Source organism: Micromonospora hortensis (assembly GCF_022230935.1).
Lineage (GTDB): Bacteria > Actinomycetota > Actinomycetes > Mycobacteriales > Micromonosporaceae > Micromonospora > Micromonospora hortensis.
Window position 1 is genome coordinate 57,672 of sequence record NZ_JAKKFE010000002.1, and the last position, 45,640, is coordinate 103,311.

48 protein-coding genes (1 of these 48 running past the window's edge) are annotated in these 45,640 nt (G+C 71.2%); 14 read left to right on the top strand and 34 right to left on the bottom strand.

Going from position 1 to position 45,640, the window contains the following annotated elements; all coding sequences use genetic code 11:
• The 3 genes in view from NIE111_RS01365 to NIE111_RS01375 are tightly spaced (at most 3 nt apart) and all read right to left on the bottom strand, a layout consistent with a single transcriptional unit that may run on beyond the window.
• A protein-coding gene (locus NIE111_RS01365; protein ID WP_238682646.1) for a hypothetical protein crosses the window boundary here: on the bottom strand, positions 1 to 870 show its 5' portion. Its footprint begins 75 nt before the window's first position; the window shows 870 of its 945 coding nt (coding positions 1–870); its start codon is at positions 868 to 870; the stop codon falls past the left edge of the window.
• Positions 867 to 1,352, bottom strand: coding sequence for a hypothetical protein (locus NIE111_RS01370; protein WP_238682647.1), 486 nt, complete (start codon positions 1,350 to 1,352; stop codon positions 867 to 869). The genes NIE111_RS01365 and NIE111_RS01370 overlap by 4 nt, the downstream gene beginning before the upstream one ends.
• 3 nt (positions 1,353 to 1,355) lie before the next feature.
• On the bottom strand, positions 1,356 to 2,576 hold the full coding sequence (locus NIE111_RS01375) for a macrolide family glycosyltransferase (protein ID WP_238682648.1): 1,221 nt from the start codon (positions 2,574 to 2,576) through the stop codon (positions 1,356 to 1,358).
• Between the two features lie 832 nt (positions 2,577 to 3,408).
• Between NIE111_RS01375 and NIE111_RS01380 the strand changes: the two genes are divergently transcribed.
• A complete protein-coding gene (locus NIE111_RS01380; RefSeq protein ID WP_238682649.1) occupies positions 3,409 to 4,071 on the top strand; it encodes a C39 family peptidase in 663 nt (220 codons plus the stop codon).
• Positions 4,072 to 4,145: 74 nt separating this feature from the next.
• Here NIE111_RS01380 and NIE111_RS01385 read toward each other — a convergent pair whose 3' ends face one another.
• The gene (locus NIE111_RS01385; RefSeq protein WP_238682650.1) at positions 4,146 to 4,880 is read right to left on the bottom strand and encodes a DedA family protein; all 735 of its coding nucleotides are present in this window, start codon (positions 4,878 to 4,880) and stop codon (positions 4,146 to 4,148) included.
• 213 nt (positions 4,881 to 5,093) lie between these two features.
• Between NIE111_RS01385 and NIE111_RS01390 the strand changes: the two genes are divergently transcribed.
• Positions 5,094 to 7,946: an aconitate hydratase gene (locus tag NIE111_RS01390; RefSeq protein WP_238682651.1), complete on the top strand. Its 2,853-nt coding sequence runs from the start codon at positions 5,094 to 5,096 to the stop codon at positions 7,944 to 7,946.
• Between the two features lie 77 nt (positions 7,947 to 8,023).
• Here the strand turns inward: NIE111_RS01390 and NIE111_RS01395 are convergent, their stop codons facing one another.
• Positions 8,024 to 8,239 (bottom strand): hypothetical protein, encoded by a 216-nt coding sequence (locus NIE111_RS01395; protein WP_238682652.1) that lies wholly within the window; start codon positions 8,237 to 8,239, stop codon positions 8,024 to 8,026.
• A 166-nt stretch (positions 8,240 to 8,405) separates the two neighbouring features.
• On the opposite strand from NIE111_RS01395, the gene NIE111_RS01400 reads away from it, so the two are divergent.
• Together NIE111_RS01400 and NIE111_RS01405 are read left to right on the top strand one after the other, a co-directional pair.
• Positions 8,406 to 8,660, top strand: coding sequence for a type II toxin-antitoxin system Phd/YefM family antitoxin (locus NIE111_RS01400; protein ID WP_238682653.1), 255 nt, complete (start codon positions 8,406 to 8,408; stop codon positions 8,658 to 8,660).
• Positions 8,657 to 9,031 (top strand): type II toxin-antitoxin system VapC family toxin, encoded by a 375-nt coding sequence (locus tag NIE111_RS01405; protein WP_238682654.1) that lies wholly within the window; start codon positions 8,657 to 8,659, stop codon positions 9,029 to 9,031. Before NIE111_RS01400 ends, NIE111_RS01405 begins: the two co-directional genes overlap by 4 nt.
• Before the next feature lie 539 nt (positions 9,032 to 9,570).
• On the opposite strand, the gene NIE111_RS01410 is transcribed toward NIE111_RS01405, so the two are convergent.
• From NIE111_RS01410 to NIE111_RS01450, 9 genes are all read right to left on the bottom strand, one after another.
• Positions 9,571 to 10,827, bottom strand: a complete 1,257-nt coding sequence (locus NIE111_RS01410; protein ID WP_238682655.1) for an RNA polymerase sigma factor — start codon at positions 10,825 to 10,827, stop codon at positions 9,571 to 9,573.
• Between the two features lie 5 nt (positions 10,828 to 10,832).
• Positions 10,833 to 11,168, bottom strand: a complete 336-nt coding sequence (locus tag NIE111_RS01415; RefSeq protein ID WP_238681700.1) for a YciI family protein — start codon at positions 11,166 to 11,168, stop codon at positions 10,833 to 10,835.
• Between the two features lie 85 nt (positions 11,169 to 11,253).
• Positions 11,254 to 11,865, bottom strand: coding sequence for a GTP-binding protein (locus tag NIE111_RS01420; RefSeq protein ID WP_238682656.1), 612 nt, complete (start codon positions 11,863 to 11,865; stop codon positions 11,254 to 11,256).
• The gene (locus NIE111_RS01425; RefSeq protein WP_030337267.1) at positions 11,846 to 12,232 is read right to left on the bottom strand and encodes a DUF742 domain-containing protein; all 387 of its coding nucleotides are present in this window, start codon (positions 12,230 to 12,232) and stop codon (positions 11,846 to 11,848) included. The genes NIE111_RS01420 and NIE111_RS01425 overlap by 20 nt, the downstream gene beginning before the upstream one ends.
• Before the next feature lie 5 nt (positions 12,233 to 12,237).
• On the bottom strand, positions 12,238 to 12,660 hold the full coding sequence (locus NIE111_RS01430) for a roadblock/LC7 domain-containing protein (protein WP_091403761.1): 423 nt from the start codon (positions 12,658 to 12,660) through the stop codon (positions 12,238 to 12,240).
• 90 nt (positions 12,661 to 12,750) lie between these two features.
• Positions 12,751 to 15,309, bottom strand: coding sequence for a sensor histidine kinase (locus NIE111_RS01435; protein WP_238682657.1), 2,559 nt, complete (start codon positions 15,307 to 15,309; stop codon positions 12,751 to 12,753).
• A 124-nt stretch (positions 15,310 to 15,433) separates the two neighbouring features.
• Positions 15,434 to 17,071 carry a prenyltransferase/squalene oxidase repeat-containing protein gene (locus tag NIE111_RS01440; RefSeq protein WP_238682658.1) on the bottom strand — a complete coding sequence of 546 codons (1,638 nt, stop codon included), beginning with the start codon at positions 17,069 to 17,071 and terminating at the stop codon, positions 15,434 to 15,436.
• Positions 17,064 to 17,978, bottom strand: coding sequence for a terpene synthase family protein (locus NIE111_RS01445; RefSeq protein ID WP_238682659.1), 915 nt, complete (start codon positions 17,976 to 17,978; stop codon positions 17,064 to 17,066). The genes NIE111_RS01440 and NIE111_RS01445 overlap by 8 nt, the downstream gene beginning before the upstream one ends.
• Positions 17,978 to 19,315, bottom strand: coding sequence for a cytochrome P450 (locus NIE111_RS01450; RefSeq protein WP_238682687.1), 1,338 nt, complete (start codon positions 19,313 to 19,315; stop codon positions 17,978 to 17,980). The genes NIE111_RS01445 and NIE111_RS01450 overlap by 1 nt, the downstream gene beginning before the upstream one ends.
• A 446-nt stretch (positions 19,316 to 19,761) precedes the next feature.
• On the opposite strand from NIE111_RS01450, the gene NIE111_RS01455 reads away from it, so the two are divergent.
• Complete coding sequence (locus tag NIE111_RS01455; protein ID WP_238682660.1) at positions 19,762 to 20,010, top strand: DUF2630 family protein; 249 nt, start codon at positions 19,762 to 19,764, stop codon at positions 20,008 to 20,010.
• 44 nt (positions 20,011 to 20,054) lie between these two features.
• On the opposite strand, the gene NIE111_RS01460 is transcribed toward NIE111_RS01455, so the two are convergent.
• From NIE111_RS01460 to NIE111_RS01470, 3 genes are all read right to left on the bottom strand, one after another.
• On the bottom strand, positions 20,055 to 20,984 hold the full coding sequence (locus tag NIE111_RS01460) for a serine protein kinase RIO (RefSeq protein ID WP_238682661.1): 930 nt from the start codon (positions 20,982 to 20,984) through the stop codon (positions 20,055 to 20,057).
• Positions 20,985 to 21,183: 199 nt separating this feature from the next.
• Positions 21,184 to 21,828, bottom strand: coding sequence for an HAD family hydrolase (locus NIE111_RS01465; protein ID WP_238682662.1), 645 nt, complete (start codon positions 21,826 to 21,828; stop codon positions 21,184 to 21,186).
• 65 nt (positions 21,829 to 21,893) lie between these two features.
• Complete coding sequence (locus tag NIE111_RS01470; protein ID WP_238682663.1) at positions 21,894 to 22,754, bottom strand: carbon-nitrogen hydrolase family protein; 861 nt, start codon at positions 22,752 to 22,754, stop codon at positions 21,894 to 21,896.
• 77 nt (positions 22,755 to 22,831) lie between these two features.
• Here NIE111_RS01470 and NIE111_RS01475 point away from each other — a divergent pair, with 77 nt between their 5' ends.
• From NIE111_RS01475 to mug, 6 genes are all read left to right on the top strand, one after another.
• Positions 22,832 to 23,404 carry a TetR/AcrR family transcriptional regulator gene (locus NIE111_RS01475; protein WP_091403732.1) on the top strand — a complete coding sequence of 191 codons (573 nt, stop codon included), beginning with the start codon at positions 22,832 to 22,834 and terminating at the stop codon, positions 23,402 to 23,404.
• 81 nt (positions 23,405 to 23,485) lie between these two features.
• Positions 23,486 to 24,406 carry a TIGR04222 domain-containing membrane protein gene (locus tag NIE111_RS01480; protein ID WP_238682664.1) on the top strand — a complete coding sequence of 307 codons (921 nt, stop codon included), beginning with the start codon at positions 23,486 to 23,488 and terminating at the stop codon, positions 24,404 to 24,406.
• Positions 24,403 to 25,221 carry an MbnB/TglH/ChrH family RiPP precursor modification enzyme gene (locus NIE111_RS01485; protein ID WP_238682665.1) on the top strand — a complete coding sequence of 273 codons (819 nt, stop codon included), beginning with the start codon at positions 24,403 to 24,405 and terminating at the stop codon, positions 25,219 to 25,221. Before NIE111_RS01480 ends, NIE111_RS01485 begins: the two co-directional genes overlap by 4 nt.
• Positions 25,218 to 25,754 (top strand): SCO6045 C-terminal-like domain-containing protein, encoded by a 537-nt coding sequence (locus NIE111_RS01490; protein ID WP_238682666.1) that lies wholly within the window; start codon positions 25,218 to 25,220, stop codon positions 25,752 to 25,754. Before NIE111_RS01485 ends, NIE111_RS01490 begins: the two co-directional genes overlap by 4 nt.
• Entirely contained in the window at positions 25,739 to 26,500 is a 762-nt protein-coding gene (locus NIE111_RS01495) for an SDR family oxidoreductase (protein WP_238682667.1), read from the top strand. Before NIE111_RS01490 ends, NIE111_RS01495 begins: the two co-directional genes overlap by 16 nt.
• Positions 26,497 to 27,111 carry a G/U mismatch-specific DNA glycosylase gene (gene mug / locus NIE111_RS01500; RefSeq protein ID WP_372488266.1) on the top strand — a complete coding sequence of 205 codons (615 nt, stop codon included), beginning with the start codon at positions 26,497 to 26,499 and terminating at the stop codon, positions 27,109 to 27,111. Before NIE111_RS01495 ends, mug begins: the two co-directional genes overlap by 4 nt.
• Before the next feature lie 88 nt (positions 27,112 to 27,199).
• Here mug and NIE111_RS01505 read toward each other — a convergent pair whose 3' ends face one another.
• The 3 genes from NIE111_RS01505 to NIE111_RS01515 all read right to left on the bottom strand — a co-directional run bounded on the left by NIE111_RS01505 (position 27,200) and on the right by NIE111_RS01515 (position 30,332).
• Positions 27,200 to 29,176 (bottom strand): ABC transporter ATP-binding protein, encoded by a 1,977-nt coding sequence (locus NIE111_RS01505; RefSeq protein WP_238682689.1) that lies wholly within the window; start codon positions 29,174 to 29,176, stop codon positions 27,200 to 27,202.
• A 114-nt stretch (positions 29,177 to 29,290) separates the two neighbouring features.
• Complete coding sequence (locus NIE111_RS01510; protein ID WP_238682668.1) at positions 29,291 to 30,058, bottom strand: enoyl-CoA hydratase/isomerase family protein; 768 nt, start codon at positions 30,056 to 30,058, stop codon at positions 29,291 to 29,293.
• Positions 30,059 to 30,104: 46 nt separating this feature from the next.
• Positions 30,105 to 30,332: a helix-turn-helix domain-containing protein gene (locus tag NIE111_RS01515; RefSeq protein WP_007462679.1), complete on the bottom strand. Its 228-nt coding sequence runs from the start codon at positions 30,330 to 30,332 to the stop codon at positions 30,105 to 30,107.
• Between the two features lie 216 nt (positions 30,333 to 30,548).
• Between NIE111_RS01515 and NIE111_RS01520 the strand changes: the two genes are divergently transcribed.
• Positions 30,549 to 31,148 carry a cadmium resistance transporter gene (locus tag NIE111_RS01520; protein WP_238682669.1) on the top strand — a complete coding sequence of 200 codons (600 nt, stop codon included), beginning with the start codon at positions 30,549 to 30,551 and terminating at the stop codon, positions 31,146 to 31,148.
• Between the two features lie 21 nt (positions 31,149 to 31,169).
• Here the strand turns inward: NIE111_RS01520 and NIE111_RS01525 are convergent, their stop codons facing one another.
• Positions 31,170 to 32,774 carry an ABC-F family ATP-binding cassette domain-containing protein gene (locus tag NIE111_RS01525; RefSeq protein WP_238682670.1) on the bottom strand — a complete coding sequence of 535 codons (1,605 nt, stop codon included), beginning with the start codon at positions 32,772 to 32,774 and terminating at the stop codon, positions 31,170 to 31,172.
• 263 nt (positions 32,775 to 33,037) lie between these two features.
• Here NIE111_RS01525 and ypfJ point away from each other — a divergent pair, with 263 nt between their 5' ends.
• Entirely contained in the window at positions 33,038 to 33,961 is a 924-nt protein-coding gene (gene ypfJ / locus NIE111_RS01530) for a KPN_02809 family neutral zinc metallopeptidase (protein WP_238682671.1), read from the top strand.
• Positions 33,962 to 34,033: 72 nt separating this feature from the next.
• Here the strand turns inward: ypfJ and NIE111_RS01535 are convergent, their stop codons facing one another.
• From NIE111_RS01535 to NIE111_RS01595, 13 genes are all read right to left on the bottom strand, one after another.
• Positions 34,034 to 34,393: a YybH family protein gene (locus tag NIE111_RS01535; RefSeq protein ID WP_238682672.1), complete on the bottom strand. Its 360-nt coding sequence runs from the start codon at positions 34,391 to 34,393 to the stop codon at positions 34,034 to 34,036.
• A 65-nt stretch (positions 34,394 to 34,458) separates the two neighbouring features.
• Positions 34,459 to 34,758, bottom strand: coding sequence for a muconolactone Delta-isomerase family protein (locus tag NIE111_RS01540; RefSeq protein WP_238682673.1), 300 nt, complete (start codon positions 34,756 to 34,758; stop codon positions 34,459 to 34,461).
• A 203-nt stretch (positions 34,759 to 34,961) separates the two neighbouring features.
• A complete protein-coding gene (locus NIE111_RS01545; RefSeq protein ID WP_238682674.1) occupies positions 34,962 to 35,609 on the bottom strand; it encodes an acVLRF1 family peptidyl-tRNA hydrolase in 648 nt (215 codons plus the stop codon).
• 134 nt (positions 35,610 to 35,743) lie between these two features.
• Positions 35,744 to 36,376 carry a LysE family transporter gene (locus NIE111_RS01550; protein ID WP_238682675.1) on the bottom strand — a complete coding sequence of 211 codons (633 nt, stop codon included), beginning with the start codon at positions 36,374 to 36,376 and terminating at the stop codon, positions 35,744 to 35,746.
• A gap of 314 nt (positions 36,377 to 36,690) precedes the next feature.
• On the bottom strand, positions 36,691 to 37,281 hold the full coding sequence (locus NIE111_RS01555) for a TIGR03086 family metal-binding protein (protein ID WP_238682676.1): 591 nt from the start codon (positions 37,279 to 37,281) through the stop codon (positions 36,691 to 36,693).
• Positions 37,282 to 37,466: 185 nt separating this feature from the next.
• Entirely contained in the window at positions 37,467 to 37,913 is a 447-nt protein-coding gene (locus NIE111_RS01560) for a metal-sulfur cluster assembly factor (protein WP_238682677.1), read from the bottom strand.
• A 147-nt stretch (positions 37,914 to 38,060) separates the two neighbouring features.
• Positions 38,061 to 38,534, bottom strand: coding sequence for a Fe-S cluster assembly sulfur transfer protein SufU (gene sufU / locus NIE111_RS01565; RefSeq protein WP_091403700.1), 474 nt, complete (start codon positions 38,532 to 38,534; stop codon positions 38,061 to 38,063).
• Entirely contained in the window at positions 38,534 to 39,838 is a 1,305-nt protein-coding gene (locus tag NIE111_RS01570; protein ID WP_238682678.1) for a cysteine desulfurase, read from the bottom strand. Before NIE111_RS01570 ends, sufU begins: the two co-directional genes overlap by 1 nt.
• Positions 39,839 to 39,858: 20 nt before the next feature.
• Positions 39,859 to 40,632 carry a Fe-S cluster assembly ATPase SufC gene (gene sufC / locus NIE111_RS01575; RefSeq protein ID WP_238682679.1) on the bottom strand — a complete coding sequence of 258 codons (774 nt, stop codon included), beginning with the start codon at positions 40,630 to 40,632 and terminating at the stop codon, positions 39,859 to 39,861.
• Positions 40,632 to 40,958 carry a non-heme iron oxygenase ferredoxin subunit gene (locus NIE111_RS01580; RefSeq protein WP_091403693.1) on the bottom strand — a complete coding sequence of 109 codons (327 nt, stop codon included), beginning with the start codon at positions 40,956 to 40,958 and terminating at the stop codon, positions 40,632 to 40,634. Before NIE111_RS01580 ends, sufC begins: the two co-directional genes overlap by 1 nt.
• Positions 40,958 to 42,103, bottom strand: coding sequence for a Fe-S cluster assembly protein SufD (gene sufD, locus NIE111_RS01585; protein WP_238682680.1), 1,146 nt, complete (start codon positions 42,101 to 42,103; stop codon positions 40,958 to 40,960). The genes NIE111_RS01580 and sufD overlap by 1 nt, the downstream gene beginning before the upstream one ends.
• An 88-nt stretch (positions 42,104 to 42,191) precedes the next feature.
• Complete coding sequence (gene sufB, locus NIE111_RS01590) at positions 42,192 to 43,622, bottom strand: Fe-S cluster assembly protein SufB (protein WP_091403689.1); 1,431 nt, start codon at positions 43,620 to 43,622, stop codon at positions 42,192 to 42,194.
• Complete coding sequence (locus NIE111_RS01595) at positions 43,619 to 44,419, bottom strand: helix-turn-helix transcriptional regulator (RefSeq protein ID WP_372488267.1); 801 nt, start codon at positions 44,417 to 44,419, stop codon at positions 43,619 to 43,621. Before NIE111_RS01595 ends, sufB begins: the two co-directional genes overlap by 4 nt.
• A gap of 98 nt (positions 44,420 to 44,517) precedes the next feature.
• On the opposite strand from NIE111_RS01595, the gene NIE111_RS01600 reads away from it, so the two are divergent.
• Positions 44,518 to 45,480: a COX15/CtaA family protein gene (locus tag NIE111_RS01600; RefSeq protein ID WP_238682681.1), complete on the top strand. Its 963-nt coding sequence runs from the start codon at positions 44,518 to 44,520 to the stop codon at positions 45,478 to 45,480.
• The last annotated feature ends 160 nt before the right edge of the window (positions 45,481 to 45,640 follow it).

Genomic DNA, 45,640 nt, shown 5'->3' on the forward strand with positions numbered 1-45,640 from the left:
CCGGTCGAGGTGGCTGCGCCCATCGGGCAGGCGGGCCTCCGGGGCGATGTAGCTGCGGGGACCGATGTGCGTGGCAGGGTCGAGCCGGTGCACGGTGATCTTGCCTTCGCGGTCGGCCCGGTTCCATCCGCTCCAGCGGAACAGCCGCCACCGCTGCGGGAAGATCCAGGTGCCGACTCGCTCGATCCAGTCGCCGGCACTGGTGAGCTGGTAGAGGTGCTGGGCATGGGTGATGTCGTTGGCGCCGTTGTGGAACCCGCCGAGAGTGATCAGCCAGAGCGGGGTACGCAGTTGGGACCACAGTTCGTTCACCGCACCGCTGGCGACCTGGGCGCCCCCGCTGTAGCTGAGCAACACCACTGGTATGCCGCTGTCCGGCCGGTAACCGGCGACCTGGAGTTCGGTGGCGATCTGCGCACCGACGGCACGGTTGTACAGGGGACGGTAGCGGCGGTCGGCGGCGACGAAGATCTGCATCACGTTGTGCAGGAACAGCAGCAGGCCGATGCGGCGGCGCACCCAGGTCCAGACCGGCCGGTCGGCGAGCGGCACGGCGAGCGGGGAGTAGGGCTGCACCTGGCCCAGCACCCGGAGCTCCGGCGCTCGGTTGATCAGGGCCTTGACCAGTCGGCCACCATCGCGGGTGTCGTGGAAACGGCGCTTCCCGATGCCGTCCAGATAGACCAGGTAGGCGTCCGGAGGGCGGTCCGGATCAGCCCCTCGGGCGTAGGACATGCCCTCGGGGCGGGAAATGGTGGGTGTGCGCCAGCCGGCGGCGTAGACCAGCACCTCGTAGCGGGCCAGCAGGGCCTCGGCGATCAGCACCAGTCCCAGCCCCCCGAGCAGCAGCAGGAGCGCCAGTCCGATCACGCGACCGACTCCGGTGCTCGTGTCGTGTTGAGCTTCACGACGAGGCGGCGGACGGCCTCGACGGTGACGCCGAGCCCGACTCCCGCGACCGCTACGCAGCCGGCGGCCTCCCACCATCCGACTCCGGCCACCGTGGCGAGTGCACCGGCGAGGCCGGCGCCCACTCCCACCATGAGCAACAGGTGCAACAGTGGCCCAAGAAGCGGGAACGCGAGGACCCCGGCAAGCACCAGCGGAGCGGCCAGCCCTGGTGTCCAGATCAGTGCGTCGGACGGCGCGGTGGGCAGCACCAGACCGGCAACGGCCCACGCGGACAGCGGCCAGAGCGCGAACACCGCGCCGTCAACGATCGCGCCGCCCAGCAACAGGCTGACCACCCTCACCTGCGACACGCCGGACAGGCGTGCCACCACCGGCAGAAGACGCCCGGCGGCCTCGGACAGCCCGCCGACCAGCAGCAGGATGACGACGAAGGGAGACATCGGTCAGCCCTGTGGTGGCAGATCGGCGATACCCGGCCGCGTCACCGAGCCGGTCTGCTGCACGAAGTGCTCAATGACGTCGGCGGCACGCGCGTAGCCGCCCGCCTGACGCTGGGCGACCTGCAGTGTGCTCGCGGCGGCCCGGAATCGAGGCTCGTCGAGCAGGCGCTGGGCGAGGGCCCGCACCGCCTCCACCGTGACGTCCTCGGTGCGGATCGACAGGCCGGCATCGAGCTCGACGATGCGGGAAGCCACCAGCAGTTGGTCAGCGCCCTGCGGGACCACCAACATCGGGGTGCCGGCGTACAGGGCCTCGTTGACGCTGTTCACCCCGCCGTGGGTGATGAACAGCGCCGCACGGGCCAGCACCTCCAACTGCGGGACGGAACGGTGGGCGAGCACGTTTCCCGGTAGCGGGCCAAGCGCGGCGGGTTCGGTGTGTCCGGTGGAAATGACCAGGGTGCCACCCAGCGGGGCCAGCGCGTCGGCGAAGGTGCGCAGCAACTGCGGGGCGTCGAACACGGTGCCCATCGAGGCGTACATCACCGGGTCCCGCAATCGATCGACCGGGAACGACGAGTCCACTCGGCGGGCACCGATGCTCGGGCCGACGAACTGATAGGACTGGTCGAAACTATCCGCCTCGGGGTGGAACGCCCGCGAGGTGTAGACCAGGTTGAGCGGCTGACGGATGTTGGCCAGGTCGATCAGGGGCAAGGCGCGTGTGTCGTACCGGCGGCGCAGCTCCCACCGCGATTTCAGGTATCCGGCGGTGGAGCGGGGAAGGGCCGCGGCCGCGCTGAGCAGCTTCCAGGAGCCACGGGTCGGGCTGGGCACGTGCCGGTTGAAGGCGAACGTGGTGAACGACGATGCCGGCGGCACGCCGAGTTCCCGGGCGACCACCGGCCCCCACGGGCAGAGGGAGTCGTGCACGATCAGATCGGGCCGGGCGCCCCGCAGGTCGGTGAGGACGGCGGGCAGCACGCGTACGGCGGTACGCGCGAGCTGCTCCATCACCGTGACGGGCGTCGGCGGCCCGGAGAGCGGTAGGTCGTCCCCGGGGTAGAGGAACACCCGTGCCCCGGTGGCCGCGATCTGCTCGGCGTAGGCCGGCGTCGTGTGATAGGTGACGGAGTGACCACGACGAACGAGCTCACCCACAACGGGCAATGTCGGGTTGATGTGCCCGTGCATGGCGATGTTCAGGAATGCCACTGCGCTCATTGGCCGGCCCTGGGCCGGGAAGGAGCCAGCGCCTGGCACGTTGCAGCGTCCATGATCCACCCCTCTCGGTCAGAGCCTAGATGTTGCCTGGTGGCAGTGCGTCGTGGACCAGGTAGTCGACTCCTCAGCGGCCGGTTCCGCCTGATCGTGCTCGCTCCTTGTCGTAGTGGCCTCCCAAGCCTGGGCAGGGGCCTCTTTCCCGGATTGAGCACGATCTTGTGGACCTGGCGCGTGCTGGGCCGGCGCCGCTCGGTTCGAGTTCCCCGTGGAGCGGCCTAAACCTGACACGTCGGATCGGGCCCGTGCGACGTTCAGCCCGCGCCTCGTGCCGGACTGGGCGCGCAGCCAGCGCAGACCGGCATGACCCACTCGGCTCTCCTGATGTCGGGGTATCCCGGCACCCGGACACCGCAGTTCCCGTGAATCCGAGTGGATCACGCCGTCGTGGCCGCCGTGTCCGTTTCGCCGGCCGAGCGGATGGGTCGTATGTCGGGGTTTGGCGTGGGGTGTCGGGTGGTTGGGGCCACCCCGACGGCGGAATCGGCGGCCGGCCCGGGTCGTTATACCTGGCATGCCACCGCGACTGTCGGGTCGTGGGGCGCGGCAGCCGCCGGGAACACCCGCCAGGCCGCCCCGGTTACACACCCCGTCCGGCCGAGCACCGCAACAGGCCGACCCCCTGCGGGAATGACCCGCCACCGCGAACGGTTACACCCTGTCCCGACGCCGACCCCTTGTTGCGGGTCGCCGGGCACAAGCTTTCCCGCACGGTCGCACCACCCCCCGTTGAGTGCCGTGCGGGCACACCCCCGATGCAGAGGAGCACGCCATCATGCGTACCGATCTGATCCGTAAGACCGCCCTGACCGCCGCCGGCCTCGCCTTCACCGGCGGCGCCATCGCCGGCCCCGTCACCACCGCGTTCGCCGCACCCACCAGCGGCAAGCCGGCCACGCAAACCCAGACCGACCGCAAGGGCCACGGCGAGCGGGAACTCGGTGTGCGCTACGAAGCGCAGCCGAACTTCTACTACTGCGGGCCCGCCGCGACCCGTAACGCCCTGAGTGTGCAGGGTAAGAACATCAACGTCGATGACATGGCCAAGGAAATGGGCACCACCGAGGCCGGCACCAACTCCATCAACGACATCACCCCCGTCCTGAACAAGGAAACCGGCAAGGCTGACGCCTACCGGTCGGTGGAGATCAGCACCCCCGACGCCGACGCCACGCAGACCGACAAGCTGCGCGCCGACATCGTCAAGACCGTTGACGACGGCCGGGCCGTGGTCGCGAACATCGCCGGCACCAGCACCGACACCGACGGTGTCACCCACTCCTACGAGGGCGGGCACTACATCAGCGTCGTCGGCTACCGCGACAACGGTGACACGGTGAAGATCGCCGACTCCGCCGACCCGAACACCGCCTCCTACTGGATCAGCGTCGAGCACCTCGCCGACTGGATCGCCACCCGCGGCTACGCCACCAGCTGACCCCCACACCACCACCAGCACATGACCGAAGGGCCGGACCCCACCACGGGGCCCGGCCCTTCGGCATGCCTAGGTCAGTGCTCGCCCCTGTGGGTCGACTCAACGCCGGGGGCGACCACAGCCGGCTGACCGCCCGAAGCCACCTCAACGGACTGACCGCCGGAAGCCATCTCGACCTCAGCCACGCCGGAGGCACCGTCGGCCGACTCGATGCGGTGGGCGCGGCGGCGCAGCCACCAGGTGCTGCCGAGCCCGGCGAGCACCGCGAGGACCAACCCGGCCCAGGAGATGTCCTTCAGCCAGTGTTCGGCCGCCCGACCCACCGAGTAGAGCAGGTACGTCGTGCCGAAGGCCCAGACCAACCCGCCGGCCGCGTTGGCCACCAGGAAGCGGCGGTACGGCACGTGCAGCGCCCCGGCGAGCGGGCCGGCCAGGATCCGCAGCAGTGCCACGAACCGACCGAAGAACACCGCCCAGACGCCGTGCCGCGCGAAGCTCTGTTCGGCACGGGCGAGCTGCGCCGGCCCGAGGTGCTTGGGGAAGCGTCTGCCGAGGCGGGCTAGCAGCGGACGACCGCCGCGTCGGCCGACGGCGTACCCGACGGAGTCGCCGACGATGGCGCCGAACGCCGCCGCGCTGGCCACCCACTCTGGCTCGACCACTCCGGTGGCGGCGAGCAGGGCGGAGCTGACCAGGACGATCTCGCCGGGCAGCGGGACGCCCATGCTCTCCACGCCGATCACGCCAGCGACGAGCAGGTAGACCACGCCCGGAGGCAGCGCCGAGAGCCAGTGCTGAACGTCGATCACTCGGCACCCCTTCCGAATCGGCCCCGACCCTACCCCGCCGACCCGACGGCGCGGCGCGGTCGTGGGTCACCCGAGCCGTGATGTCAGGTTGCGCAGATAGCAAGACGGACGTACGGTTTTGTTGGAAGCGGAATCGGGCGGTAAGTGTCACCTAACCTCGGCGGCACCCGGACCGGTGCGACAGACTGCTCAGGACTACTCACGGTCGCTGGTGTGAAGGAGTACGACGTGGCGAGCCTCGACACCTTCGGTGCGAAGACCCAGCTACGCGTCGGAGACGCGAGCTACGAGATTTTCAAGATCGACAAGGTGGACGGCCACGCGCGGTTGCCGTACAGCCTGAAGATCCTGCTGGAAAACCTGCTGCGGACAGAGGACGGCGCGAACATCACCGCCGACCACATCCGCCAGCTCGGCGGTTGGGACTCCACCGCCGCCCCGAGCGTGGAGATCCAGTTCACCCCGGCGCGGGTCCTGATGCAGGACTTCACCGGCGTGCCCTGCGTGGTCGACCTGGCCACCATGCGCGAGGCAGTGCGTGACCTAGGCGGCGACGCCAGCAAGGTCAACCCCCTCGCCCCGGCCGAGCTGGTCATCGACCACTCGGTCATCGCCGACCTGTTCGGCCGCGAGGACGCGTTCGCCCGCAACGTCGAGCTGGAGTACGAGCGCAACAAGGAGCGCTACCAGTTCCTGCGCTGGGGTCAGACCGCGTTCAACGAGTTCAAGGTCGTCCCGCCGGGCACCGGAATCGTGCACCAGGTCAACATCGAGTACCTGGCCCGCACCATCATGGAGCGGGGCGGCCAGGCGTACCCCGACACGGTGGTCGGCACCGACTCGCACACCACCATGGTCAACGGCCTGGGCGTGCTGGGCTGGGGCGTCGGCGGCATCGAGGCCGAGGCCGCGATGCTCGGCCAGCCCGTCAGCATGCTGATCCCCCGGGTGGTGGGCTTCAAGCTCTCCGGTGAGATGCCGGCCGGCACCACCGCCACCGACCTGGTGCTGACCATCACCGAGATGCTGCGCAAGCACGGTGTGGTCGGCAAGTTCGTCGAGTTCTACGGCCCCGGTGTGGGCGCCGTGCCGCTGGCCAACCGGGCCACCATCGGCAACATGTCCCCGGAGTACGGCTCCACCGTGGCGATCTTCCCGATCGACGCGGAGACGATCCGCTACCTGGAACTGACCGGCCGCGACGCCGCGCAGGTCGCGCTCGTCGAGGCGTACGCCAAGGAGCAGGGCCTCTGGCACGACCCGGACGCCGAGCCGGACTACTCCGAGCGCCTGGAGCTGGACCTCGGCACCATCGAGCCGTCGCTCGCCGGCCCGAAGCGCCCGCAGGACCGGGTGCCGCTGGGCGCTGCGAAGACGCTGTTCCGCTCCGCGTTGACCGACTACGTTGCCGACGACTCCGTCGGTGAGCGTGACCTCAAGCCGGGTGTCCCCCGCGAGGAGCTGCCGCGCGGCGCCAACGGCCCGGCCGACGAGGCCAGCGCCGAGTCCTTCCCGGCCAGCGACCCGCCGGCCAACGAGTTCAGCGACCCGGCCGACGAGCCGCGTGACCTGGAGACCGCTGCGGTGGGCGCGGGCGGCCGAGCCAGCAACCCGGTCCGGGTCACCGGCGCCGACGGCGTCGAGTACGAGCTGGACCACGGCGCCGTGGTGATCGCCGCGATCACCTCCTGCACCAACACGTCCAACCCGCAGGTGATGATCGGTGCCGCACTGCTGGCCCGCAACGCTGTGGAGAAGGGCCTGACCCGCAAGCCGTGGGTGAAGACCACCCTGGCCCCCGGGTCGAAGGTCGTCATGGACTACTACGAGCGGGCCGGCCTCACCCCGTACCTGGACAAGCTCGGCTTCAACCTGGTCGGCTACGGCTGCACCACCTGCATCGGCAACTCGGGCCCGCTGCCCGAGGAGGTGTCCGCCGCGGTCAACGAGCACGACCTGTCGGTGGTCTCGGTGCTCTCCGGCAACCGGAACTTCGAGGGCCGGATCAACCCGGACGTCAAGATGAACTACCTGGCGTCACCGCCGCTCGTGGTCGCCTACGCCCTGGCCGGCACCATGGACATCGACCTGGCCAACGAGCCGATCGGTGAGGACTCCGAGGGCAACCCGGTCTACCTGCGCGAGATCTGGCCGAACAGCGCCGAGATCCAGGACGTCATCGCCCAGGCGATCGGCGCCACCGGTTTCAGCGCCGCGTACGCCGATGTCTTCGCCGGCGACGAGCGGTGGCAGTCGCTGCCGACCCCGACCGGCGACACCTTCGCCTGGGAGAGCGACTCCACCTACGTGCGTAAGCCCCCGTACTTCGAGGGCATGCAGCAGGAGCCGAGCCCGGTCGTCGACATCTCCGCCGCCCGGGTGCTGGCCAAGCTTGGTGACTCGGTGACCACCGACCACATCTCGCCGGCCGGCGCGATCAAGGCGGACTCCCCGGCCGGCTCGTACCTGGCCGAGCACGGCGTGCCGCGCCACGAGTTCAACTCGTACGGTTCCCGCCGGGGCAACCACGAGGTGATGATCCGGGGCACCTTCGCCAACATCCGGCTGCGCAACCAGCTGGTGCCCGGGGTGGAGGGCGGCTTCACCGTCAACCACCTCACCGGCGAGCAGACCTCGATCTACGACGCCTCGGTGGCCTACCAGGAGGCCGGCATCCCGCTGGTCGTGCTGGCCGGCAAGGAGTACGGCTCAGGCTCGTCGCGGGACTGGGCGGCCAAGGGCACGATGCTGCTGGGCGTCCGGGCGGTCATCGCCGAGTCGTACGAGCGCATCCACCGCTCGAACCTGATCGGGATGGGCGTGCTGCCGCTGCAGTTCCCGGTGGACGTCACCGCCGAGTCGCTTGGCCTGACCGGCACCGAGACGTTCACCATCACCGGGGTGACCGCCCTGAACGACGGTGAGACCCCCCGCACCGTGCTGGTCAGCACCGACACCGGCGTGGAGTTCGACGCCGTGGTGCGGATCGACACCCCCGGTGAGGCGGACTACTACCGGCACGGCGGCATCCTGCAGTACGTGCTGCGCCGCATGATCGCCAACTGATCGCGTACGGCTGATCGAGGGCCGCTCCCGCTTCGGCGGGGGCGGCCTTCGCCGTCCACGCCGAGGAAGGCTTGCGGTCAGAGCGCCCGGAGTCGCTCGTCTATCGCCGCATCCACCTGCCGAACGTCGTAGCCACGTAACCGCCGTCGCAGGGTCGCCGCCCGCAGCGCGTCTCGCGCGGCAGCCCGTGCCACAGCGCTGTCGGTAGCCAGAGCCCCATCGACCTCGGCCAAGAGACTCTCGACCTGACGCATGTCATAACCGCGCAGCGCAACCACGAACGGCAATTCCATGCGGCCACCATATCGGTCACCGGTCGCGCCGACGGGATTGGCGACGGGGGTGCGACGTCACCAGGCTCCTTCCCGCCGAGGGCGGGAAGGAGCCTGTGTCGTTCCCGGGTCGTTCCTCGTTCCGGGCCCCGCCACGGGCTAACCTCTTAGCTAGAGAGGTGGCTCGGTGGCCGGTGAAGCTGCGGCGCAGTTCAACATTCACGATGCGAAGACGAACCTGTCACGCATCATCGAACGGGTCGAGCATGGCGAGGAGATCGTGATCAGCCGGGCTGGCAACCCGGTCGCCAAGGTCATTCCTCTTCGTCGTACGACACGCACCGGTCGCGGGTCTCTGCGCGGTTCGCTGGATCTCACCGGTGACTGGAATTCCGACGAGGTCAACGATGAGGTTGCTCGTGGCTTCGGGCTGTCCGGATGAGGCTCTTGCTCGACACGCACGTGGTGCTCTGGTGGCTAACCGACGACCCGCTCCTCGCTGCGGACATCAAGGACCGCATCGACACCGAACCCGATGTGTACCTGAGCCCGGTCACGCTGTGGGAGGTCGCGATCAAACAGTCGCTCGGCACGTTGGCCGGTCCGGCCGACCTCGCCGAACGGCTCCGTGACGCCGAACTGCGGGAACTCCCCATCCGCCACGATCACGCCATCGCGGCTGGTCGGCTGCCGGCGATCCACCGGGATCCCTTCGACCGGATGCTGGTCGCGCAGGCCCTACACGAAGGGCTGACCCTGGTGACCCGGGACGACCGCATCCAGAAGTACGACGTGCCGATCCTGGTGGCGTGACTCTCGCTCGCTCGCTGACGGGGTCCTCGACCCGGTCGATCAGGGCCCGGCACCCGTCGGGGTGACCGCTCAGCGCAGCCGCGGCGCGACCGCGCGGGCCTCCTCGTCGGTGAGCAAACGGCGGACAATGGCGACCGGACCGGGGCCGCCCGGCTGGCCGCGCAGGTCGCGGATCGCCCGGCGGGTGATCCGGAAAAACTCCGGCGGCCTGGACCGGGTTCCTGGTGTTGGCCAAGCGCGGCTGACCCTCTCCGCGGTCGACCATGCGGCCCTACCGTGCAAGTCAGCACCGTTGCGTCAGGACTGTGACGGCTCAACCGAGAAGATCGCGCCGATCTTGCAGTTTCGGTCGTCGACATGAGCGGTTATGCCCCTTGTGTCGGGACAGAAAGTGCAAGATCGCGGAGCGGGGGACGGACCCGGCACGTCGATCATGGAGTGGTGGTGCCTGGTTTGGCAGTTCACCAACTCCCTGATCGGCGAGGCGGTGCCGGTCCAGATGACCGACGTACCGCTCCTGGTGGCGCGTTGCCGCTCCGCTACCGGGTGAGTTCGTCGGCCCGGTCGAGCAGCGCACGGCGCTCGGCTGTTGAGCCCACCGCTGCCGCCGCCTCCCGGAACAGTCCGGCCGCACGCGGCCGGTCGCCCTGCCGGGCCACCAGATCGGCCTGCACCGCCACGGCGAGCGGATAGCCGTCCAACCCGCCACCGGCGCGCGCCGCGTCGAGCAGTACCAACCCGGCGGCCGGCCCGTACGCGTAGCCGTGCGCGACAGCGCGGTTGAGCGCGATCACCGGTGAGGGGCGGAGGTCGGCGAGCGCGTCGTAGGCCCGCGCGATCGTCGGCCAGTCGGTCGCGTCGGCCGAGACGGCGGTGGCGTGGCAGGCGGCGATCCGGGCCTGCCACGCGTACGGCCCGTCGTGGCGTACCCGTTCGAGGGCGGCCAGGCCCTCGGCGATGGCGGCCCGGTCCCACCGGTCGCGGTCCTGCCGCTCCAGGGTGAGCAGGTTGCCGTCGGCGTCGCGGCGGGCGTCTCGACGGGAGTGTTGGAACAGCACCAGGGCGAGCAACGCGGCGACCTCGGACTGGTCGGGCATCAGCCGGTCGAGCAGGCGGGCTAGCCGGACGGCCTCGTCGGCGAAGGCCGGCTCGCCGTCGGCGACGTAGCCCCGGGTGAACAGCAGGTACAGCACGGCGAGGACGCCGGGCAGCCGCTCGGTCAGCGCCGGCCCGCTCGGCACCCGGTACGGGATGCCGGCCTGGGCGATGCGGGTGCGTGCCCGGGTCAACCGCCGGGTCATCGTCGACTCGCTGACCAGCAGCAGGCGCGCGATGTCAGCGGTCGGCACGCCGCAGACGGTTCGCAGCGTCAACGCCACCCGGGCCTCGAGCGCGAGCGCCGGATGGCAGCAGGTGAAGATGAGGCGCAGCCGGTCGTCCACCACGTCCTGCCTGATCTCGGGCTCGGGCTGCGCCTCGTCTGGTGTGAGCAACGCCAGGTCGTGCAGCTTGCGCCGCTCCACTGTGGCCCGCCGCAGCACGTCGATCGCCCGGTTGCGTGCCACCGTCATGAGCCAGCCGCCAGGGTTGGCCGGCACCCCGTCGGTGGGCCACCGCTCCAGCGCGACGGTCAACGACTCTTGGGCGCAGTCCTCGGCCAACGCCCAGTCCCCGGTCACCCGGATCAGGGTCGCGACGATCCGGGGGTACGCCTCGACGCTGGCGGCCGCGACGGCCTCCGCCGCCGCGACGGCCGGTGCCGGGGTGCGCACCGGCCGGCGCTGCGAGGTGGACAACTCGGTCAGTCGGACAGGTCCGCGAACGGACGCAGTTCCAGTCGCCCTTCGCGGGCCATCGGGTGGGTGCGGGCCACCTCGATCGCCTCGTCCAGGTCAGCGCAGTCGAGCAGGTCGAAGCCCACGATCACCTCGGCGGTCTCCGCGAACGGCCCTTCGGAGACCAGCAGCTCACCGTCGCGAACACGGACGGTGGTGGCCGCGCTGGTCGACGCGAACACGTTGCCGGTCAGGCGGCGGCCACGAGAGTCGTTCTCCGCCACCCACTTGTGGATGTCGGGAAGCTCGGTGGGGTCGGTGTCCGGCTCGGTGTCGCTGCAAACGAACATCATGTACTTCATCTGGTCGCTCCCTGGTTTCTCGGGGTGTCGCCAGCATGACGATCGGCGGGCGGCGTTCCGGACACCCTCCCCCGAAAAACTTCGGTCAGTCTCCGTTGGCGGCGCGACGACGGGCCTCGCGGGTCTTCATGGCGTGCTCCATCAGCGTGACGAGCACCTCCTTGCTGGACTCACGCTGCCGGGCGTCGCAGAGCAGCACCGGCACACCCGGGTCCAGGTTCAGCGCGGCCTGCACCTCGTCGAGCCGGTACTTCCGGGCGTCCTGGAAGCAGTTCACCGCCACCACGAAGGGCGTGCCCCGACCCTCGAAGTAGTCGATGGAGGGGAAGCAGTCGGCGAGCCGGCGGGTGTCGGCCAGCACCACAGCGCCGATCGCCCCCAACGCCAACTCGTCCCAGACGAACCAGAACCGGTCCTGCCCCGGCGTGCCGAAAAGGTACAGCACCAGATCATCGCTGATGGTGATCCGGCCGAAGTCCATGGCCACGGTGGTGGTGGTCTTGCTCTCCACCCCGGACAGGTCGTCGATGCCGACCCCCGACTCCGTCAGCACCTCCTCGGTGCGCAACGGCCGGGTTTCGCTGACCGCGCCAACCATTGTCGTCTTGCCCACGCCGAAGCCGCCCGCGACCAGGATCTTGATCGCGGTGGGCAGTGGCGTCGCTCCCGCCGGCCGGTCAGAGTGCCCGTAGTCCATTGATTACCGCCTCGAAGATGCTGTTGTCGGGAAGACCGGCCGTGGTCTGCGGCTCGCGGACCTGCACCAGGCTGCGGGCCGCCAGATCACCGAGGAGCACCCGGATGGTGCCCACCGGCAGGTCGAGATGGGCGGCGATCTCGGCGACGGACTGTATGCGTTGGCACAGCCCGACAATCGCCAAATGCTCGGGACCGAGACCGACCTCGGGCGTGACCTCGGCTCGGGTCGCCGTGACCAGGGAGATCAGGTCGAAGGTGCCGGTGACCGGGCGGGCCCGACCACGCGTCACCGCGTACGGACGCACCACCGGACCCGCGTGGTCATCCACCCACTGATGGTCTGCGGACTCCCCCTGGACGGTCATCGCCGCTACCTCTCGCCGACCTGCTGATCAGTGCCGCGCGACGGTGATGCGACGTACTTGCCGACGCGGGTGACCAGCATCGCCATCTCGTAGGCGATCAGGCCGACGTCGGCGTCCTCGCTGGCCAGTACCGCCAGGCAGGCGTTGCGGCCGGCCGCGGTGACGAACAGGAACGACGACTGCATCTCGATGATGGTCTGCTGCACCTGCCCACCACCGAAACGCTTGCCGGCGCCTCGGGCGAGGCTCTGGATGCCGGCGGCCATCGCTGCGAGGTGCTCGCCGTCGTCCCGGCTCAACCCCTGGGAGGAGGCCATCAAGAGGCCGTCGGTGGAGAGCGCGACCGCGTGTTCGGCCTGCTTCACCCGGCCCACCAGGTCATCCAGCAACCACGTCAGGTCGGCGCTCGAAGCCGTCTTCTGGGTCACTTCGTCGTCCTCTTCTCGCCCGGCTGTGCGCCGTTGTTCGTCTGGGCTCGACCGTCACACCGCGCGGCAACCCGCGTCGTCGGTGCTCGGTCAGGTCGCTTGTGGATCCTCGTCGGTCGGCTCGGACGGCGTCGCCGCCGGGGTGCCGGAGGCGCCGCCGAGCAGGCGAGCCGCGTCGGTCCGCCCACGCCGGGTGCCGGTCTGGTAGGAGCTCATCATCCGGCGAACCTGCTCCGGTGGGCGCACCACATCCTCGTCGTCGCTTTCGGACACCGCCGGGTCGTCTCGCAACTCGGGAACGATGTTCGCCTGTCGAACCCGGACGGGCAGGCCGGAGTCGGTCCGCTCCGCATCGGCGCCGGCGGGCACCGGGCTGTCGTCACCGGCCGCGGCCGGCTCCGCGTCGGGGGTCTCCGGGCGGGTGCGGTCGACGGCGGGCAGGCCGGTGGGCACGGTCGGGGCTTCCAGCGCTGGTTGAGCCGGCCCGCGCCGGGCGCGGGTGGGCAGGTCGGGGACGCCGGTCGCCGGGGTGGTCCGCTGTCGGGTGGGGAGAACGGCGTCCGCCTCGGCCTCCTCGTCAGTGGCCGGCGCGGTGGCGTCGGACGGCATCGGCGCCGCCGAGGTCACCGCCACCTCCGACGCGGTGGTCGTCGGTGCGGCGAGCGCGACCGGTGCGAGGGACGCCGGACGGCCGGTGTCAGGGGCCGGCGCCGACGGCATCGCGATGGCCGAGCCGGTCCGGAACGAGCCGGAGTCCTCCGGGGAGGCGCCGGTCTCGGTGACCAACTCCAGCGGGATCAGCACGACAGCCGTGGTGCCGCCGTACGCGGACTCCTTGAGCCGTACCCGCACGCCGTGCCGTTCGGTCAGCCGGCTCACCACGTAGAGCCCCAGGCGGGCGGCGTTGGCGAGGTTCAGCTCGGACTGGTCGACGATCCGGTGGTTCGCCGCGGCCAGGTCCTCCTCGCTCATGCCGAGGCCCCGGTCCTCGATCTCGATGGCGAACCCGTTGGAGACCAGTTGGCCGCGGACCTCGACGGTCGTGTGTGGCGGGGAGAACGACAGGCCGTTCTCGATCAGCTCGGCGAGCAGGTGGATCACGTCGCCGACCGCGCGGCCGGCGAGCGAGACCGGCCCGAGCGGCAGCACGTTGACCCGGGTGTAGTCCTCCACCTCGGCCACGGCGCCGCGCACCACGTCAACAATGGGGACGTTGCGCCGCCAGGCCCGACCGGGGGTGGAGCCGGAGAGCACGATCAGGTTTTCCGCGTTGCGCCGCATCCGGGTGGCCAGGTGGTCGACCCGGAACAGGTCCTCCAGCTCCTCCGCGTCGTGCTCGCGGCGCTCCATCGCGTCGAGCAGGGTGAGCTGGCGGTGGACGAGCGCCTGCGTGCGTCGGGCCAGGCTCAGGAAGACCTCGCGGACGTTGCGACGCAGGTCGGCCTGCTCGACGGCGGTGCGCAGGGCGGTCTCCTGGACGGCGTTGAACGCCTTGCCGACCTGGCCGATCTCGTCGGTGCCGAACTCCAGCGGGGGCGCCTCGGTGGCGACGTCGACCTCCTCGCCTCGGCCGATCCGCTGGACGACGCGGGGCAGCCGCTCGTCGGCGAGCTGCCAGGCGGCCTGCCGCAGCCGTTCGAGCTGGCGCAGAAGCGTCCGGGCCGTGGTGATGGAGACGACGACCGAGGCGATGACGGCGAGCAGGCCGAGGCCGGTGGCGAGCACCAGCCGGACGACGACCATCACGGCGACGCCGGTGGCCCGGTCCACGATGCCCTCGCCGCCGGTGGTCACCGTGTCGTTCACCTCGGCCAGCGCCGGCTCGACGGTGCCCCGCCACTGCTCGGCGCCGACCGGCAACTGGGTCGACGGCCGGCCCTCGCGGATGATGCTGTCCTGCACGGCCCGCAGTCGGGTGAACGCCTCACCCTCGACGAGCTGCTGGTAACGGCGCTGGTCGGCGTCGGCGAGGCGGACCCGGACCTCCTCGCCGAGGAACCGCTCCGCGGCGACCAGGCTGGTGTAACGGACGTATTCCGGCCCACTCATCCGGCCGTTGCCGAAGAGGCCGCTGAGCAGCGCGTCCTCCTGGGAGATCAGCTCCTTCATCCGGTTGAGCTGGATCAGGGCCCTGGCCTCGCCGGCGATCTGCTTGTCGTCCAGGCTGCCCGTCACGTCGTAGATCTGGAAGATCGACTCGATCGCGTCGGTGTACGACTCAGCGGCGGCGATCCGGTCGATCTTGCGGTCCAGCACCTCCGCGCGGGTCCGCTCCAGGGTGTTCACCTGGGCGATCGTCATACCGAGCTGCGTGTCCAGTGCGGAGCTGCCGGCGACGTCGACCTGCCAGTTGCGCACCGAGTCGGCGAAGTCGGCGGCCAGCTGCACGGTCTTGCGGTGTTCGGCCTCGAGAGCCGTCCGCTGCGCGGCCTCCGGGTTGCTCAGGTACGCCTGGCTCAACCGCCGCTCCACCTGGAGCTCCTGCAACAACGGCTCACTCGGCGCGTAGACCTTGCTGTTGATCAGCTGGACACCGAGCAGGTTGAAGCCGTCGCGCAGGGTCACCCACGCCGCGAACATCCAGAGCGCGACCAGGGAGAGCAGCAGGGCGACAACCTTGGTGCGGATACTCGTACCGCGAGAACGCATTGAACCGTCCCAGGCCGGGCGTTGACTCAGCTCATCAACGAATGATCAGAGGGGGCGACGTCCCACCACAGCGGGCCATCCGGGGCTGAGGCTCTGCGTACGCTAGCAGTGTCCACACAACCCCTCAAGTTGCTGTTTTTGTTGACCGGTAACCGCAATCCACCACCGATCGGTCCACGCCGGAAGCACGGATGCTGGCCAGTCGACAGGCGGCGAGCACCGCGGCGCTAACGATGACGGTCGGACAGTACAGCTCCTTGCCGTACCACAGTGGAGGGTGCTCCCGGTCAGCGGATTCGTGTAGGTAGGCGTGTCCACGCGCCACGGCGTCGTCGACCCGTGGCACCGTCGTCGGCACCGTCAGCAGCACCTGGAGGGCGTACGCGGTCTCCTCGGCGGTGCCGTCCCACCGCCCCCACGAACCGTCCGGGCGCTGGCTGTTCAACACCCAACCGGCCGCCCGATCCACCGCCTCGGCGGCGGCCGCACCCCGCCCGAACTCGGCCAGTGCCAGCACGCAGCAGGCGGTGGCGTAGTACGGCGAGGCGTGCCACCGGTCCTGCCAGGCGCCGTCAGCGCGCTGGTGCCCGGTCAGCACCGCGCTCAGCCGGTCGACCGCCCGGTGATAGCGCTCCCCCGCGTCCGGGTGCCGGGTCAGGCGCTGACCGAAGGCGTCCAGCACGTGGGCGTTGGTGGTGACCGAGAAGCCGTCCTCCCCCGGCCAGGTGCAGAAACCGTCTGCCGTCTCGTACGCCCACAGGCTGGCCGGGTCCGCCGGACGGCCGAGCCGGGCCAACGCGACGAGGCTCACCGCTGTGGTGTCGGCGTCGGTCGGCAGCCCGTCGCCGGTGGCGATTCCCTGGCCGGCGGTGGCAGCGGTCAGGCTCTCCAGGACGGAGGCCGGTGGGTTGATCGTGATCCCGGCCCGGTGCAGGCCGCTGAGCACCCAGGCCCGCTCGAAGACGGTGATCGGCGCCGGGCAGGGCACCGGACCGCCTCCGTCCCGGATCAACGCCCGCAGGAAGGCGTGCGCGGTGGGGCCGGCGGCCGGGCCGGCCGCGGTCAGCCAGGCCGCGGTCGCGGCGGGTGACGCGCCGACCGCTGTGAGCGTGGGGCCGGCGTCGGTGGGTACCGCGTCCAGGATCTCGTAGAAGTGGGCCAGCTTCGGTGGCAGCGTCATTCCGGCGGCGACCGCGGACCGCACCGCGCGCAGCCGGTCCCGGGTGAGCCCGGTGGGCAGCGGCAACGGTGGGCGGGGCAGTCGGGCGGCGGTGGCCCGCTCCAGCCCGGCGAGCCGGTCGTTGATCGTGTCGACAAGCGCCGGGACGATGAGGTCCAGCGCGGGGGTGTCCGGCAGATTCCGGGCGTCGCCGGGGAGCAGCGTCCCGACGAGCGCGCCGAGCCCACGGGCCACCGGAGCGAGCAGCTCCGTCCCGGCCCTGCCGTCGGCCAGTGCCGCGAGCAGCGCGTCGGTGGCGCTCAGCGTCGGCACCAGGGCGTACCCCTCGGGTGGGCCCCACGCCCCGTCCGGGCGCTGACCGCGCAGCAGGAACGCGATCCGCTGGTGGTCCCCGGTCAGCCAGGGAGCGACGGCGACCAGCCGCCCGGTCTCGTACACCGACGCGGCGACCTGCCCCCACGGCCGCAGGCCAAGGCCGGCGATCAACTCGCGGGCGGCGTCGGCGACCGGGGCGGTGGTGGTGGTGACTGCGGCAGCGGTGGTCGCCGCGTCGGCGAGCACCCGGGTGGCGCAGTCACTCATCGCGCTCCCCCCAGAAGTCCGACAGTTGGTAGAAGCCGCCGGTGAAGGAGATCTGCCGGTTGAGGTAGTCCGCCTGGCGGGGGCACCGCTCGGCGAGGGCGGCCAGATCTCCCCGGGACCGGGCGGTCAGCTCGGCCAGCCGGTCGTGCACCTGCGCCGGGTCGTCGACCAGCGAAAGCGCGTTCAGGTCACCCCACTCGGCGTCGCGCTTCTGCGTGGCGAGGTCGTTGACCAGCCGCAGCACCCGCTGCACGCCACGTCCGGCGTCCAGCAGGTCGGTCAACTGGGCGAGGGTCTTCTCGTCGCCGGTGGCTATCCAGTGGGTGACGTTGACGAAGGAGCTGCCGGAGTTGTCGGCGTTCTCCAGGTAGCGGTCCAGGTCCGGCAGGCGTCGCCCGGTGGTCGGGTCGGTCGGCAGGTTCTTCCAGTCCCACTCCCGAGCCCCGGCGGCGAGCATCCGCGCCAGCTCGTCGCGCCAGATCGGGCGTAGCCGGGCGAACGCCGGCACGGTGGCCAGTTCGTCGCGCAGGTCGGCCAGCAGCCGGGCCAGGTGTCGCCCCGGTGGCGGCGCCGCGCCGTCGGCCACCGCCAGGCAGTCGTTCACCACCTGCCGGACGTCGTCCACCGACCGGGCGAGGTAGTCGACCTGCCAGTCGGCCGCGAAGACCCAGAGCACGGTACGGGTGGTGATCCGCAGTTCGGCGGCGGTGTGCCAGGGCGCGATGAAGGCGACCACTGTGGCCACCGAGCTGAGCAGCGCCGGGTCGAACGGCGCGGCGTCGAACAGCTCCGGGTGGGCGGCGGTGACGCCCTGGAGGTCGCGTACGCCGCGCACGGCGAGCGCGCACACCCGACCCTGCTCGGCGACCGCGTCCTGACCGGCCCGCGCCGGAGGCGGGGTCTCCATCACGATGCGGCCGGGCGCTCGACCGGGGTGAGGATGACCTCGGCGCGCTGCTTGGGTTGCAGCGAGGCGCCCATCCGAGGTGTGAGGTCGGCTGGTTCGCGCAACCGGAAGCGGTAGCGGCTCAGCACGGTGCTGACGATGAGCTGCGCCTCCAACAGGAACAGGTACTGCCCGAGGCACTGGTGCGGGCCCCCGCCGAACGGGAAGTAGGAGTAGCGGTAGCGCCGCCGGGGCAACTCCGGCGCGAACCGCTCCGGGTCGAAGAGCGCCGGGTCGGTCCAGAACGTCGACATCCGCTGGGTGACGTACGGGCTGACCAGCACGGTGCCGCCGGCCTTGATCCGCACCCCGCCCAGCACGTCGGCACCGACAGCGGTGCGCGGGATCATCCAGCCGGCCGGGTAGAGCCGCAGCATCTCGTCGAGCACCATCCGGCCGTAGCGCAGGTGGGGCAGGTGTTCGCGGCCGACCCGTTCGGTGCCGACCACCCGTTCGATCTCGTCGGTCATCCGCTCGGTCACGTCGGGCCGGGACGCCAGGACCGGCCAGAGCCAGGAGAGCAGGGCGATGGTGGTCTCGGTGGCGGTGGAGAACATCGCGACCACGTCGCCGCGGATCGCGTACTCGTCGGGTTCGCTGCCGTCGGCGCGTGGCCGGCAGAGCGTGGAGATGATGTCGTCGCCGTCGGTCGGATGGGCCCGGGCCTCCCGGATGATCGGCAGCACCACCTCGTCGATGGCGCGCACCGCGTCGCGGAAGCGCCGGTCGCCGGGGATCGGGACCGCGTACGGCACGGCGGGCATCAGTAGCCGGGGGAGCATCGCTGTGGTGAGGGTGTTCAGCGCGGCGCTGATCCGTAGGGCGTCGGGGACCGAGATCCGGTCGGCGAAGAGGACCCGCATCGTGGTGCGCAGGACGATCCGGGTCAGCTCGGCGCCGCCGTCGATCGGCCGACCGGCGAGCGCCGGTTCGAGCCACTCGTCGACCGCCTCGTTGATCGCCTCGGCCATCTTGTCGACGAGCGTCTCGGCCCGCTTGGCGGTGAACAACGGTTGCAGCGCGCCTCGGCTGGACTCCCAGATCTCACCCTCGGCGACCAGGATGGCGTCACCGACGATTCGGCGCACGGGTCGCCAGAGCAACCCGTCGCCGTCCCGGGTGTAGTTGGCAACGTTGTCGCGCAGGACGCGTTGCAGGTGCTCAGGATGGCTGACCAGATAGGGGCGGAACGAGCCGAGGTTGAGCCGGACGACGTCGCCGTCGGCGTCCTGGGCGAAGTCGACCAGCGCGCCCAGCGGATCGCGGACCAGTGCCGGTAGAGCGCTTCGTAACGGGATCGTCCGGGGCTCGGTGCTGACGGTGACAGGGCGCGCCTCGGACACCTGTGACATCGAACCACGTCTCCTCGTCGTCCCGGCGACCGCAGCGGTCCACTTCGGTCGCGCGGGTTGATGAAACTTTCACCTTCTGGGCCGCCGGAAGCATCTCACCAAACGAGGGGCACCTCCAGACTTGCGGACGGCGCAATTTCCATCTAAGCGCGTGCACGTTCGTCGATGTATGAACCTTGTGGGAATCCTGAATGGATACTCAGGAACGACACCACGCCGGGTGCGCCGACGACCCAGCGCTGTGGGGCGAAACGGCCGCGATGCCGCCGACCTGGCTGCGGCATCGGCACCGGACGGGCGGCCTCGGGCTGGCCGGTGCGGGCGGTGAGCCAGGACGCACCGGTACCCCCGAATCCGGGCGATGCCCGGCACCCTGTGCCAGGCTCTGTGACATGGACGACAAGACCATCCTGAACCGGATCTCCGAGCTGGTCGACGAGGAACACAAGCTGCGTGCCGACGCCCAGGCCCACGAGTCGGGCACCGAGGGCGAGACCAGCGAGCGACTGCGCGCCCTGGAGGAGTCCCTCGACCAGTGCTGGGACCTGCTGCGCCGCCGACGGGCCGCCCGGGAGACCCACGGCGACCCGGACGCCCAGGGCGAACGCCCCAAGCCCGAGGTGGAGCGCTACCTGCAATAGCCGGCATGGCGGGTCGGGCGGTGTGGCCGCCCGACCCGCTCCGATCAGCGCAGGCCCGCCTCGCGCAGCAGCTCGCCGGTCAACAGGCCGGGGTCCACCTGCTCGGCGGGAAGACCCCGGGCCGCGAACCAGGCGCCGACAACCCGCACATCGCGGGCCAGGAACTCCGGCCCCTGCGGGTTCGCCACCACGTCGACCACCTGCGGCAGGTCGATCACGACCAGCCGACCCTGGTGCACGAGCAGGTTGTACGGCGACAGGTCGCCATGCGCGTAGCCGGCCCGCGCCAGCACCCGCAGCGCCTCCACCAGTTGGGCCCACAGGTCACGCAACTCGGTCGGGTCGGGGCGCAGTTGGGCCAGCCGGGGCGCCGCCTCCCCCGACTCGGCGTCACCGACGAACTCCAGCATCAGCTCGGTGCCCCGCACCTGCACCGGGTACGGCACGGCGATCCGGTCGTGCCCGGCGCCGATCTCCCAGAGCCGGCTCAGCGCGGCGAACTCGGCCGCCGCCCACTGCCCGGCGATCATCTGCCGGCCGAACGCCGTCCGCCCGGCCATCGCCCGGTTCTCCCGGGACCGGCGCACCCGACGGCCCTCCAGGTAGCCGGCATCGCGGTGGAACAACCGGTGCTCGGGATCGCGGTAGCGTTTCACAGCGAGCAGGCAGGACCGGTCGGTGTCCGGCACGGCCCGACGGACCAGGTGGACGTCCGCCTCCTTGCCGGTCTTCAACACACCCAACTCGGTGTCCTTGGCGGCCAACTCGGTGACCAGCCAGGCGGGGTGCGGCTGTGGCCCGTGCACGGCGTCGTCCCAGGACGACCAGCGCTCGCCGGTGTCCGGGTCGGGCTCACTGTCCGGGTCGGCGAGCGGCTCGGTGGGCCGCCCGCGCTTCAGAAACTGCGGTTCGTCGTCGTCGAAGCGGCTCTTGCCGCGGCGGCGCTCGAGCGCCGGAAGGTCATGATCGCGCACTGTGGTGAGGTTCCCTTGGTCGAGGCTGAGATAGGCAGCTGGAAGCGACCTGCAAAGACGGCCATGACCGACCCCCTCTCCTCGACCGGGCCCACGCCCGGGATGCACCATGCGCGGACAATGCTCGTACCACCACGTCCGCCGGTCAACCGAATTACCGAACGGTCGCTCGGACATCCGACCGGCGGCGCGAAGACCCTCAGCGGGCCAGGACGGTGGCGACCGCGGCGATCAACCCGTCCACGGTGCGGCTCGGCGCGAACCGGACGTCCGACCAGGTCCGCCCGCGGTGCAGCCAGACGCTGGGCAGCCCGACGGCGGCGGCGCCGCCGATGTCCGCCTCCGGGCTGTCGCCGATCACCCACGCCCCCCGCAGCGGCATCCGGACCCGCTGGGCGGCGAGCGCGAAGATTCTCGGGTTGGGTTTGCTGACGCCGGCCTCCTCGGAGATCACCCAGTCCGCGACGTACTGGTCCAGCCCGGTCTGGCGAATCTTGGCGTCCTCGACGCGTACGGTGCCGTTGCAGACCACCACCGGCACCCAGCCGGCGTCGTCGGCGATCCGCAGCGCGCAGGCGGTCAGGGGGTCGAGCCGGGTCTGCGCCACCACCCCGTCGTGCAGCTCCTCGACGAGGTCGATCGAGGGAATGCGCAGCTCGTAACGGTCCCGGATGGCGTCGGCGAGGTCCCAGCGGTCGGTCAGACCGTCGGCGTCGATCGACAAGAGCCAGTCGATGTCGGTGTGGGGCGCGCCGATGCTGTCCAGGAAGCGCTCACCCCAGCGGCGGAACGGCCCGGCCCGATCCAGCAGGGTGTTGTCCAGGTCCAGCAGGAGCAGTGGCACTCGGGCACCCTACGGGACCGACGTGTCCGCCAACAGATGCGGCGGGTATCGAGCTGACGAAGGGCTCAGCCAGGCATCGACAGCCGCGGGCCGCCCTGGTCCGACAGCCGATCGACGAGCATCGAGTGGGCCGTGCGGGTGGCCGCGAGCACGACGGGATCCAGCGTCGCCACGAGCACCGCAGTGCCGCCGTCCGCCCCGCGGGCCAGCACCCGTCCCTCGGGGTCGTAGATGGCCGCACCGCCGTTGAACCGCCACGGGTCGACACCGCCGACCGCGTTGGCGAAGACCACGAACATCGTGTTGTCCAGGGCACGTGCGGCGTAGTAGAGATCCCGGCGGTGCTCGGAGCCGGCCAGGTATCCGCTGGGGCACAGGTAGGCGTGTGCGCCGTCGAGGGCGGCGGCTCGGCCGTGCTCGGGGAAACAGCCGTCGTAGCAGATGCCCAGCCCGAGCCGCCAGTCGTCGACGAGCAGCGTGGCACCCCGATCGCCGGGGGTGAACAGCTCCCGCTCGTCGCCCCACAACTGCTGCTTGTCGTACCCGACCCGCACCTCGCCGGTCCGGTCCACCACCAGCGCCGCGATGGTCCGCCGAGCGTCCGGGTGCCGGACGGCCGCGCCGACCAGCGCGGTCACACCGGCCTCTCGCGCCGCGACGCGCAGCGGGTCGAGCCGGGGATCCGCGACCATCCCGGCCGGATCGGCCGCGACGTCGGTGCCGGCCGGGTCGGCAGCGAGGACCGGCGGGTGGTACGCGCAGAGGAACAGCTCCGGCAGGACGGCCACCCGAGCACCCCGCTCGCCGGCTCGACGGACCAGGTCGGCGGCGATGACCGCGTTGCCGGCGACGTCGCCCGGCGTGGGGGTGGCCTGGACGGTGGCCACTGTCAGCGGGGAGCTGGGCACTGTGCGGGGCTGGGTCACCGGGCGATGGTAATCGGCGACATCCCAAGCCGTACGTACGGTTTGCATGCCCCCGTGTGACCTGCGACGATCGACGTGTGCCCAGAGTAAGCCAGGACCAGCTCGACGCTCGCCGGCAGGAGATCCTCGCCGCGGCCCGGGCGTGTTTCGCCCGGCTCGGCTACGAGGGGGCGACAGTACGCCGCCTCGAGGAGGCCACCGGACTGTCCCGTGGCGCGATCTTCCACCACTTCCGCGACAAGGACTCGCTCTTCCTCGCCGTCGCCGAGGACGACGCCGCGGCGATGGTCGAGACGGTGGCCCGCAACGGCCTGGTGCAGGTGATGCGCGATCTGCTCGCCCGCGCCGTCTCCCCCGACACCACCGGCTGGCTGGGCAGCCAACTGGAGGTCTCCCGGCGGCTGCGCACCGACCCCGCGTTCGCCCGACGGTGGGCGGAGCGGTCCGCCGCGATAGCGGAGGCGACCCGGGACCGGCTGGCCCGCCAGCGCGACGCCGGCGTGCTGCGCGAGGACGTACCCATTGACGTGCTGGCCCAGTTCCTGGAGCTGGCCTACGACGGCCTGGTGTTGCACCTGGCCATGGGCCGGCCGGCCGGTGACCTGGGCCCGGTGCTCGACCTCGTGGAGGAGGCGGTCCGCCGCCACTGACCACGCGCACACCGGTCGGAGGCCCGTGGCGAGGCTCCTCCACAATGGGGCCGCCGATCCCTCCGGTGACAGGAGCAGTCGATGAACGTCCACGCCGCGTCCGGCGACACCTGGGGCATCTCCGGCCCGACCTTCCTCCGGTACTACGTCGCGGCGGCCATCCTGGTGGTGGCGATAGCCGCGTACTACCGGATCCGCCTGCTGACCACCCCGGCGCACACCACAGTCGATCCACTCGGGGCGCAGCAGGTCGCGTACCTCAACGGTGGCCCGCAGCTCGCGGTGCACGCCTCACTGGGCGGGCTGCGCGGCAGCGGCGCGGTCGGCGTACGACCGGACCGTCGGCTGACCACCGGCGGCGCCCCGCCGACCGGGCTCACCCCACTGGATCAGGCCGTCCACTGGGCCGCCCACCAGCACTCCCGGGTCCGGGACCTGCCGCAGGACGAGCGCGTACGCACCGCGTTGGACCAGATCCGCAACGGCCTGGAGCAGCGCGGGCTGTTGACGAACGACGCGCAACGCGCCCGCGCCCGCCTCTGGAGCCGGTTCCTGCTGGCCCTGCTGGGCCTCGGCGTGCTCCGGGTGATCTCCGGCCTGTTCAGCGGTCGTCCGGTGGGTTACCTGCTGCTCACCCTGGCGGTGCTCCTCGGCGCCGTCCTGCTGCTGGCCCGGGCACCCGTCCGCACCCGGGCCGGTCGTGCCGCCCTCCGTTCCGTCCGCATGGAGCACACCCACCTCGCGCCGGCCTCCGCGCCGGCCTACGCCACCTACGGAGCGGCCGGCGCGGCGATGGGCGTGGCCCTGTACGGCACCGCCTCGCTCTGGGCTCTCGACCCGGGCTTCGCCGAGCAGGCCGAGATTCAGCGCCAGGCCCTCTCCGGCAACGGCGGCTGGACGGGCGGGTCCGACGGATCGTCCGGTGGCGGAGGCGACAGCTCCGGTGGGGACGGCGGCGGCGGAGGCGGCGGGTGCGGGGGCGGCGGCGGGTGCGGCGGATGACCGGCCCGTCCGGGGTCGGCATCGGCTGGCGTCCGGAGATCGCCGGCTTCGTGGCCGAGCTGCCCGGCCTGCGTTTCGTCGAGGTGGTGGCCGAGGGGGTGTCCGCCTCCGGGCCGCTCCCGCCCGGTCTGGCGCAGCTGCGGGACCGCGCGGTGACCGTCGTACCGCACGGCGTGCGGCTCTCCCTCGGCGGCGCCGAGCCGGTCGACAGGGCCCGGGTCGCCCACCTGGCCGCTGTGGCGCAACGGCTGGACGCCCCGTTGGTCAGCGAGCACATCGCGTTCGTCCGGGCCGGCGGCCTGGAGGCCGGCCACCTGCTGCCGCTACCGCGCAGCCGGGAAGCCGTCGACGCGGTCTGCGCCAATGTGGCGCGGGCACAGGCCGAGCTTCCGGTGCCGATCGCGCTGGAGCCGATCGCCGCGCTTGTCGACTGGCCCGACGACGAGTTGACCGAGGCGGACTTCCTCACCGAGATCCTCGACCGGACCGGGGCACTGCTGCTGCTGGACGTGGCCAACGTGCACGCCAACGCCCGCAACCGGGGCGCCGACCCGCTGGCGTTGCTGGACCGCCTGCCGCTCGACCGGATCGCGTACGCACACGTGGCCGGCGGCGCCGAGCACGGCGGTTTTTACCACGACACCCACACCGACCCGGTGCCGACAGCGGTGCTGGAGCTGGTCGGCGCGCTCTGCGCCCGACGGCGACCGCCGGCGCTGCTGCTGGAGCGCGACGGCCACTACCCGCCGGCCGCCGAACTCCGCGCCGAACTGGACGCCCTGGCCACCGCCGCGGGTTTTCCGGCCGTGACATGACCGGCGCACCCTCCGCGCAGACGCCCCGCGCCGGGCTGGCCGAGCGGCAGGCCGAACTGGTCGCGGCGCTGGTCGCCGGAGGGCCACCCCCGCCCGGGTTCGCGCCGGGACCGCTGGCCGCCACCCGCGCGGCAGTGCTGCGTAAACGCGCCGGCGACGTGGCCCGGCACTGGCCGCTGCTCGCCGCCGGCCTCGGTGCCAACTGGTCGACCACCTTCGCCGACTGGGCCGCCCGGCGACCCACCGCCGGATCGCTGCGCGACGGTTGGGACCTGGCTCGGGCGCTGCACGCCCAGCACAGGCTTCCCCCGGCGGCCGCCGAGGAGTTGGCCGTCCGGGAGGCACGCCTGCGCTACGACGGGCTTCGGGCGCCACGTCCGCGCCGGGCGCCGGCGGTGGGCCGCGCCGGCGGCGCCGTCGCGGTGCAGATCGCCGGCCGGGTACGCCTGCTGCGCCCCGCCGCACGGGGATCGGGCCCTGCTGGCGACGCCGTACCGGATGCGGCAGGATCGGAGTTATGGATCTCGGACTGACCGACCGCGTGTACGTCCTCACCGGCGCCTCCCGCGGGCTGGGTTACGCGACCGCGCAGAGCCTGGTCGCCGACGGTGCGCGGGTGGTGCTCTCGGCCCGCGACCCGGACGCGGTGGCCGCCGCCGCGCAGCAGCTGGGTGGCCCGGAGCACGCCGTCGGGCTGACCGCTGACCTGACCGACCCGGAGACCCCGGGGCAGCTCGTCGCCGCCGCGCAGGAGCATTTCGGCCGGCTCGACGGCGCGCTGATCTCGGTCGGCGGGCCGCCGCCGGGCAATGCCGCAGCGGTCACCGACGAGCAGTGGCGGCTCTCCTTCGAGACCGTCTTCCTGGGCACCATCCGCGCGGTCCGCACCATCGCCAACGCCCTGCCCGAGGGCGGCGCGATCGGGCTGGTGCTCTCCACCTCGGCTCGCGGCCCGGTGCCCGGCCTGGGCATCTCCAACGGCCTGCGGCCCGGCCTGGTCGGCGCGGCCAAGGACATCGCCGACGACTACGGCCCACGGGGGGTCCGAGTGGTCGGCCTGTTGCCTGGCCGGATCATGACCGACCGCAACCGGGAGCTGTTCGGAGCGACCGGCGACCCGGAGCGGGCCCGCGCCGAGGCGGAGGCCGGCATCCCGCTGCGCCGCATCGGCGACCCCGCCGAGTTCGGCCGGGTGGCCGCGTTCGTACTCTCCCCCGCCGCGAGCTACCTCACCGGGATCACCCTGCCGGTCGACGGCGGCGCGCTGCGCGGGCTGTGACCCCCGACCCGATCCGCCCCTCCAGCATCCGGCATTCCCGGCCGACCCGGGCTGATCTGGCGGCGGCTGCGGACCGGACCATTCCCGACGTGCTGGCGCCGGAGCTGGAGGTGCTCTTCGTCGGCATCAACCCGGGCCTGTGGTCGGCCGCGACGGGCTGGCACTTCGCTCGACCCGGCAACCGGTTCTGGCCCGCCCTGCACCGGGGTGGGTTCACCCCTCGGCTGCTGCACCCCAGCGAACAGGACGAACTGCCGGCGCTCGGGCTCGGCATCACCAACATGGCCGCCCGGGCCAGCGCCCGCGCGGACGAGCTGAGCGCCGAGGAACTCCTCGACGGCGCGGCGATCCTGACCGACAAGGTGGCCCGGTACCGGCCGCGCTGGGTGGCAGTGGTGGGAGTGACCGCGTACCGGATCGGTTTCCAACGGCCCAAGGCCACCTTCGGGCCGCAGCCGGAGTCGCTGGCCGACGCCCGGCTGTGGGTGCTGCCCAACCCCAGCGGCCTGAACGCGCACTTCACCCCGGTCACCCTGGGCCTGGCGTTCGCCGAGCTGCGGGCGGCGACCGGGCTACCAGACCCTCGGCCCGCCGGACCAGCCGACCGTTGATCGACACGGTTTCAAGGAAGTCGGGCGGTCACTGCGACCGGGACGCCCCGACTTCCAGGAACCCGAGATGATCAGCGCGGCGAAGACGTCAGTTGGCGGCGGCGGGCGGCAGCACCTCGTCGGCGCGGTAGGTGCCCAGCGGCATGACCACCGGCTCGGGACCTGTCGCGTCGACGAACGGGGTGGGCGAGTCGGCGACAGCGAACTGGGTGCGGTACAGCTCGGCGTAGAGCCCACCGACCGCTACCAACTCCTCGTGCCGCCCCCGCTCAACGATTCGCCCACCGTCCAGGACCAGGATCTGGTCGGCGTCGCGCACTGTGGAGAGCCGGTGCGCGATCACGAGCGCGGTACGTCCGGCCAGCGCCACCGACAGCGCACGCTGCACCGCCGCCTCGCTCTCCGAATCCAGGTGTGCTGTCGCCTCGTCGAGGATCACGATCGACGGGGCCTTGAGCAGCAGCCGCGCGATGGCGATGCGCTGCTTCTCGCCGCCGGAGAACCGGTAGCCGCGCTCCCCCACTGTGGTGTCCAGACCGTCGGGTAGCGCCCGAACCAGATCGGCCACCTGCGCCCCGGCCAGGGCGGCCCAGATCTCGTCGTCGGTGGCGTCCGGCTTGGCGTAGCGAAGATTCTCGGCGATCGTCTCGTGGAACAGGTGCGAATCCTGGGTGACCACACCGATCTCGTCGCGCAGGGAGGCGAGCGTCGCATCTCGCACGTCCACCCCACCGACGAGCACCTGCCCGTCACTGACGTCGTAGATCCGGGAGATGAGCATCGACAGTGTCGACTTGCCCGCCCCGGACGGGCCGACGAGCGCGACCATCTGCCCCGGCTCGACGCTGAACGAGACCCCCTTGAGCACCGGCTCGTTGACGGTCCGGTCGAGCGTGGCGACCTCCTCCAGGGAGGCGAGGGAGATCTCGGCGGCACTCGGGTAGCGGAAACGCACGTCGCGGAAGTCCACGCGGCCAGCGCCCACCGGCACCGACACCGCGTCGGGCTTCTCCACGATGCCCGGCTTGAGGTCGAGCACCTCGAAGACCCGGTCGAAGGAGACCAGCGCGCTCATCACGTCCACCCGGACGTTGGAGAGCGCGGTGAGCGGCCCGTACAGGCGGGTGAGCAGCAGCGCGAGCGTCACCACGGTGCCGGCGCTGACGCCGCCGGTCACCGCGAGCCAGCCGCCGAGGCCATAGGTCAGCGCCTGCGCCAGTGAGGCGACCAGCAGCATCGCCACGAAGAACGTGCGGGAATACATAGCGGACTGGATGCCGATGTCGCGGACCCGCTCGGCCCGGTCGCCGAACCGGCGGGCCTCGATCTCGGGCTGGCCGAAGAGCTTCACCAGCAGCGCGCCGGCCACCCCGAACCGCTCGGTCATTGTCGCGTTCATCTTGGCGTCGAGGTTGTACGCCTCGCGGGTGATGTCCGCCAGCCGTCGACCGACCCGGCGGGCCGGGATGATGAAGATCGGCAGCAGCACCAGCGACAGCGCGGTGATCTGCCAGGAGAGGGTGAACATCACCGCCGCGGTGAGCACCAACTGGATGACGTTGCTGACCACGCCGGACAGGGTGGAGGTGAACGCCCGCTGGGCGCCGAGCACGTCGTTGTTGAGCCTGCTGACCAGGGCGCCGGTCTGGGTACGCGTGAAGAACTGCAACGGCATCCGCTGCACGTGGTCGTAGACCCGGGTGCGCAGGTTGAAGATGATGCCCTCGCCGATGCGGGCGGAATACCACCTCTGGGCCAGCGACAGCAGCGCGTCGGCGACCGCCAGCGCGGCGATGAACAGGGCGAGCCGCACCACGAGCCGCCCGGCCTCGGTGCCGCCCCGGTTGATCGCGTTGATGACGTCACCGGCGAGCACCGGAGTGGCCACGCCGATGATGGCGGCCAACACCACCGTGGCCAGGAAGACGATGATGTCGCGCCGGTAGGGGTGGGCGAAGGCGACGATGCGGCGGGCCACCCCCCGCTTGAGCCGGTGGCTGGAGACCTCGTCGCGGTTGCGCATCGACCGGAGCATGCTCCACCCGGCCATGCCACCGCCGGACATCGGGTTGGACATCGCTCACCTCCGGGTTGCCGGGCGGACCGCACCGTCAGGTCAATTCTCCCGACGAGTGTGACAACCTCGGTCGTAACCCGGATCTTCCCGTGCGGTCCTTACCTATTCTCCAGTGCCGGCGAGGTCACGCAGCCGACGGGTCTGCGCCTCCCGCTCGGCGCGCTGCTGGTCGGCGTGCGACCGCCCGCCCGCACCGGCGAGCAACGCCTTGATCTCGACCACCGCGTCGCGGGCCCCGGAGAGCAGGCCGGCGGTCAGGTCCCGCACCGCGTCGTCCAGCTCGGCCGGGGGTACGACAAGGGTGGCCAACCCGATCCGGTCCGCCTCGGCGGCGTCCAACCGGCGGCCTGTCGCACAGATCTCCAACGCCCGTGAATAGCCGACCAACTCGACGAGGCGTTTCGTGCCAGCCAGGTCGGGCACCAGACCGAGGGTCACCTCGGCCATCGACAGCTTCGCGTCCGCTGACAGCACTCGCAGGTCACAGGCGAGCGCGAGCTGGAAGCCGGCACCGATCGCGTGGCCCTGCACGGCCGCGACGGAGACGACATCCGGCCGGTGCAGCCAGGTGAAACCGGCCTGGAACTCCGCGATGCGCTCGGCGCACTCCTGCTCGGGCAGCGTGGCCAGCTCAGCGAACGACCCCGGGCCGGAGGCACCCGCCACCGCGAGATCGAGGCCGGCCGAGAACGCGCGACCCTCACCGCGGACCACCACCACCCGCACGTCGCCGGGCAGATCGCGAGAGAAGTCGCTCATCGCCTGCCACATCGCGGGCGTCTGGGCATTGAGCACGTCGGGCCGGCACAACGTCACCGTGGCGACCGGCCCGTCGCAAGTCAGCCGAACCCCGGTCGCCTCGGCGGTCACCGGACGTCCCGGGGCGCGGCGCTGGTGGACGACGCTGAGGGGCGGGTCACGCCTTCTTGCGGCGCCGGGCGCCACCGCGCTGACGCAGCTGCACGCCGGACTCGGTGAGCACTCGGTGGATGAACCCGTAGGAACGGCCGGTCGAGGCCGCCAACGCGCGGATGCTCTCCCCCGAGGTGTACCGCTTTACCAGGTCCTTGGCGAGCGTCTGACGCTCGGCTCCGACGATCCGGCGACCCTTCTCAGTGCTGGTGGCTGTGCCAGTGGCTGCCATGCTGTGTCCTCACGTCCCAGACTGTGCGGTTCGGATACGGTCCCACCTATTAGACCGCCTCGAACGATCATGCGCCAGATATCAACTCTTCGCCAACCGACACGCTATGCAATGTCAGCTTCCCGATAGAGTGATCCTGGCGATCCGGCCCGTCACGGCGTCCGCGCGTACCACCGCCGGGAGCTGGCGGCTGCCGACGGCCCGTAGCCTTCGCTCGTGATCGACCTGTTGAGCACCGCCGGCGCGGCGGCCGTGGTCTTCGCCGCCACCGACATCGACGACATCGTCATCCTGACGCTGTTCTTCGTCGCGGCGCGCACCACCGGCCAACCCCGCACCTGGGAAATTGTCGCCGGACAATACCTCGGCATCGGCGCGCTCGCGTTTGCCAGCGCGGTGGTCGCGGGTGGACTCCTGGTGGTCCCCGACCCGTGGACGGGGTTGCTCGGCCTGCTGCCGATAGCGCTCGGCGTACGCGCGCTGCGCAGTTCGGGCGACGACGAGGCACCGGCGGTCGTCACCGGAGCACTCGGCGTGGCCGGGGTGACGATCGCGAACGGCGCCGACAACGTCGCTGTCTACGTACCCGTCTTCCGGGCCCTCGGTGTGGCAGACAGCGCCGTGTTCCTGCTGGTCTTCGTGCTGCTGATCGCGCTCTGGTGCGTGGCCGGGGCCTGGCTGGGCGGGCACCGGAGGGTGGTCCGGCTGGTCGAGCGCGCCGGCGCCTGGCTGGTGCCGACGATCTTCATCGCCATCGGGCTGGTGATCCTGGTCAGCTCCGGCGTGCTCGACCGACTGGCCGACCTGCTCGGCTGAGAGCCGACCGAGCAGCCTCGGTCAGGCCAGCTCGACCAGTTCGAGAAGGTCGTCGCTCCACGCGTCCTCGTCACCGTCGGGCAGCAGGATGGCCCGGTCCGGCTTGAGCGCCAGCACCGCACCCGGGTCGTGGGTGACCAGGACGATCGCGCCCGGGTAGTTGGCGATGGCGTCGAGCACCTGCTCCCGGCTGACCGGGTCGAGGTTGTTCGTCGGCTCGTCGAGCAACAGCACGTTGGCGCCGGAACAGACCAGAGTGGACAGCGCCAGCCGGGTCTTCTCGCCGCCGGACAGCACGCCGGCCGGCTTGTTCACGTCGTCACCGGAGAACAGGAACGCGCCGAGGATCTTGCGCAGGTCGGTGTCGGACTGCTCGACGGCGGCGGCGCGCATGTTCTCCAGCACCGTCCGCTCCACGTCCAGCGTCTCGTGCTCCTGGGCGTAGTAGCCCAACCGCAGGCCGTGCCCCGCGTGCACCTCGCCGGTGTCCGGGCTGAGCAGCCCGCCGAGCATCCGCAACAGGGTCGTCTTACCGGCGCCGTTGAGCCCGAGGATGGCCACTCGGGAGCCCCGGTCCACCGCCACGTTGACGTCGGTGAAGATCTCCAGCGATCCGTACGACTTGGAGAGGCCGGTCGCCGTGAGTGGGGTCTTGCCGCACGGCGCGGGACTGGGGAAACGCACCTTGGCCACCCGGTCGGAGACCCGCACCTCCTCCAGGCCGGAGATCAGCTTCTCGGCGCGGCGGGCCATGTTCTGCGCGGCAACGGTCTTGGTGGCCTTGGCCCGCATCTTGTCGGCCTGCGCCATCAGCGCGCCGGCCTTCTTCTCCGCGTTGGCCCGCTCCCGGCGGCGGCGTCGCTCGTCGGTCTCGCGCGCCTCCAGGTACGCCTTCCAACCCAGGTTGTACACGTCGATGACCGACCGGGTGGCGTCGAGGAACCACACCTTGTTGACCACCGACTCCAGCAGCGCCCCGTCGTGGGAAATCACGATCAGGCCGCCCTTGTGGTTGGCGAGGAAGCCCCGCAACCAGGTGATCGAGTCGGCGTCGAGGTGGTTGGTGGGCTCGTCGAGCAGCAGGATGCCGCCGCCGTTCTCGCCGGCGTCGCGGAACAGGATCCGGGCCAGCTCGATGCGGCGACGCTGACCACCGGAGAGGGTGCCGATGGTCTGCGCGAGCGCCCGGTCCGGTAGGCCGAGGTTGGCACAGATCCGTGCGGCCTCAGCCTCGGCCGCGTACCCGCCGAGGGCGGCGAACTGGTCCTCCAGCGCGCCGTACCGACGGACCAGCTTGTCGGTGGCGTCCTCGGCGAGACGGGCCTCGACCTCCTGCATCTGCGCCATCAGCACGTCCAGGCCGCGCGCGGAGAGCACCCGGTCGCGGCCGGTGACCTCCAGGTCACCAGTGCGCGGGTCCTGCGGCAGGTAGCCGATGGCACTGCGCTGGTCGATCTGGCCGCCGTACGGTTGCCCCTCGCCGGCGAGCACCTTCAGCGTGGTGGTCTTTCCGGCGCCGTTGCGACCGACCAGGCCGATCCGGTCACCGGGCTGCACGCGCAGGGTGGTGTCGGACAGCAGGATCCGGGAACCGGCACGCAGTTCCAGGCCGGTGACAGTGATCATGTTTGCGGGCTCGCTCTCGGGGTTCGGAAGGCTGACTCGGGGCACGCGAAACGGCCGGCGGGCTCAAGGGGCCCGACGGCGCGGGGCGGTTCAGCCTTCGCAGCGCAGCACCTGGCAAGTGTACCGGGCGCCGTCGGACGTCCCGCCCGGATTACCGATCAAGATCATCGGGTATCGGAACGCCTGTCCGGACCCCGTCCGGCACTCGATGGACGAAACGACACCTATAAGACATTCAGCGGCATACGGCGATCGGGGTCACCATGGAACTCAACGAGCGGGCCGAGCTCGACACCTCCCAGGCCAACGACCTCGGGCGTGGATCCGGCGGTGGGGGCGGCGGCATGGGCATCCCCATCCCCGGCGGCGGTGGCCGGGGCGGCATCATCGGCATCGTGGTCGCCGTGCTCGTCGCGCTGCTCGGCGGCGGGTTCGGCCTGAACGCCATGACCAATGGCGACGAGGGCGGCCAGGCCGGGGGCAGCGACCTGGAGCAGGTGTGCTCCACCGCCAACCCCGACCGGCTCGACGACGCGCGCTGCCGCAACCTGCTCTACGTCAACAGCATCCAGGCCTACTGGCAGAAGGCGTACCCGGAGTTGGGCAACGGAAAGTACGAGGCGACCGACACCAACTTCTTCCAGGCCGCTGTGAACACCGGCTGCGGGCAGGCCGACTCGGGCGTCGGCCCGTTCTACTGCCCCGCCGACAAGCAGGTGTACATCGACCTGAGCTTCTACGACGAGCTGGCGTCCCGGTTCGGTGCCAAGGGCGAGTTCGCCCAGCCGTACGTGCTCGCCCACGAGTACGGCCACCACGTCCAGAACCTGCTCGGCACCAACGCGAAGGCCGGCCAGGGCGACCAGAGCGGCCCCCGCTCCGCCTCCGTACGGCTGGAGCTGCAGGCCGACTGCTACGCCGGCGCCTGGGCCAAGCACGCCACCGAGAGCAAGGACAAGACCGGCCAGGAACCGCTGTTCACGTCCATCACCCAGACTGACATCAGCGAGGCCGTGCAGGCCGCGGAGGCGATCGGCGACGACAGCATCCAGGAGCGCTCCGGCGGGCAGGTCAACCCCGACCAGTTCACCCACGGCACGTCCGAGCAGCGCAAGCGTTGGTTCAACCAGGGCTACGACCGCGGCGACCCGAAGACCTGCGACACCTTCGGCACCGACCAGCTCTGACATCCGCTCCGAGATCGTGGCAGGCCCTCAGCGAGGCCTGCCACGATCGTCATTTCCGCCGAAGCTCCCGGGTCAGGTGAGCCGCGAGACCTGGTAGTGGCCGATGAGCCAGTCGTCGTCGACCCGCCGCAGGAGCACGCCCAGGTTGACGGTCAGGGCCGGTCGGTCGGTGAAGCCGAACTCCACCTCCAGGTAGCCGAGGACCACGTCGTCGGCGAGACGACGGATCTCCCTGATGTCGTACGCGGCGGTCAGGCCGAGCGGCTGTCCGGCGTAGTACGCGGCGACGCCGGCACGACCGACCGTGTTCGGCTGCAACCCCTGAAAGATCGCGTCGTCGGTGAAGCACGCAGCGACCCGATCGGGCTCGTGGGCGTCGACTGCCGATTTCCACCGATCGAGGACGGTGCGCAGAATCTGGGCCTCGGACATGATGATCTCCCTGCTGACGGACGTGCCCCGTTGTGTGCCTGTCGAGCCGGCGTGCCCTCGCAGGGTCAGCGAGGCGGCTGACCCGGGTCGTTCGGGTGCGGCGTCAACGGCGTCACGGTCTCGCGCCGCCAGGCGCGCAGCGGCATCGACGCGAGCACGGCTTCCAGCTCATCGGCGTCGTCGGCCTGGAACAGCCCCCACGTACGCCACTCCCCCGGCGCCAGCGGCGGCCGCCACAGCCGCAGGAGACTGCCCTGGGCCGTCAGCTCGGCCGAACGCGCCGCCTCTCGCGCACGCATGTCGGCGACCCCGTCCTCCGACGTTCCCTGCGGCACCGTCGTCACCATGTCAACCAGAAACTCCACGCGCCCATCCTCCGGCGGTCGGCCGGGCAGCACGCCGCGAACCCCGTTTTGGGTGGCGATCGTCTCCCCACCGACGCCACCGCCGCCGGCGACGGCGACGGCGACGGCGACGGCGACGGCGACGGCGACGGCGACGGCGACGGCGACGGCGACGGCGACGGCGACGGCGACGGCGACGGCGACGGCGTCAGTGAAGGCCGAGGTCAGTCGGGGTCGCGCACCAGGATCCGTACCGCCCGGGCCGCACCCACCGCCGCGACCAGCACCGCGTGTCGCGGCTCCGGCACGTCGAGCAGCCGCTCCGCCCGCAACGGCACGAGCGGGGCCAACCGCCGGTCGGCCAGCACCCCGTCCACCGCCCGCCGGTCACCGCCGCAGACCAGCGCGGCGAGCGTCGCCACCTCCGGCAACAGCAGCCGTACGGCCAGGTCCGCCGCGTCACCCAGCGCAGCCTTCGCCTGGTTGTCACGCCGACGGGCGAACCGGTGCTGCGACCATCCCCCCGCGGCGGTGCGCCCCTGGACGTACCGGGTGTCCACCTTGGAGACGACGAGGTCGCCGCCCTCGGCCACCCCGAGCGCCACAGCGCCCTTGCGCGCCAACAGCAGGCCGACGCGGCGGGGCATGACGGCGGAGGCCACGAACCCGGCCACATCCACCCCGGTCGGCGCACCCGGTGGGGCGTACAGCTCGGCGGTTGCCCCGTCCGGGGCGGCGAGCAGCAGGCCGTACTCCTGGGCGCTGGTGGTCGGCGGGCCGTGCCGGTCGGCGAAGCCCTCGACCCAGCGGCCGACGCGGGCCGGGTCGACCTCGACCCACCGGCCTCCGCCGGCTGCGGGTCGACTGGTCATCGCCCGACCGTACGGCACAGCGGCCCCGCGCGGACCCCCGGGCGGCCCGCGGGGCCCGGCACGCTCCGACGGGCCCGGCACGCTCCGACGGGCCCGGCACGCTCCGACGGGCCCGGCACGCTCCGACGGGCCCGCTAGCTCGGAAGCAGCGCGGCCACCGCCAGCGCGGCGATGAGCGCGCTGGAGAGCAGGCCGGTGACCAGCCGGCCGCGCGGCCCGGTCAGCGCCCGGCCGACCACTGTGCCACCGCCGGCGATGACCAGTTGCCAGCTCGCCGACGCCACGAACACCCCGGCCACGAAGAGCGCCACGGCGAGCACCCCCGAGTCGGCCGTGTCCCGACGGCCGAGGACCAGCGCCGTGAAGTAGAGGACCGTCATCGGGTTCAGCAGTGTCAACCCGAGCAGCGCCGCGTAGGCACGGCCCGGAGTGCCCATGCCCCGACCGGCCCGTGCCGTCGGCGTCACCCGTGAGCGGTGCGCGGACCACGTTCGCCACAGTCCGTGCCCGGCGAGACCCAGCAGGACCACGGCAGCGACCACCCGCAGAGGCCCCGCGACCGGCGCGATGATCCCGGCCAGGCCAGCGCCGCCGAGGACGGCCACCACCGCGTAGAGCCCGTCGGCGGTAGCCACCGCGAGCGCCGCCGCCGCACCCACCCGAAACGAGGTACGGGCACTGAGGCCCAGAATGAGAATCGCGATCGCGCCGACGGGAATGGCGACGCCGTAGCCGGCGACCAGGCCGGCGAGGAACGCCCGGGTCACGGACGTCGGTGGCGGGTCGAGGTTCGTCCCCGGAACGGCCGCTGTCGGCGCACGGCAGTCGCCGCACGGACAGGAACCTGCAACGGGTACGCCTCAATCACACGCGCATCCTCCGCGCCGGACCCGCGCCCCCGCCACCGATTTTCCTCGCGCCCCGCGCCTCGTGACGACGCACAGCGCCGCCGAGACCGGGAGGGGCTTGGGACGTACGCCTCGAACCAGGATGTAGTGGCCTCGGCGCTGCGCCGAGGCCACTACATCAACGATCGAGCACGATCTTGAGCTGTTCAGGGCCGATCAATGACGCACCCGGGTCAGCGGGGGTCGCGACCGAGGTAGGAGAGCAGGGCCGCGACCTCGTCGGCTTCCGCAGCGCCGTCGATCGCCGGGGCGTACGCGCCGTAGGCACGCAGCGGCTCGACGATCTGCCGGGCCACCACCAGCAGGGGGCGGGCTAGTTCGACGCCGAGCGGGGACGGCTGGCCGGTGGCCACCGCGATGTCCCAGGCGTGCACTGCGGCATCCAGGGCGCACGCCACGGCGCCGACCTCGGCGGGCAGCTTGCCCTGGGGCAGCGGCGTGGGCACCTCCGGATCGTCGTCGGCGACACGGTTCCAGGCCCTCGCGGACGCGTCGAGGGCGGCGCGTAGGCCAGCGAGTTTGTCACCGTCGATCTGACCGGACGGCGCGAACGGGTCCTCCACCGGCCCCGGCCCGCCGTCGATCGCCGCCGCGAAGGCGAGCTGATCGCCGACCGCGTGCTGAAGCACCTGGGTGACGTTCCACCGCTCGCACGGGGTGGGCCGCTCCCAGGCGTCGGCCGGAACCCCCTCGACTGCCGTCCGAAGCGCCTCGTGCGCCTCTTCGAGCACGATCCGCCACTGCCCCGCCGCCATCTCGCCCATCGTCCTGCCCTCTCCGCCGGCTTCCAGCGAGCTGACCCACCCGCCGCCGGAGCGGAATATTCCGCTCCGTTTGATGAGTTCAGCTTAGCAGACCGGAACGATCCGTTCCACTACTTTCGGTCGGCCTGGAAACGCGTCGAGCGCGGCACCCGGACGGGTACCGCGCTCGACGACGTGGGATCAGGTCAGACGTTGAAGCCGAGGGAGCGGAGCTGGTCCCGACCCTCGTCAGTGATCTTGTCCGGGCCCCACGGCGGGAGCCACACCCAGTTGATCCGGATGTCGTTCACCAGGCCGCCGCCGGGGCCGGTGGTCAGCGCCTGCCGGGTCTGGTCCTCGATGACATCGGTCAGCGGGCAGGCCGCCGAGGTGAGCGTCATGTCCAGGGTGGCGACGTTCTCGTCGTCGACGTGGACGCCGTACACGAGGCCCAGGTCGACCACGTTGATGCCGAGCTCCGGGTCGACGACGTCCTTCATCGCCTCCTCGATGTCGGCGATCATGGCCTTGCTGACGCCGCCCGCGGAAGCGGCGGCGTCACCGGTGCCATCGGTCGTCGCGGCGTCGGTCTGCGGCACCACTGGGGTGTCACTGGCCTCCGGCGTCGCCTCAGTTGCGGTGTTCTCGCTCATGCCGTCCCTCCGCTTCGCTCCGTGACGCCATGAGGCACCAACGCGCTGAACCACTGATTCGCTCGCTGACGCTCGCTCATGCCGTCCCTCCGCATCGCTGCGTGATGCCACACGGCACCACTGTGTCATTCGCTCGCTGACGCTCGCTCACGCCTTCACCTCCGGGCTCACACCCACACCGGCGCGTGCCGCGGCGTCCTTGAACGCCATCCACGGCAGCAGCGCGCACTTGACCCGGGCGGGGTAACGGGCCACACCCGCGAAAGCAACCCCGTCACCGAGCACGTCCTCGTCCGGCGTGACCTGGCCACGTCCGGACATCAACTCCACGAACGCCTCGTGCACCTCGAATGCTTCCCCGGCGCCGCGACCACGCAGCAACTCGTGCAGCACACTCGCCGATGCCTGGCTGATCGAGCAGCCCATCCCGTCGTACGAGATGTCGTGCAGCACCGTGCCGTCGGTGGCCACCCGGACGGTGACCTCGTCACCGCAGGTGGGGTTGACGTGGTGCGCCTCCGCGACCTGGTCACCCGGGTCGTCGGCATCGCGCAGGCCACGCCCGTGCGGGCGCTTGTAGTGGTCCAGGATGATCTCCTGGTAGAGCTGGTCGAGCTGCATCAGTCGAACACCTTCCGCACCTGCTCCAGACCGGCCACCAGAGCGTCGATCTCCTCGGTGGTGGTGTAGAGGTAGAACGACGCCCGGGTCATGGCCGGAACACCGAACCGGCTGCACACCGGCTTGGCACAGTGGTGACCCACCCGCACCTGCACGCCGAGCGAGTCGAGCACCTGACCCACGTCGTGCGGGTGCACGTCACCGAGTGCGAACGAGATGGTGCCGCCCCGGCCCACCGGCACTGTCGGACCGAAGATCCGCAGGTCCGGTACCGAGCCGAGAGCGTCCAGCGCGTACGCCGTCAGCTCCTTCTCGTGCCACTGGATGGCCTGCATCCCGATGCCGGTCAGGTAGTCGACCGCCGCGCCGAGCGCGACCGCCTCGGCGATCGGCGGGGTGCCCGCCTCGAAGCGGGCCGGCGGCGCGGCGAACGTCGAGCGGGCCATGGTGACCGTCTCGATCATCGAGCCGCCGCCGAAGACCGGCGGCATGGCCGCCAGCAGCTCACCCCGACCCCAGAGCACACCGATGCCGGTCGGACCGCACATCTTGTGGCCGGTGAACACGATGTAGTCGGCGTCCAGGTCGACCACGTCGATGGGCAGGTGCGGCACCGACTGCGAGCAGTCCAGCAGCAGCAGCGCGCCCACCTCGCGGACCCGCGCGGTGATCCGGGAGGTGGCGTTGACGGTGCCGAGGATGTTCGACACGTGCACCAGCGAGACGATCTTCGTCCGTTCGGTGACCAGATCCTCCAGGCCCGACTCGTCCAGCCGCCCCTGGTCGGTGACGGGGAACCAGCGCAGGGTCGCGCCGGTGCGCTCGCAGAGCAGCTGCCACGGAACGATGTTCGAGTGGTGCTCCATCTCGGAGATCACCACCTCGTCGCCGGGGCCGAGCCGGAACCGGGGGTCGGCGTCCGGGCGCAGCGAGGCGTTCGAGAAGGCGTACGCCACGATGTTGATCGCCTCGGTGGAGTTCTTGGTGAACACCACCTCGTCGGTGCTCGGCGCGTTGATGAACGCGGCGATCTTCGCCCGCGCCCCCTCGTACGCCTCGGTGGCCTCGGTGCCCAGGGTGTGCACCGAGCGCGACACGTTGGCGTTGTGCCGCGCGTAGTGCTCGTCGAGCACGTCGAGCACCTGGCGCGGTTTGTGCGAGGTGTTGGCGCTGTCGAGGTAGACCAGCGGGTGCCCGTTGATGTCCCGACCCAGGATCGGGAAGTCGGCGCGCACCCGGGCCACGTCGAAACGCGGCACGTCGTCGTACTGCGGCATCCCCGAGGGGATCGCGATGCTGGTCATCTCGGCAGCGCCTCTCCCGCTCAGGCCTTGGCCGTGCCGGCCCCGGCGGCGTACCGCTCGTAGCCCTCGGCCTCGAGCTTGTCGGCAAGCTCCGGGCCGCCCTGCTCGACGATCCGGCCGGCCACGAAGACGTGCACGAAGTCCGGCTTGATGTAGCGCAGGATCCGCGTGTAGTGGGTGATCAGCAGCACGCCGGTGTCACCGTTGTCGCGAACCCGGTTGACGCCCTCGCTGACCACGCGCAGCGCGTCCACGTCGAGACCGGAGTCGGTCTCGTCGAGGATGGCGATCTTCGGCTTGAGCAGCTCCAGCTGGACGATCTCGTGCCGCTTCTTCTCACCACCGGAGAAGCCCTCGTTGACGTTGCGCTGGGCGAAAGCCGGGTCCATCTGGAGACGCTCCATCGCGCCGCGCAGCTCGCCACCCCAGGTACGGAGCTTCGGCGCCTCGCCGTCGATGGCGGTCTTCGCGGTCCGCAGGAAGTTCGCGACCGAGACACCGGGCACCTCGACCGGGTACTGCATGGCCAGGAAGAGGCCGGCGCGGGCGCGCTCGTCGACCGTCATGGCCAGCACGTCCTGGCCGTCGAGGGTCACCGTGCCGCCGGTGATCTCGTACTTGGGGTGACCGGCGATCGAGTACGCCAGGGTGGACTTGCCGGAACCGTTCGGGCCCATGATCGCGTGGGTCTCGCCCGACTTCACGGTCAGGTCGACGCCGGCCAGGATCGGCTTGAGCTCACCCTCGGGCAGCTTGACCGACACCTTCAGGTCGCGGATCTCCAGGGTGCTCATTATCGGGTCACTCCATTACTCGGCGTCAGGCTGAGGTAGATGTCGCCGTCGCGGACTTCGACGGGGTAGACGGGGACGGGTTCGGTGGCGGGCAGGCCGGTCGGCTCGCCGGTGCGCAGGTCGAAGCGCGAGCCGTGCAGCCAACACTCGAGCGTGCAGCCGTCGACCTCGCCCTCGGAGAGCGCGACCGAGGCGTGCGAGCACTCGTCGTACGCGGCGTAGAAGCCGCCGTCCTCGCCGTGCACCAGGGCGATCGGCGTGCCGTCGACGTCCGCGCTGATCGCGGTGCCCTTCGGCACGTCCTCGGTGGAGCAGATGCGGATCATCAAGCGCCCGCCTTGGTCAGCCGAGCCTCGATCGCATCTCCGAGGCTCTCACGCAGCGACTCCACCGGGATCTTGTTGATCAGCTCGGCGAAGAAACCGCGGACCACCAGCCGGCGGGCCTCACTCTCCGGAATGCCCCGGGCCATCAGGTAGAACAACTGCTCGTCATCGAAGCGGCCGGTCGCGCTGGCGTGGCCGGCACCAGAGATCTCGCCGGTCTCGATCTCCAGATTGGGTACGGAGTCCGCCCGCGCGCCGTCGGTGAGCAGCAGGTTCCGGTTGATCTCGTACGTGTCGGTGCCGGTCGCCTCGGCCCGGATGAGGACGTCGCCCACCCAGACGGTGTGCGCGCTCTCGCCCTGCAGAGCGCCCCGGTAGCCGACGTAGCTGCGGCAGTCCGGGACGCTGTGGTCGACGAGCTGCCGGTGCTCAAGGTGCTGGCCGGAGTCGGCGAAGTAGACGCCGTACAGCTCGGCCTCGCCACCGCGCCCGGTGTATTCCACGCTGGTGAACTGCCGGACCAGGTCGCCACCCAGGGAGACCTGGATGTGGATGGCCTTCGCGTCCCGGCCCAGCTTGATCTTCAGGTGCTGGGCCTGGACCGCGTCGTCGGCCCAGTCGGCGACAGTGACCAGCGTCAGCTTCGCGCCGTCCGCCACGGCCACCTCGACGTTGTCGGCCAGGGTGGCCGACCCGACGTGCTCCAGCACCACTGTCGCCTCGGCGAACCGGCCCACCTCGACGAAGGTGTGACCGAAGGCCGGCTGCGCGATACCCTCGCCGACCACCCGCAGCCGGACCGCCTCGCCGAGCACCACGTCCGGGGCCACCCGCAGCAGCAGGGCGTCCGCGGCGGCACCGTAGGCCAACGCGCTGACCCGGTCGACCGGAGTCAGCACGCTGCCGACCCGCTCGTCGTCCCGGCCGATCCGGGTGATGGCGACGCCCTCGGGCAGGTCACCGTACTCGTGTCGGACCGAGCCGGTCGCGGCCGGCGCGTCACTGGTCAGGCCGCGGAGGCGCTTGAGCGGGGTGAAACGCCACTCCTCTTCCAGGCCGGTGAGGGCCGGGAAGTCGGCGACGTCGTACGAGCGCAGCGCCTGCGACTTGGTGCTGGGCGGCGGCGCGGAAGCCTGGGTAGTCATTTCTTCCTTGGTCTGTCTGTTCCGTGACGACGAGTTGGGGCCAGGTGTGACGGGCCGAGGTTCCGGCCCGCCACGGGGAGCGGCGGCGTCAGCCGACCGCGCCCTCCATCTGAAGCTCGATCAGACGGTTGAGCTCCAGGGCGTACTCCATCGGGAGCTCCTTGGCGATCGGCTCGATGAAGCCGCGCACGATCATGGCCATCGCCTCGTCCTCGCTCAGGCCCCGGCTCATCAGGTAGAAGAGCTGGTCGTCGCTGATCTTGGAGACGGTCGCCTCGTGACCCATCGACACGTCGTCCTCACGGATGTCGACGTACGGGTAGGTGTCCGAGCGGGAGATGGTGTCGACCAGCAGCGCGTCGCACTTGACGGTGCTCCGGCTGTGGTGCGAACCCTCCAGCACCTGCACCAGACCCCGGTACGAGGTGCGGCCGCCGCCACGGGCGATCGACTTCGACACGATGGTCGAGGAGGTGTGCGGCGCGGCGTGCACCATCTTGGCGCCGGCGTCCTGGTGCTGACCCTCGCCGGCCATCGCCACCGAGAGCACCTCGCCCTTGGCGTGCTCGCCGGTCATGTAGACCGCCGGGTACTTCATGGTCACCTTGGAGCCGATGTTGCCGTCGACCCACTCCATGGTCGCGCCCTCGTGGCAGACGGCGCGCTTGGTGACCAGGTTGTAGACGTTGTTCGACCAGTTCTGGATGGTCGTGTAGCGGCAGCGCGCGTTCTTCTTGACGATGATCTCCACGACCGCGCTGTGCAGCGAGTCGGAGGAGTAGAGCGGTGCGGTGCAGCCCTCGACGTAGTGCACGTACGCACCCTCGTCGACGATGATCAGCGTCCGCTCGAACTGGCCCATGTTCTCCGTGTTGATCCGGAAGTAGGCCTGCAGCGGGATCTCGACCTGCACGCCCTTCGGCACGTAGATGAACGAGCCACCGGACCACACCGAGGTGTTCAGGGCGGCGAACTTGTTGTCGCCGACCGGGATCACCGTGCCGAAGTACTCCTTGAAGACGTCCTCGTGCTCGCGCAGCGCCGTGTCGGTGTCCAGGAAGAGAACGCCCTGCTCCTCAAGGTCCTCACGGATCTTGTGGTAGACGACCTCCGACTCGTACTGCGCCGCGACACCGGCGACCAGCCGCTGCTTCTCCGCCTCCGGGATGCCCAGCCGGTCGTAGGTGTTCTTGATGTCCTCGGGCAGGTCCTCCCAGCTGGTGGCCTGCTTCTCGGTCGACCGCACGAAGTACTTGATGTTGTCGAAGTCGATCCCGGTGAGGTCCGCGCCCCAGGCCGGCATCGGCTTACGGCCGAACAGCCGCAGGCCCTTCAGCCGCAGGTCGAGCATCCACGCCGGCTCGTTCTTCTTGGCCGAGATGTCCCGCACCACCGCCTCGTTGATACCGCGCTGGGCGACCGCCCCGGCGGCGTCCGGGTCGGACCAGCCGTACTCGTACCGGCCCAGGGCGGCGAGCTGCTCTTCCTGGGTCAGGGGCTGGACGATCTGCTCGGTCATCTATCTGTCCTCACAGTGGTTACGGGATTACCGGATTGAGCGCGGCCCGGCTGGGTCGGGATGTGCGTGGTGCACACCCCGTCGCCGTGCGCGATGGTGGCCAGACGCTGCACGTGGGTGCCGACCAGACGGGAGATGACCGCGGTCTCGGCCTCGCACAGCTGAGGAAACTCGGCGGCCACGTGCGCCACCGGGCAGTGGTGCTGACAGAGCTGGCCGCCAGAGGCGATCGTGGTCGCACTGGCAGCGTAACCCTCGCCGGTGAGCGCCGCGGCGAGTGCCTCGGCTCGGGCGAGAGGCTCGTCGCCAGCGTCCTCCATCGCCGTCCGACAACGGGACTCGAGAGCCGACACCTGCTCGGTGGCGAACGCCTCGACCGCGTCCGAACCGCCACTGCGGGCGATCCAGCGCAGCGCGGCGGTGGCCATGTTGTCGTAGTGGTGTGTGCCACAGCGGACCCGGGCGGCCTCGGTCAACAGGAACACCTTGGCCGGGCGCCCCCGACCGCGACTGCCCTGCACGGGCTGCTCGCGGGCGTACACGTCACCGTCCGCAAGCATCGCGTCGAGGTGCCGGCGGATCGCCGCCGGGCTGAGCCCGAGCGCCGCGCCAAGCTGCGCGGCGGTGGTGGCACCCTGCTCCAGCAGCAACTGCGTGACCCGATCCCGGGTGGAGACCTCGGCCGCCGCCGGGCCGGCGAGGCCCGCCGACGTGGTCACGACAGGCGCGGACGCGGACGCACCGAGGGCCGGTACGGCCGTCGGTTGGTGCCCGGAGAGCGCCGCCGCGTTTTTCACAACGCCAACGTTACGTAATTACCCGGAGGGTCGCAAACCCGGGCCCCGGTGATCCCAACCACCGACCCGACGGAGTCGGACGAACCTCGATCACTACGGTGCGTAGGATTTGCGCCGTGAACCGAATCGTCCGTCCGGTCTCCGGCATCCTGCTGCGCCGCCTCGCGCTCGCCTCGATCATCGCGAACGTGGGCATCGTCGTCACCGGCGGGGCCGTCCGGTTGACCGCCTCGGGCCTCGGCTGCCCCACCTGGCCCCGGTGCACCGACGATTCCTACGTCACCACGCCCGAGATGGGCGTGTACGGGGTGATCGAGTTCGGCAACCGCATGCTGACCTTCGCTGTGGGTCTGATCGCGCTGGCCACCGTGCTGGCCGTACTGCTGCACCGGCCCCGCCGACCCGGGCTCCTCGCACTGGCCGTGGCAGTCTTCCTGGGCATCCCCGCCCAGGCGGTGATCGGTGGCATCACAGTGCTGACCAACCTCAACCCGTGGGTGGTCGGGCTGCACTTCCTCGCCTCGATGGCCGTGATCGCCGCCGCGTACGCCCTCTGGCGACGCATCGGCGACCCCGACGGCCCGACAGTGGCCGTGGTGCCCGCACCGCTGCGCGCGCTGGCCCGGGTCACCACCGGCGTCACCGTCGCCGTGCTGGTCGTCGGCACCTGGGTCACCGGCAGCGGCCCGCACGCCGGCGACCACGGCGCCGCTCGCAACGGGCTCGACCCGGAGACGATCTCGCAAGTGCACGCGGACGGGGTCTTCCTGCTGATCGGTCTCTCGGTGGCGCTGATCTTCGCGTTCCGCGCCGTCGGCGCGCAGCGGGCCACCCGCGCCGCGATCATCCTGGTCGCCGTGGAGTTGGGTCAGGGTCTGATCGGCTTCGTGCAGTACTTCACCCACGTGCCGGCGCTCCTGGTCGGCGCGCACATGCTCGGCTCCTGCCTGGTGTTGCTGGCCGCCCTGTCGGTGCAGTGGTCCACCCGGGAACGCCGCCCGGTCGCGCCGGCCCCCCAGGCCACCCCGACCGACGCAGCCCCGGTACCAGTCACCGCCTAACCGCAAGGCCGCCCCGGCCCGGATCACCCGCGCGCCGCAATCACCGCGCACCTGGCCGGCAACGCCTGCCCCACAACGAACGTCACCCCGCAAGCGCGCCCCGCGCCCCGCGCCCCGCGCCCCGCGCCCCGCGCCCCGCGCCCCGCGCCCCGCGCCCCGC

What these genes read in the sequence shown, in the direction of transcription:
- NIE111_RS01370 (WP_238682647.1), bottom strand. Translation starts at nt 1,352, where the DNA reads ATGTCTCCCTTCGTCGTCATCCTGCTGCTGGTCGGCGGGCTGTCCGAG.
- NIE111_RS01375 (WP_238682648.1), bottom strand. Translation starts at nt 2,576, where the DNA reads ATGAGCGCAGTGGCATTCCTGAACATCGCCATGCACGGGCACATCAAC.
- NIE111_RS01380 (WP_238682649.1), top strand. Translation starts at nt 3,409, where the DNA reads ATGCGTACCGATCTGATCCGTAAGACCGCCCTGACCGCCGCCGGCCTC.
- NIE111_RS01395 (WP_238682652.1), bottom strand. Translation starts at nt 8,239, where the DNA reads ATGGAATTGCCGTTCGTGGTTGCGCTGCGCGGTTATGACATGCGTCAG.
- NIE111_RS01405 (WP_238682654.1), top strand. Translation starts at nt 8,657, where the DNA reads ATGAGGCTCTTGCTCGACACGCACGTGGTGCTCTGGTGGCTAACCGAC.
- NIE111_RS01415 (WP_238681700.1), bottom strand. Translation starts at nt 11,168, where the DNA reads ATGAAGTACATGATGTTCGTTTGCAGCGACACCGAGCCGGACACCGAC.
- NIE111_RS01420 (WP_238682656.1), bottom strand. Translation starts at nt 11,865, where the DNA reads ATGGACTACGGGCACTCTGACCGGCCGGCGGGAGCGACGCCACTGCCC.
- NIE111_RS01425 (WP_030337267.1), bottom strand. Translation starts at nt 12,232, where the DNA reads ATGACCGTCCAGGGGGAGTCCGCAGACCATCAGTGGGTGGATGACCAC.
- NIE111_RS01435 (WP_238682657.1), bottom strand. Translation starts at nt 15,309, where the DNA reads ATGCGTTCTCGCGGTACGAGTATCCGCACCAAGGTTGTCGCCCTGCTG.
- NIE111_RS01440 (WP_238682658.1), bottom strand. Translation starts at nt 17,071, where the DNA reads ATGAGTGACTGCGCCACCCGGGTGCTCGCCGACGCGGCGACCACCGCT.
- NIE111_RS01445 (WP_238682659.1), bottom strand. Translation starts at nt 17,978, where the DNA reads ATGGAGACCCCGCCTCCGGCGCGGGCCGGTCAGGACGCGGTCGCCGAG.
- NIE111_RS01455 (WP_238682660.1), top strand. Translation starts at nt 19,762, where the DNA reads ATGGACGACAAGACCATCCTGAACCGGATCTCCGAGCTGGTCGACGAG.
- NIE111_RS01480 (WP_238682664.1), top strand. Translation starts at nt 23,486, where the DNA reads ATGAACGTCCACGCCGCGTCCGGCGACACCTGGGGCATCTCCGGCCCG.
- NIE111_RS01485 (WP_238682665.1), top strand. Translation starts at nt 24,403, where the DNA reads ATGACCGGCCCGTCCGGGGTCGGCATCGGCTGGCGTCCGGAGATCGCC.
- NIE111_RS01490 (WP_238682666.1), top strand. Translation starts at nt 25,218, where the DNA reads ATGACCGGCGCACCCTCCGCGCAGACGCCCCGCGCCGGGCTGGCCGAG.
- NIE111_RS01495 (WP_238682667.1), top strand. Translation starts at nt 25,739, where the DNA reads ATGGATCTCGGACTGACCGACCGCGTGTACGTCCTCACCGGCGCCTCC.
- NIE111_RS01505 (WP_238682689.1), bottom strand. Translation starts at nt 29,176, where the DNA reads ATGTCCGGCGGTGGCATGGCCGGGTGGAGCATGCTCCGGTCGATGCGC.
- NIE111_RS01515 (WP_007462679.1), bottom strand. Translation starts at nt 30,332, where the DNA reads ATGGCAGCCACTGGCACAGCCACCAGCACTGAGAAGGGTCGCCGGATC.
- NIE111_RS01525 (WP_238682670.1), bottom strand. Translation starts at nt 32,774, where the DNA reads ATGATCACTGTCACCGGCCTGGAACTGCGTGCCGGTTCCCGGATCCTG.
- ypfJ (WP_238682671.1), top strand. Translation starts at nt 33,038, where the DNA reads ATGGAACTCAACGAGCGGGCCGAGCTCGACACCTCCCAGGCCAACGAC.
- NIE111_RS01535 (WP_238682672.1), bottom strand. Translation starts at nt 34,393, where the DNA reads ATGTCCGAGGCCCAGATTCTGCGCACCGTCCTCGATCGGTGGAAATCG.
- NIE111_RS01545 (WP_238682674.1), bottom strand. Translation starts at nt 35,609, where the DNA reads ATGACCAGTCGACCCGCAGCCGGCGGAGGCCGGTGGGTCGAGGTCGAC.
- NIE111_RS01555 (WP_238682676.1), bottom strand. Translation starts at nt 37,281, where the DNA reads ATGGGCGAGATGGCGGCGGGGCAGTGGCGGATCGTGCTCGAAGAGGCG.
- NIE111_RS01560 (WP_238682677.1), bottom strand. Translation starts at nt 37,913, where the DNA reads ATGAGCGAGAACACCGCAACTGAGGCGACGCCGGAGGCCAGTGACACC.
- sufU (WP_091403700.1), bottom strand. Translation starts at nt 38,534, where the DNA reads ATGCAGCTCGACCAGCTCTACCAGGAGATCATCCTGGACCACTACAAG.
- NIE111_RS01570 (WP_238682678.1), bottom strand. Translation starts at nt 39,838, where the DNA reads ATGACCAGCATCGCGATCCCCTCGGGGATGCCGCAGTACGACGACGTG.
- sufC (WP_238682679.1), bottom strand. Translation starts at nt 40,632, where the DNA reads ATGAGCACCCTGGAGATCCGCGACCTGAAGGTGTCGGTCAAGCTGCCC.
- NIE111_RS01580 (WP_091403693.1), bottom strand. Translation starts at nt 40,958, where the DNA reads ATGATCCGCATCTGCTCCACCGAGGACGTGCCGAAGGGCACCGCGATC.
- sufD (WP_238682680.1), bottom strand. Translation starts at nt 42,103, where the DNA reads ATGACTACCCAGGCTTCCGCGCCGCCGCCCAGCACCAAGTCGCAGGCG.
- sufB (WP_091403689.1), bottom strand. Translation starts at nt 43,622, where the DNA reads ATGACCGAGCAGATCGTCCAGCCCCTGACCCAGGAAGAGCAGCTCGCC.